We start from the raw sequence: 55,519 nt of genomic DNA, 5'->3' as shown, positions 1-55,519 counted from the left end.
GGCCGTACAGCGTGAGCGTCAGGTAGAGCACGAGCCAGAACGCGATGCCGACGACGTGCGCCCACATCGTGGGGTGGGTGAACAGCGTGCGGGCCAGCGCGGGGCGCTCCTCGTCGACGACGGCCACCGTGCTGTCCTCGGTCTGCACGATCTTCGCCCGCAGCGCGGGTGACAGCTCGGCGATGTTCGTCGCGATCACGATCGAGAGCACGAGCGAGACGCCGCCCATGATCACGAGCTGGGACTGCCAGGCGTTGCCGAACAGCGGCAGCGTCAAGCCGGCGATCGCGGCGGCGAGGAAGTTCGCGCCGACCGGGCCCCATGTCCAGAAGGCGAACGCCTGCGCGCGGCCCATGCGGGGTGAGAAGTCGCGCACCAGCGGGGCCGTGCAGGCGATCGCAGCGCCCTCGATGAACGACATCGTCACCTTGGCGGCGAGGAACTGGTCGGGCGTGCGGACCAGCGCCATCACGAAGCAGCACAGCGCGGTGAGCATCATCAGCGGGATCAGCAGCCGCACCCGGCCGACCTTGTCGGTGAACCGCCCGCCGATGATCCCGGCCACGGCACCGGCCACCGCGCCCACGGCGGAGATCGCGCCGTACGTGGCGAGGGTCATGTCCAGGTCCTCGAGCAGCAGCGGGACCACGGGTGCGATCTGCCCCTCGTAGGAGCAGATCAGGCTGGCCAGTACGGCCATCGTGAGGATCCGCAGCCGCCGGCGGCCGGTGGGGTACTCGTCGAGCAGGCGTACGTACCGCGGGCCCATCGCGACCTCCTCGTCGCACGCCGAATCGCGCTCTAGAACCGTCTCTCAGGTTCGGCGTGCCGCCGTGGGCTGTCAAGGGGTGCCGCATCTCACGCATCGGACCCGTCGGCCGGCTGTGGCAGGGTGACCGGGAGACCGAGGATCGGAGCGAAGGATGCGCGTCTTCAACGGGGTCGACGAGCTGCGTGCGGCGGTGGGGTCGACGCTCGGGGTGAGCGACTGGGTGACGGTGGACCAGTCCCAGATCGACACGTTCGCCGACGCCACTGGCGACCACCAGTGGATCCACGTCGACCGGGAACGGGCGAAGGCGGGGCCCTTCGGCGCCACGATCGCGCACGGGTTCCTCACGCTCTCGCTGCTGCCCGTGCTCGTCGCGCAGACCTTCCAGGTCGAGGGCACGAAGATGGGCGTCAACTACGGGTTGAACAAGGTGCGGTTCACCTCGCCGGTTCCCGTCGGCAGCAAGGTGCGGGCCAGCGCCGAGCTGGCCGAGGTCACGGACGTCGACGGCGGTGTCCAGCTGACCACGAAGGTGACGGTCGAGATCGAGGGCTCGGAACGGCCCGCGCTCGTCGCCGAGTGGCTGACCCGGCGCTACGTCTGAGGAGGTTCTTGCGATGCGTGATGCGGTGATCTGCGAGCCGCTGCGGACCCCGGTGGGTGGGTTCGGCGGCGCGCTGCGCGACGTGCCGGCCCACGAGCTGGCGGCCACGGTGATCCGGGCCCTGCTCGAACGCACCGGCCTGCCCGGCGAGTCGGTGGACGACGTGGTGCTCGGGCACTGCTACCCCACGATGGACGCCCCCGCGATCGGGCGGGTGGCGGCCCTCGACGCCGGCCTGCCGGTCACCGTCAACGGGCTGCAGATCGACCGGCGCTGCGGCTCCGGGCTCCAGGCGGTGCTGTACGCGGCGATGCAGGTGCAGGCGGGCGCGTCGGAGGTCGTGCTGGCCGGTGGCGCCGAGTCGATGTCGAACGCGCCGTTCTACTCCACCGCGATGCGCTGGGGGGCCAGGGGCGGGCCCGGCGTGATGCTGCACGACGCGCTCGCGCGCGGCCGCGTCACCGCGGGCGGGATCAACTTCCCGGTGCCCGGCGGGATGCTCGAGACCGCCGAGAACCTGCGCCGCGAGTACTCGATCCCGCGCGAGGAGCAGGACGAGTTCGCGGTCCGCTCGCACCGCCGCGCCGCGGCGGCGCGGGACGAGGGGCGGTTCGCTGACGAGATCGTCCCGGTCACGGTGAAGGGCCGCAAGGGCGACACCGTCGTCGACACCGACGAGCACATCCGCGCCGACTCGTCGGTGGAGAAGCTCGCCGGGCTGCGCCCGATCCTGGGCCGCGACGACCCGGGCGCCACGGTCACCGCGGGCAACGCGAGCGGCCAGAACGACGGCGCCGCGATCTGCGTGGTGACCCACCCGGCGAAGGCGGCCGAGCTCGGGCTGCGGCCGCTGGTCCGGATCGTGTCGTGGGGCATCGGCGGCGTGCCGCCGGCCACCATGGGGATCGGCCCGGTGCCCGCCGTCGCCAAGGCGCTCGACGCCGCCGAGCTGACGCTGGCCGACGTCGACCTGATCGAGCTCAACGAGGCCTTCGCCGCGCAGGTGCTGGCCTGCACGCGCGAGTGGAAGCTCGCGCCCGAGGACTTCGAGCGCGTCAACGTCAACGGGTCCGGCATCTCGCTGGGGCACCCGGTCGGCGCCACCGGTGGGCGGATCCTCGCCACGATGGCGCGCGAGATGGTGCGCCGCGACGCCCGTTACGGCCTCGAGACGATGTGCATCGGCGGCGGCCAGGGCCTCGCGGCGGTCGTCGAACGGGTGAACGCCGCGTGAGCGGTGTGACCCGCTCGGGTGCCGTGATGTGAAACACCGCTGCCCGGAGGTACGACACCCCTTGTGAGAGTGACCGCCGAGAGCGAGGGGAGTCGAGGGAGATGCCGGGCGCGGAGACGTCCACGTTGAGCCGCCGGGACCAGGCCGTGCTGCGCGCCGTCGCGGAGGGCCGTTGCGAGCTCGGGACCGGGTGGGCGCCGCTCCTGCTGGTCGACGGCCTGGTCTGCACCGACTTCGCGGCCGGTCGCCGGCTCGTGGCCGCCGGGCTCGTCCACGCGCCCGACCCCGCCCGTCCGCTGGGGCCTGCCCGGCTCACCGCGGCCGGTCGCGCTGCCCTCGCCGGCTGACGTCACATCACGGGGAGTTGCCGTCGCGGCGGGTTCCGGTACACGCTTGCGGCAGTCAAGTAGTTCGTCCTCCCCGCGAGCAGCCTCAGGAGCGCGCCGTGCCGTCCGACGACGACCTCGCCCTCGCCGATGAGGTGAGCGGCCAGCTCATCCGGCTGGTCCGCCTGATGGAGCGCAAGCACGCGCAGTACCAGGCCGACCACCCCGACGCGGTGGAGCGGGCCACGTACCTCCTGCTCGTCCACCTCGTGAAGGACGGGCCCCGCCGCGCGGGCACCCTCGCCGAGGCGGTGCACTCCGACCCGTCGACGATCAGCCGCCAGGTGGCGCACCTGGTCCGGCTGGGCCTGGTCGAGCGGACCACCGACCCCGAGGACGGCCGGGCCACGCTGCTCGTGGCCACCGACGAGGGGCGGCGGGTCTTCGAGGAGAACCGGCGGGTGCGGATCGAGCGGATCGCCGAGATGCTCGACGACTGGCCGGTGGAGGACCGCCGGAAGCTGGCGGAGCTCCTCGCGCGGTTCACCACCGACTTCGCGAACAACGCCCTGAAGCCCCGGCCGGCCGAGGCACCCCCGGCCCCGCCGGTCGAGGCCACGGCCGGGGGGTCGCGCAGCCTCCCCGGCTGAGGAGGCTCGCGCCTCAGTGGCCCGCGTTGTCCTTGGCGCGCTGCCAGGACGCCTTGATCTCGCGCTCCGCGTCGGCCCGGCCCACCCACATGGCGCCCTCGACGCTCTTGCCCGGCTCGAGGGTCTTGTAGATCTCGAAGAAGTGCTGGATCTCGGCCCGGTCGAACTCGGGCATGTGGTGGATGTCGCGCAGGTGCTCCTGGCGCGGGTCGTCGCTGGGGACGCAGAGGACCTTGTCGTCGCCGCCCTTCTCGTCCTTCATCCGGAACATGCCGATCGCGCGGGAGCGGATCAGGCAACCGGGGAACGTGGGCTCCTGCACGAGCACCAGCGCATCCAGCGGGTCGCCGTCCTCCCCCAGCGTGTCCTCGATGAACCCGTAGTCGGCCGGGTACTGGGTGGCCGTGAACAGCGTCCGGTCGAGCCGGATGCGTCCCGTTTCGTGGTCCACCTCGTACTTGTTGCGGCCGCCCTTGGGGATCTCGATGGTGACGTCGAAGTCCACTGGCGCTCTCTCCTGCTGTGCTGTCGGTCGGATGGGGTGCCGGTACCGGTCGGGCGACCGGCCTCGGCGCCTGGCCCTAGTCTGAGGGACGGCGTCGGCGGTGCCGACACCGCGGGGGCACCGGACGACGTGGAGGAGCGCGCGCGTGGGTCTCGGGCGACGGATCGGTGACACGCTGCGACTTCCCGGTCCCGGAGCGCGACGGAGCGTCGCGGTTCTCGCGGTGTTCGCCCTCGCGGGCGCGGCCGGGAGCGCGGTCGCCCTCAGCAGCCCCGCGCTGGTCGAACGGCTGGGCCTCGTCCAGGAAGCGGCCGCGCCCGCGCCGCCCGTGCCGCAGGCGGTCCTGCGCCCGCTGGCGGTCGAGGCGCCCACGCCGACCCCCGCCGGGCTGGCCGACGTGCTCGACCCGGCGGCCGACGACATGCCGGGGCGGTTCGCGGGCGTCGTCATCGACCCGGCCACGGGGGCGCAGCTGTGGGGCCACACCCCGGAACGCGCGTTCGTCCCGGCGTCCACGGGGAAGGTGCTCACCGCGGCGGCCGCGCTGCTCACGCTCAACCCGACGGACCGGCTGGACACCAGGGTCGTGGCGGGGTCGGAGCCGGGAACTGTGGTGCTGGTCGGCGGCGGCGACCCGACGCTCACCGCCCTGCCCGAGGGCGAGGAGAGCCTCTACCCGGACGCGCCGCGGATCAGCGAGCTCGCCGACGAGGTGCGGGAGAACGCCCAGGGCGAGATCGACACCGTCCTCGTCGACACGAGCCGCTACACCGGCCCCCGGCTCGCCGAGGGCTGGCTGCCGGGCGACATCGCCGCGGGGTACATCACCCCGATCGAGCCCCTGATGGTCGACGGCGGCCGCGTCGACCCCACGCTGCAGGACGGCCCGCGCGTCGAGGACCCGGCGCTGGCGGCGGGCCGGGCGCTGGCCGAGGAGCTGGGGGTCGAGTCCGTCGACGAGGGCACGGCGGACCCGGGCGCGGTGGGTCTGGCCTCGGTGTCGTCGGCGCCGATCGCGGAGCTGGTCGAGCACTCCCTGCGCGTGTCGGACAACACGCTCGCCGACATGCTCGCCCACGAGGTCGCGCTCGCCCGCGACGACGAGGGTTCCTTCGCGGGCGGGGCGCGGCAGGTCCTCGCCGCCCTCGAGCAGGCGGGGATCGACACGACCGGTGCCCACCTCGTCGACGCGAGCGGGATGTCGACGCGCAACGAGGTGCCCCCGCAGCTGCTCGGCGCGGTGCTCGCCGCGGCGGCCGCGCCCGCGCAGAACCCGCTCGACACGCAGTTCCTGCGTCCGATCCTGTCCGGCCTCCCGGTGGCGGGTGGCGAGGGCACGCTCGACGACCGCTACGCCCGCAGCGGGGACGCGGCGTCCGGCCGCGGCGTGGTGCGGGCGAAGACGGGCTCGCTCACCGGGGTGAGCAGCCTCGCAGGCGTCGTCACCGACGCCGACGGCCGGTTGCTGGTCTTCGCCCTGATGTCGAACGGCGCGAACCCCGGAGAGGTCCGCCCGCTGCACGACGCGATGGCGGCCGACCTCAGCCGCTGCGGCTGCGCCGGATCCGGCTGACGCCGGCCGTGAGTGGGAACGGGTGCTGGAGCACTCTTATCCACTCACGAGGCGTCCGGTGCGTAGCGTGGGGCGGGTGCCGCACGTGACCGACCTGTCCCAGCCCAGCCCGAGCCCCACGGCGGAGCGCGGGCTCCCGGTCGATTGGCAGCTCGCGAGCCGGACGGCCGGCCGCCTGATGCAGCCCGGGCCCGACGCCACGCGTGAGGAGGCCGCGGAGCTGGTGCGGCGCCTGCGGTCCGACGCGGCGGTGGCCGAGGGGCACGTCCGGGAGGTCACCGGACTCGGGCACGGGCTGCCGCTGCTGCCCGCCGACGTCGTGGACCGCAAGGCATGGGCGGCCGCGGCCGTGTCGGGCATGGCGGCGCTGACCGCGGGGGCGGAGCTGCCCGAGGTGTCGCGCGTGACGCGCAGCGTCACCGCGCGGACCGCGGGCCTGCAGGTCGGCGGGGTCGTCGCGTATCTCGGCGGCCGCGTCCTGGGCCAGTACGACCCGTTCGGCGGCCCGGACGGCGAGGGGCGCCTCCTGCTCGTGGCCCCGAACGTGCACGCGGCGCGTACGGCGCTGGACGTCCCCAGCGCCGACTTCGGCCTGTGGGTGTGCCTGCACGAGGCCACGCACCGGCTGCAGTTCACGGCGGTGCCGTGGCTGCGCACCTACTTCGCCGACGAGGTCTCCAAGTTCCTGTCGATCGCGCAGGGCGACCGCGGCGCCGTGCTGGACCGCCTCCCCGAGGTGCTGCGCTCCCTGCGCGAGTCCGGCGGCGACTCGCTGGCCATCGTGGAGCTGCTGCAGGGCCCCGAGCAGCGCGAGGTGCTCGACCGCCTGCTGGCGCTCACCACGCTGCTGGAGGGCCACGCCGACCACGTGATGGACGCCGTCGGCCCGGATGTCGTGCCGACCGTCGCCACGATCCGCAACCGGTTCACGGCCCGGCGTCGTGGCGGTGGCCTCGTCGACCGCCTGCTGCGCGCGCTGCTCGGCGTGGAGGCGAAGGTGCGCCAGTACGCCGTGGGTTCGGCGTTCACGCGGCACGTCGTGCTGGCGGCGGGCATGGAGGGCTTCAACCGCGTGTGGGAGAGCCCAGAGACCCTGCCGACGCGTGCCGAGCTGGCCGCGCCCGGCGACTGGCTGCGCCGCATCCACGACCTCTGACACCCCGGTCCGGGCGGTCGCACACCGATTGTGGTGCTCACACACTGACTGCAGTCGGTGTGTGAGCGCAGGAGTCGGTGTGCGAGCTACAGTCCGCCGTCCGGCGGCGGATGGAGGCGTGTGAGCGGGGCGACCGGGCGTGGGGCCGCGGCGGCGGAGGTTCGGCGGGCCGTCCGCGCCGCACTCGCCGGCCTGCCCGCGCCGCAGCGGGACGTCCCGCTGCTCGTCGCCTGCTCCGGTGGCGCCGACTCGCTGGCGCTGGCGGCGGCCGCGCTCGCCGTCCGCGGCCGTGGTGTGCACGCCGCCGTCGTCGACCACGGCCTGCAGGACGGATCGGCCGAGCGGGCCGCGGCCACCGCGGAGCTGCTCAGCGGGCTGGGCGCGACGGCGGGCGTGCACCGCGTCGACGTCAGCGGTCCGGGCGGCACGGAGGCGGCGGCGCGACGGGCCCGCTACGCCGCGCTGCGGGCGGCCCGCCCGCACCCCGACGCGCCGGTGCTGCTCGGGCACACCCTCGACGACCAGGCGGAGACGGTCCTGCTCGGCCTGGGCCGCGGGTCCGGCGCACGGTCGCTCGCCGGGATGCGGGCCTGGGACGCGCCCTGGTGCCGCCCGCTGCTCGGCGTCCGCCGGACGGTGACGCGCGCGGCGTGCGCGGCCCTCGACCTCCCCGTCTGGGACGACCCGCACAACAGCGACCCCCGGTTCACCCGCGTCCGGCTGCGCCACGAGGTGCTGCCGCTGCTGGAGGAGGTCCTCGCGGGCGGGGTCGCGGAGGCGCTCGCCCGGACGGCGCGCCAGCTGCGCGAGGACGGCGACGCGCTCGACGCCGTCGCCGCCGATCTGCTCGCCGGGGCGCACGACCCGGCGCCGTCCGACGACGCGCTCCCCGACGAACCGGCGGCCGGCGTCGCCCGGCGGGCGGGCACGCTGCGCACCGACCCGCTCGGGTCCGTACCCCCCGCGCTGCGCCGCCGGGTGCTGCGGGCCTGGCTGGCCGCGGCGTCCGTCACAGCGCTCACCGACGAGCACCTCCGCGCCGCGGACGTCCTCGCAGGTCGGGGCCCCGATCGGGGCGGCGTCGCCCTACCGGGTGGGTTGGAGCTGGTGCGAGCACGTGGCAGGCTCTCCCTGCGCCCCGTCCGCTGGCCACCACCCGGCGGTTGATCCCACCACTTCCCGGAGGACGTCCGCCGTGTACGACGGTGACATCGCATCGACGCTGGTCACCGAGCAGGCCATCCGCGAGAAGACCGCCGAGCTGGCCGCGCAGATCGCGGCCGACCACTCGGCGGAGCGCTCCGGTTCCGGTCGTGACTCGGACCTGCTGCTCGTCGGCGTCCTCAAGGGCGCCGTCATGTTCATGACCGACCTCGCGCGCGCGCTGCCGGTGCCCGTGCAGCTCGAGTTCATGGCCGTCACGTCCTACGGCTCGGGCACGTCGTCGTCGGGCGTGGTGCGGATCCTCAAGGACCTCGACCGCGACATCGCGGGCCGCGACGTGCTCATCGTCGAGGACATCATCGACTCCGGCCTCACGCTGTCCTGGCTGCTGAAGAACCTGGAGTCGCGCCAGCCGGCGTCGCTGTCGGTGTGCACGCTGCTGCGCAAGCCGGACGCGGTGACGGTCGACGTCCCGGTGAAGTACGTCGGCTTCGACATCCCGAACGAGTTCGTCGTGGGCTACGGCCTCGACTACGCCGAGCGCTACCGGGACCTGCCGTTCATCGGCACGCTCGACCCGTCCGTGTACGCCTGACGCGCCCCGTTCAGCCTGCGGGGAGCGCAGGCACGGCCAGCGCCTCGGCGGGAACGCCGAGCGGGCTCGCGTCGAACGGCTCGGTGCCGGTGGCGAGCGCGACGTCGCCCACGTCGCCGTTCGCGCTCGCGTAGTCGAGCGCGGCCGCCAGGTCGCTCACGCCGTTGCTGACCGGCAGCGGCGCGAGGTTCAGCGTGGACAGCACGCCGACCGCGTCGCCCGAGCCGTCGAGGAACGCGCTGCCGGAGTCGCCGGGCACACCCGGGCTCACGGTGTAGACCTCGTGGCTCAGGCCGCCGCCCTCCTCGGCGGCGTTGATGCCGACCTTCGGGCTGAGCGCGCTGATGCCCAGCCGCAGCGGGGAGTTGCCGTAGCTGTAGACCAGCTCGCCGGGCGTGAGGCCGTCGGCGTCGATGCCGGTGGGGCCCCCGAAGAACGGGATGCTCGGGTTGACCTCGTCGGCGTCCTCGGCGGCGATCTCGACGAGGGCGAAGTCGTTGTGGGCGCAGACGTCGGGGTCGGACTCGCCGATCTCCTGCATCGTGACCCACGAGCTGTAGGCGAGGCGCCCGGTGCGGTCGGAGCCGTCGGCGGCCTTGATGGTGACGGGGGTGCCGATGCCGCCGGTGCCGGAGTCGCACCCGTCGGTCTCGGTGGCGTCACCGGTGCCCGCGCAGTGCGCGGCCTGGCCGAGGAACGTGCGGTCGCCGCTGGTGAACACGAAGTTGCTCGTGCAGGACCCGCCGCCCTCGGTCTCGGTGACCACGCCCGGGCGGATCGGCGCCGAGTCCGCCGGCGCCCAGTCACCGGCCGCGCTCCGGGTCGGCGCCGCCGTGGCCGCAGGGGCGATGACCGCGCCCACCGCGAGACCACCCAGTGCAACCGCCAGCGCGATGCCGCGGGCCCTCACCGTCATCGTGCTACCCCCAACACCGACGCCGCCGTCGGCGAGTCCGAGTCGTCCGCCTCCGCCAGTGGCTCAACGACGCGGGCGGTCCGGGGATACCCCTCGCCATCGCCCCTGCTCACACCCGGGAACACCGGGTCGGGCCCGTCCGTTGAGCTTGCACGTACCCGTGACGGGTACGCCGGTGGACATGGACGGCGCAGCCCGGCTCCGGGACCGCTATCCTGGCGGACTCAGGGCCGGTCAGTCCGCTGCGCCGGGTCTCCGCAGGAGAATCTCGCCAGGGAGGGTGAAGGCCGCCACGGCCGAAGCTGCATGGACCGCAAGCGCCTGCTCCGCAACCCGCTGATCTGGATCCTCGCCGCGATCCTGGTCTACTTCACGTTCAGCGTGCTCTTCGACGACACGCGCGGCTACACGCGGGTGGACACCTCGGTGGCGCTCACGCAGATCGAGAGCGGCAACGTCACCCAGGCGCTCGTGGAGGACCGCGAGCAACGCCTGCGTCTCACCCTCGCCCAGCCGGTCGAAGGCAACACCCAGATCCTCACCCAGTACCCGGCGCAGACCGCGGGCACGATCTTCGAGTCGCTCGAGAACGCGAGCAACAACCCGTCGTTCAACACGACGGTCCGTCAGGACTCGTTCCTGATGACGATGTTGATCTACCTGATCCCGCTCGGCCTGGTGCTGCTCATCCTGTTCTGGATGATGAACAACGCCCAGGGCGGTGGGAACCGGGTGATGTCCTTCGGCAAGTCGAAGGCCAAGCAGCTCAACAAGGACATGCCGAAGACCACCTTCGGTGACGTCGCGGGCGCCGACGAGGCGGTCGAGGAGCTGTACGAGATCAAGGACTTCCTGCAGAACCCGGCCCGCTACCAGGCGCTCGGCGCGAAGATCCCGAAGGGCGTGCTGCTCTACGGCCCGCCCGGCACCGGTAAGACGCTGCTGGCGCGCGCGGTCGCGGGCGAGGCGGGCGTGCCGTTCTACACGATCTCCGGCTCCGACTTCGTCGAGATGTTCGTCGGTGTCGGTGCCTCCCGGGTGCGCGACCTGTTCGAGCAGGCCAAGCAGAACTCCCCGTGCATCATCTTCGTCGACGAGATCGACGCGGTCGGCCGCCAGCGCGGCGCGGGCCTCGGCGGTGGTCACGACGAACGCGAGCAGACGCTCAACCAGCTGCTCGTCGAGATGGACGGCTTCGACGCCCGCGGCGGGATCATCCTGATCGCGGCCACGAACCGCCCCGACATCCTCGACCCCGCGCTGCTGCGGCCCGGCCGCTTCGACCGGCAGATCCCGGTGGCCGCGCCCGACCTCGCGGGTCGCAAGGCCATCCTCGGCGTCCACTCGAAGGGCAAGCCGTTCGCGCCCGACGTCGACTTCGAGGGGCTCGCCAAGCGCACCGTCGGGATGTCCGGCGCCGACCTGGCCAACGTCATCAACGAAGCCGCGCTGCTCACCGCGCGCGAGAGCGGCACGCTCATCACGGGGGCGGCGCTGGAGGAGTCGGTCGACCGGGTCGTGGGCGGTCCACGGCGCAAGTCGAAGATCATCTCCGAGCAGGAGAAGAAGATCACGGCCTACCACGAGGGCGGCCACGCGCTGGCCGCGTGGGCGATGCCCGACCTGGAGCCGGTCTACAAGCTCACGATCCTGCCGCGCGGGCGCACCGGCGGGCACGCCCTCGTCGTCCCCGAGGACGACAAGGGCCTGATGACGCGCTCCGAGATGATCGGGCGGCTGGTCTTCGCGATGGGTGGGCGCAGTGCCGAGGAGCTCGTGTTCCACGAGCCGACCACGGGTGCGTCCAGCGACATCGACCAGGCCACCAAGATCGCCAAGGCGATGGTCACCGAGTACGGCATGAGCGCTCGCCTCGGTGCCGTCCGCTACGGGCGCGACCAGGGCGACCCGTTCCTCGGCCGCTCGATGGGCGCCCAGGCCGACTACTCGCTCGAGGTCGCCCACGAGATCGACGAGGAGGTGCGCGCCCTCATCGAGGCGGCGCACACCGAGGCGTGGGAGATCCTCAACACCTACCGGGACGTGCTCGACGACCTGGTGTTCGAGCTGCTCGAGAAGGAGACGCTCACCCGCATCGACCTCGAGCGCATCTTCGACCGGGTCGAGAAGCGGCCGCGGATCACCGCGTTCAACGACTTCGGTGACCGCACGCCGTCGGACAAGCCGCCGATCAAGACCCCGGCCGAGCGGGCCCGCGAGCGCGGCGAGCCCTGGCCGCCGCACGCCGAGCCCGTGCGCGAGCCCGCGCCCGTCGGCTCCTACCCCGGTGGGAGCAACGGCGTGCCCGCGCCCGGTCCCAACGGTGGCCCGGTGCCGACCCCCGGCCCGCACGGCGGCTACCCCGGTGGGCCGGGCCAGCCTCCGCCGTTCCCGGCCGCCTACCCGGGGCAGCCGGTCCCGCAGCAGCCGTGGGGCGCCCCGCCGCCGCAGCAGCAGCCCAACTCGGTGCCGCACAACTACGGTGCTCCGCCCGACTGGCGCCCGGCCACCACGCCGCACGGGCAGAGCTGGCCGCCTGCGGGCCACCGGCCGCAGCAGGCGCCCCAGCCGTGGGCCGCTCCGCCGCCGCCGCCACCACCGCCCACGGCCAACGGCCACGGCAGCGGCACCACCGGCAGCGGCACCACCGGCACCACCGGCGAGGCGCCGGCCGTTCCCGAGCAGCAGGCGTCGCCGCCCGAGCGCGCCACGGGTGAGGAGAACGACCCCGACAAGGGTGGCTCGCGCTGAGCACTGCAGCACGGGGGTCCACGGCGGCCGCGGGGGCGGCGCGCAACGGCCGTCCCGGGGTCGACCACGCCCGCGCCGAGGCCGCGGTGCGGGAGCTGCTCATCGCCGTGGGCGAGGACCCGGACCGCGAGGGACTGCGCGAGACGCCCGCACGCGTGGCGCGCGCGTACGAGGAGATCTTCCAGGGGCTCTACTCCGATCCCGACGAGGTGCTGGACCGCACGTTCGACGAGCACCACCAGGAGCTGATCCTGGTCAAGGACATCCCGATGTTCTCGATGTGCGAGCACCACCTGGTGCCGTTCCACGGTGTGGCGCACGTCGGGTACATCCCGAACATCGACGGGCGGGTCACGGGCCTGTCGAAGCTCGCGCGCCTCGTCGACCTCTACGCGCGGCGGCCGCAGGTGCAGGAACGCCTCACCGCGCAGGTGGCCGACGCCCTGAGGCGCAAGCTCGAGCCCCAAGGCGTCATCGTCGTGATCGAGGCGGAGCACCTCTGCATGGGCATGCGCGGCATCCGGAAGCCGGGCTCGCGCACCATCACCTCCGCCGTGCGCGGCATGCTCCAGTCGTCGCCGACGTCGCGCGCGGAGGCGCTGTCGCTGATCCGGAGCGGGTGACCGCGGTGGTCACCGCTCTCCCCCGCCCGCAGCGGTGCGTCGTGATGGGCATCCTCAACGTCACGCCCGACTCCTTCTCCGACGGCGGCCGTTTCATCGACCGCGACCAGGCCGTGGCCCACGGTGTGGCGATGCGGCACGCGGGCGCCGACCTGGTCGACGTGGGCGGGGAGTCCACCCGGCCCGGCGCGGCCCGGGTCGAGCCCGAGGTGGAGCGCGACCGGGTGCTGCCGGTGGTGCGCGAGCTGGTCGCCGAAGGCGTCCCGGTCAGCATCGACACCACCCGCGCCGCGGTGGCCGACGCCGCGGTCGCGGCCGGCGCCACCGTCGTCAACGACGTGTCCGGCGGGATGGCGGACCCGGCCATGGGGTCCGCGGTGGCCGCGGCGGGCGTCCCGTGGATCCTCATGCACTGGCGCGGGCACAGCGACCGCATGTCCTCGCTCGCGCGCTACGACGACGTCGTCACCGACGTGCGGGACGAGCTCGTCGCGCGTGTCGACGCGGCGGTGCTGGCCGGCGTCGACCCCGGGCGGCTGGTGCTCGACCCCGGGCTGGGCTTCGCGAAGACCGCCGCCCACAACTGGGCGCTGCTGCACCGGCTCGACGTGCTCGTCGGGCTCGGGTTCCCGGTGCTGGTGGGCGCCTCGCGCAAGCGGTTCCTCGGTGACCTGCTGGCCGACGGCGAGGGTGCCGCGCGGGTGGCGCGCGACCGGGACGCCGCCACCGCCGCGGTGAGCGCGCTCGCCGCCCACGAGGGCGCCTGGGGGGTGCGCGTGCACGACGTCGGCGGCACGCTCGACGCGGTGCACGTGGCGGCGGCCTGGCGCCACGGAGCTCCGGTGCAGGAGGTCGGGTAGTGATGGATCGCATCGAGCTGCGCGGGCTGCGGGTGCGCGGTCGCCACGGCGTGTACGAGCACGAGCGCCGGGACGGGCAGGACTTCGTCGTGGACGTCACCGTGTGGATGGACCTCGGCGCCGCCGCCCGTTCCGACGACCTCGCCGACACCCTCGACTACGGCGCGCTGGCCCAGCGGGCCGCCGCGATCGTGGGCGGGGAGCCGTGCGACCTCATCGAGACCGTCGCCGGCCGCGTGGCCGATGACGTGTTCGGTGACGCGCGCGTGCAGGCCGTCGAGGTCGTGGTGCACAAGCCGCACGCCCCGATCCCGCTGGAGTTCGCCGACGTCGCGGTCGTGGCCCACCGTTCCCGGCTCCGTCCCGGCCGGGTGGTGCCGGCGTGACGCGTGCCGTGCTCTCGCTCGGCTCGAACCTCGGTGACCGGTTCGGCCACCTGCAGGCGGCGGTCGCGGGGTTCGGCGAGGCCGTGCGGGCGGTGTCGCCCGTCTACGAGACCGCCCCGTGGGGCGGCGTCGCGCAGGACGACTTCCTCAACGCGGTGCTCGTCGTCCAGGACGCGGGCACGGACGCGTGGGGCTGGTTGCGCCGCGGCCAGGAGCTGGAGCGGGCCGCCGAGCGCGTGCGCGAGGTGCGGTGGGGCCCGCGCACGCTCGACGTCGACGTCGTCACCGTGCAGGGACCCGACGGGGCCGTCGCGAGCGAGGACCCCGAGCTGCTGCTCCCGCATCCCGGCACACCGCAGCGGGCCACCGTGCTGCGCCCGTGGCTCGACGTCGAGCCGGAGGCGGTGCTGCCCGGCCACGGGCCGGTCGCCGCGCTCCTCGCGACGCTCGGCCCGGACGCGGAGAACGGGATGCGCCGCCGCGACGACCTCGTGCTGGTGGGTGCGCGCCGGTGAAGCAGACCCGGCCCCGCGACCTCTTCGCCGTCGGACTCGTGGTGGCGGTGCTGGCCAACCTCGGCATCCGGCTGTCCTACGGCTCGCTCCCGCAGATCCCGCTGCTCGCGGGGGCCACGTTCGGCGTGCTCGGCATCGCGGAGGCGATCGCGGGCAACGCGTTGCGGGCCCGCATCCGCCGCCGTCCCGGCACCGAACCGGTGCAGCCGCTCGTCGCGGCCCGCGCCGTCATGGTGGCCAAGGCCTCCGCGCTGGCCGGAGCCATCATGGCGGGCGTGTGGACCGGTCTGCTGGCGCACGTGCTGCCCCAGGCGGGCGAGATCACGGCGGCGTCGAACGACTCCCTGTCCGGCGGGATCGCGCTCGTCTGCGCCCTCGGGCTGGTCGCCGGGGCGCTGTGGCTGGAGCACTGCTGCCGCACCCCGGACGACGAGCCCGGCGACGAGCCGCACGGTCGCGCCACGGGCGCTGATCACCCGTAGGCTCGCCCCCCGTGACCGAGCCGACGCGCGTCATCCCGATGCCCACCCCGGGCCGGCAGCGGCGCGCCGTGCTCGCCCCGGTCCTCGGCCTGATCGCGCTCGGGTTCTGCGGCCTGGTGGTGCTCGGCCTGGTGGGCAACAGCGTGGGGACCGCGGGGGTGCTGGTCGGCGCGCTCGGTGCGCTGCTCCCGGTCGTCCCGGTCGTCGCCACGTTCCTCTGGATCGACCGCTGGGAGCCGGAGCCGCCGCGCACCCTGCTGTTCGCGTTCCTGTGGGGCGCCTGCTTCGCCGCGCTGACCGCGCTGCTGATCAACACGAGCGCCAGCATCGTCGTCGAGCAGGCGCTCGGCAGCGGCAGCGGCGACCTGCTCGGAGCCGTGGTCGTGGCCCCGGTCGTCGAGGAGGCGGTGAAGGGGGCGTTCCTCGTCGGGCTGCTGGTGTTCCGGCGCCGCGAGTTCGACGGCGTCGTCGACGGGATCGTCTACGCCGGACTGGTGGCCGCCGGCTTCGCGTTCACCGAGAACATCCTCTACCTCGGGCGGGCGTTCACCGAGGACGCCGGGGTGGGGCAGGTGGGCAGCGTGCTCGCGGTGCTGGTGCTGCGCGGTGTGTTCTCCCCGTTCGCGCACCCGCTGTTCACGGCGATGATCGGGATCGGGGCCGGCGTCGCCGCCCGCACCACGAGCGTGGCCGTGCGCATCGCGGCGGTGACGATCGGGTTCCTCGTCGCGGTGGCGCTGCACTCGCTGTGGAACACCTCCGCCTCCGTCCCCGGGAACAGCCTGTTCCTGGTGGTGTACGGCTTCGTGATGGTGCCGGTGTTCCTTGCCCTCGTCGCGGTGGTCGTCTGGCAGCGGCGTCGCGAGCAGCGGATCGTGGCCGCGCAGCTGCCCGGCTTCGCGGCCGCCGGGTGGATCGTGCCCAGCGAGGTCCCGCTGCTGGCCAGCATGGCGGGCCGCCAGGGCTGGCGCGCAGCCGTGCGCAGGCGCTCGGGCCGCAAGGTCGCCAAGGCCGTGGCGGACTACCAGGCGGCGGTCACCGAGCTCGCGTTCCTGCGGCACCGCCTCGCGCGCGGCACCGTGGGCGCCCACGGCCCGATGTGGCACGCCGAGGCGGTCGAGGCGGTGCGCGCGGCCCGCGCCCGGGCCGTGGGGCACCCGGAGGCGCTCACGGTGGCCATCCGCCGCCACGGCCCGCCCGGCTGGACCCCGCCCCCGCCCGGGCCGCCCCCCGGCCAGTGGCCGGCCACGCCGCCCCCGTCGGCCCCGGGGCACGCGCCCTGGTGACCCGGCCGCCCGGACCGGTGAAGCCCGTCACCGGATGTGCTGCCGTCCCGGCCCGCCCGGTTAACCTTTCCGCGCATCGTCCGGTACCCCCTGCGGGACTGGAACGAGTGAGGAGCGGACGTCGATGACTGCTGGCAGGCCTGCCCGGCTCGCGGTGGGCGTCGTGTCGGCGGGGCGCGTCGGTGCCGTCGTCGGCGCGGCGTGGGCCGCCGCCGGGCACCACGTCGTGGCCACGTCGGGCGTCTCCCGGGCCTCGGTCACCCGCGCCGCCGCCCTGCTGCCCGACGTCCCGCTGCTGCCGCCCGACCAGGTCGTGGCCGGCTCGGACCTCGCGCTGCTGGCCGTCCCCGACGACGTGCTGCCCGGCCTCGTACGGGGCCTCGCCGCGGCAGGCAGCTTCCGGGCCGGTCAGATCGTCGTGCACACCTCGGGCGCGCACGGCATCGCGGTCCTCCGACCCGCCGCCGAGCACGGCGTGCTGCCGCTCGCCCTGCACCCGGTCCTGACGTTCACCGGCCGCACCGAGGACGTGGCCCGCCTCACCGGCGCGAGCGTCGGCGTCACGGCCGACCCCGGTGACGAGGCCGCCTGGAGCGTCGGCGAGGCGCTCGTGGTCGAGATGGGCGCGGAGCCGGTGCGGGTGGCGGAGGAGGTCCGGCCGCTCTACCACGCGGCGCTGGCCCACGGCGCCAACCACCTCGTCACGCTCGTGCGCGACTGCGTCGAGACGCTCGAGCGCGCCGGCGTCGGCCCGGCGGAGCGGCTCGTCGCCCCGCTGCTCTCGGCGGCGCTGGACAACGCGCTGCGCCACGGCGACCGCGCGCTCACCGGCCCGGTCGCCCGCGGCGACGTCGACACCGTGCGCCTGCACCGCCACGAGCTGGCCGCCGCCGACCCGGACCTCGCCGAGACCTACCGCGTGCTCGCGGCCCGCACCGCGCGCCGGGCGTCGGCGGCGGGCCTGCTGCCCGAGCACGCCGCGCACGAGGTGCTCGCCACCCTCGAGGAGAAGCCGTGACCCGACCGATGGCCGCCTCACCCCTCGGCGGCGGTGCCCGCACCCTCGGCGGTTACCGGTCCGGGGCGCTGACCGTGCACCGCTCACCCGCCGAGATCGCCCCGGTCACCCGCGCGTTGCGGGCCGCGGGGCGCAAGGTGGCGCTGGTGCCGACGATGGGCGCCCTGCACGAGGGGCACCGGGAGCTGATCCGGCACGCCCGCCGGGCGCCGGGCTCGGTCGTCCCCGCCGTGTCGATCTTCGTGAACCCGCTGCAGTTCGGCGCGGGTGAGGACCTCGACCGCTACCCGCGCCCCCTCGAGGCGGACCTGGAGGCCTGCCGGGAGGAGGGCGTCGAGCTGGTGTTCCTGCCCGGCGTGGCGGACATGTACCCCGACGGCGCCGACACCACGGTGGTGCCCGGCGCGCTGGGCGACCACCTCGAGGGCGCGGTGCGCCCCGGGCACTTCGGCGGCGTGCTCACGGTGGTGGCGAAGCTGTTCCACATCGTGGCGCCCGACCTCGCCTTCTTCGGCGAGAAGGACTACCAGCAGCTGGTCCTGGTCCAGAAGATGGTCCGGGACCTGGACTTCCCGCTGTCGGTGGTCGGGGTGCCCACCGTCCGCGAGCCGGACGGGCTGGCGATCTCCTCGCGCAACGCCTACCTCTCGCCCGACGAGCGGCGCCGCGCGCCCGCGCTGCACCGCGCGCTCGCGGCGGGGGCGGGGGTGTCGGCCCGCGGGCCGCAGGCGGTGCTCGACGCGGCGCACGCCGCGCTCGCCGAGGAGCCGGCGCTGCAGGTCGAGTACGTGGAGCTCACCGACCCGCAGCTCGGACCCGACCCGCAGGCCGGACGTGCCCGGCTGCTCGCCGCCGCGCGCCTCGGCCGCACGCGGCTGATCGACAACGTCGCCGTGCAGCTGTAGGTCGTGGTGCTGCTCTGCGTGGACGTCGGGAACACCCAGATCGCGCTGGGGCTCTACGCCGACGAGCCGGGCGGGGCCGACGAGCTCGACCCGCCGCTCGTGCGCGACTGGCGGATGCGCACCGACCCGCGCATGACCGCCGACGAGCTGAGCGTCGCGTTCGACGCCCTGCTCGGCCCGTACGCGGCGCAGGTGACGGGCGTCGCGGCGCTGTCGACCGTGCCGACGCTGCTGCGCGAGCTGCGGCTGCTCATCGACCGCAGGGACGTGCCGGCGGTCGTCGTCGGGCCGGGGGTGCGCACCGGGGTGCCGCTGCTGGTCGACAACCCCCGCGAGGTGGGCGCCGACCGCGTCATGAACACCCTCGCCGCGCACCGGCTCCACGACACCGCGTGCGTGGTGGTCGACTTCGGCACGTCCACCAACATCGACGTCGTCTCCGCGAAGGGCGAGTTCCTCGGTGGCGCGCTCGCGCCGGGGATCGAGATCTCCCTGGAGGCGCTGGCCACCCGCGCCGCCGCGCTGCGCACCGTCGAGCTGGTGCGCCCGCGCTCGGTGATCGGCAAGAACACGGTCGAGTGCCTGCAGTCCGGCCTGCTCTTCGGCGTCGCGGGCCAGGTGGACGGTCTCGTGCGGCGCATCGTCGCCGAGCTCGGGCCGAAGGCCGGGCCGGTGACCGTGCTCGGGACCGGGGGGCTGGCGCCGCTGGTCGCCGGCGAGTCGGAGACGATCACCGAGTTCGTGCCGGACCTCACGCTGCTCGGACTGCGCCTGACCTACCTGCGCAACATCCGCACCACGTCGGTGACCAGCGGCAGCTCGAACTCCCCCGACGCGGTCTCGGGGCGGGTGGCGAGGTAGGCGCGGAGCCGGGCGAGGGCGGCCTCGCGCTCGTCGGGCTCCGCGGTGAGCGCCCACGAATGGGTGCGCAGGGTGGCGACGAGCCCGTCGACCGTGGTGGGCACCAGGTTGGCGAACTGCGCGTACCCGTCCTGGGTGAACGCCGGGTGGTCGGGCAGCCGGGGCTCGTCGTCCGGCTCCCGTACGACGTGCGAGGCCCACGCGCCGGCCTCGTGGAACCCGCGCACCCACTCCACGTGCGCGTCGTCGCCGTTCCAGAGCGCCGCGAGGACGCCGCCCGGCCGCAGGACGCGGGCGATCTCCGCGTAGGCGCGCTCGGGGTCGAACCAGTGCCACGCCTGCCCGACGAGGACCGCGTCGACGGCGGCGTCCGGCAGCGGGATCTCCTCCGCGCTGCCCTCGCGGGCGTCGACGCCCGGAACGCGCGTACGCAGCTCGGCCCGCATCGCGGGGTCGGGCTCGACGGCGACCACTGTGCCGCGCGGGAGCAGCGAGGTGGTGAGCTTCCCGGTACCCGCGGCGAGGTCCAGCAGCTGCAGGCCGGCCCCGCCGGGGAGTGGTGCCAGGGCCCAGTCCACGGCGGCGTCCGGGTACCCGGGCCGGTGCAGCGCGTACTGGGTGGCCGCGGAACCGAACGAACGAGCCCGGTGCGGGTCCATGATCCGACCGTACGGCCACGCCGTGGTGCGAGGCGACGGAAACTCCGTCGAGCGGCGTCACTACCCTTGACACGTGAGCAACGAGCCCCCCACCAGCCCCGACGACGACCTGCCCGAGCAGATGCGGGTGCGGCGGGCCAAGCGGGCGGCGATGCTGGAGCAGGATCGCGAGCCGTACCCCGTCGCCGTCGAGCGCACCCACACGCTGCGCGAGGTCCGCGAGGCGCATCCGGACCTGCCGCCCGACACCGCCACCGGCGACGTGGTCGCCGTCGCCGGACGCGTGATGTTCCTGCGCAACACCGGCAAGCTCTGCTTCGCCACGCTGCGCGAGGGCGACGGCACCGAGCTGCAGGCGATGCTGTCGCTCGCGCTCGTCGGGGAGGAGGAGCTCGCGCGCTGGAAGGCGCAGGTCGACCTGGGCGACCACGTCGTCGTGCACGGCGAGGTGCTCACCTCGCGCCGCGGCGAGCTGTCGGTGATGGCCGACCGCTGGCAGATGGCGGCGAAGGCGCTGCGGCCGCTGCCGGTGGTGCACCGCGAGCTGTCGGAGGAGACGCGCGTGCGGCAGCGCTACGTCGACCTCATCGTCCGGCCGCAGGCGCGCGAGATGGTCCATCGTCGCGCCGAGGTCCTGCGCACGGTGCGCGAGGTGCTCGACGCGCGGTCGTTCGTCGAGGTCGAGACGCCGATGCTGCAGCTGCTGCACGGCGGCGCCACCGCGCGTCCGTTCGTGACGCACGCCAACGCGCTCGACAGCGATCTGTACCTGCGGATCGCCACCGAACTGTTCCTCAAGCGCTGCGTCGTGGGCGGGATCGAGCGCGTCTTCGAGATCAATCGCGTCTTCCGCAACGAGGGGATCGACTCCACCCACTCGCCCGAGTTCACCACGTTGGAGGCCTACCAGGCCTACGCCACCTACGACGATATGGCCGTTCTGACGCGCGACTTGGTGCAGGCCTGCGCCCGGGCGGTGTTCGGCAGCACGGTGGTGCGGCACGCGGACGGCTCCGAGCACGATCTGGGTGGCGAGTGGCGGTCGGTCACGATGCACGAGGCGGTGTCGCAAGCAGTCGGCGAGGAGGTGACCCCGGACACTTCCGCGGAACGGCTCCACAAGCTCGCCGCCACCCATGACGTCGAAGTCGAGGAAACGGCCTCCGCCGGCGCGATCGTGCTCGAACTGTTCGAGAAGCTCGTCGAGCACACCCTGCAGGAGCCGACATTCGTGCGCGACTACCCGATCGAGCTACGGCCGCTGGCCAGGCAGCACCGGGACGACCCGCGGCTGGCCGAGGCCTGGGACCTCTTCATCTTCGGCACCGAGCTCGGCGTGGCCTACTCCGAGCTCGTCGATCCGGTGGACCAGCGGGAAAGGCTCACCGCCCAGGCGATGGCGGCTGCGGCCGGCGACCCCGAGGCGATGCAGCTCGACGAGGACTACCTGCGCGCCATGGAGTACGGATTGCCGCCGACCGGGGGCATGGGAATGGGCATCGACCGGCTGCTCATGACCCTCACCGGGCTGGGAATCCGCGAAACCATTCTGTACCCGCTCGTGCGTTCTGAGTAACTGCCCGGTGACACCGGACAGGGTGACTCGACGGCCCACCGCAATTGGTTTATGGTGCGACTGCGGCATCGCCGCGCGGCAGGAGCAGGTTCGAAGTGGGTGGAGGTTGCGGCGATGGCGCAGATCCGTGAGGTGCGGCTGATCGACGACCTGGACGGAGAGGCCGCCGACGAGACGATCGAGTTCGGTATCGACGGCAAGAACTACGAGATCGACCTCTCGAAGGCGAATGCGGGGAAGCTGCGCGACGCACTGGCGGCCTACGTCGCGTCGGCCCGGCGCTCCGGCGGTCGCCGCCGGGGTGGCTCGAGCACCGGCGGCGCGGCGCGGCGCCCGTCCATCGACCGCGAGCAGAACCAGGCGATCCGCGACTGGGCGCGCAAGCGTGGCATGAAGGTCTCCGATCGCGGCCGCATCCCCGCCGAGGTGCTCGAGGCCTACCACCGGGAGAACTGACCGCTTCCGGGCGCTCCGCGCGTGCCGTGGTTAGGCTGGCCTCAGTAGTCGATGGACCGAGGAGGCCCCGTGGCGCGCAGGACGACCACCCTCGAGGTGCGCCGCACCGAGCGGCTCACCCCGCACATGATCCGGGTCGTTGCCGGGGGTGAGGAGCTGTCGGCGTTCCCCGACACGCCCCACACCGACCGGTACGTCAAGATCCTCTTCCCCCGGCCCGAGGTGTCCTACCCCGAGCCGTTCGACATGGACGTCATCCGGGCCGAGCTGCCGCGCGAGCACTGGCCGGTGACGCGCACGTACACCGTGCGGGCGCTGGACCACGCCGCGGGCGAGCTGACGATCGACTTCGTGCACCACGGCGACTCCGGGCTCGCCGGGCCGTGGGCCGCCGCCGCCCGGCCGGGCGACGTGCTGCGCCTCGCCGGTCCCGGAGGCGCCTACGCGCCCGACGCCACCGCCGACTGGCACCTGGTGGTCGGCGACGAGAGCGCCCTCCCGGCCATCGGCGCCGCCTGCGAGCGGGTGCCGGCCGGTGTCCCGGTGCTGGCGGTCCTCGAGGTGGCCGACGCGGCCGAGGAGCAGGAGCTGGCCTGCCCCGGTCGGCTGCGCGCCACGTGGCTGCACCGCCACCCGGGAGCTCCGAACCAGCTCGCCGACGCCGTGCGGGCCCTGGAGTTCCCGACCGGTCGCGTCCACGCGTTCATCCACGGCGAGGCCGGGTTCGTGCGCGACATCCGGCGCCACCTGGTCAACGAGCGCGGCGTGCCGCGCGAGGCGCTCTCGGTGTCGGGCTACTGGCGCCGCGGCGTCGATGAGGACGGCTGGCAGGCCGAGAAGGCGGCGGAGCGCGCCGGCGCGACGTCCTAGCCGGCCAGAGCTCGCATGATCGGTGTGGTGTCACGGCTCCCACCCGGACGAACGGCACTCTCGTCGGTACCTAGCCGACGAAAGTGCCGTTCGTCATGCGGATCCCGCGCACGCGACCCGTCGACGAGCGCGCGCTGCAGCCGCTCCGACCTACCCATCCGGTGTGGTTCCTCGCAACGGTGGGCGTCCGGCCCGACCGGCAGGGGCGTGGCCTCGGACGGGTGGTGCTGGAGCCGGGGCCGGCGGACGCGGACGCCGGGGGCGTGCCGTGCTTCCTGGAGACGTCCCTCGCGGCGAACCCAGCCTTCTACCGGCGGCTCGGGTTCGAGGTGGTGGGCGAGGTCGACCTCCCCTGTGGGGGGCCGCGGACGTGGGCGATGCGACGGGCGGTTCGAGACACCCCGGATGGGCGAGTGGGACCACTCTGACCAGGTGATGGGCCGCCGGGCGGAATCTGGCGGAGCGGGCTCGCGTTGAGCCGGGTACGTGCGAGACGGGCGTCCGGGTGTCCCGGCCCGATACAGTGGGAGTCGGGGTGTACCCGGCGCAGCGCGCCGGTGCATGGCGCAGCAGGCTAGGAGCGTAAATGTTCGAGAGGTTCACCGACCGAGCGAGGCGGGTTGTCGTCCTGGCGCAAGAAGAAGCCAGGATGCTCAACCACAACTACATCGGCACCGAGCACATCCTCCTTGGCCTCATCCACGAGGGCGAGGGTGTCGCCGCGAAGGCGCTGGAGTCCCTCGGTATCGCCCTGGAGGGCGTCCGCCAGCAGGTCGAGGAGATCATCGGTCAGGGTCAGCAGGCGCCGAGCGGGCACATCCCGTTCACGCCGCGGGCCAAGAAGGTGCTGGAGCTGTCGCTGCGTGAGGCGCTGCAGCTCGGCCACAACTACATCGGCACCGAGCACATCCTGCTCGGCCTGATCCGCGAGGGTGAGGGCGTCGCCGCGCAGGTGCTGGTCAAGCTGGGCGCCGACCTCAACCGGGTCCGCCAGCAGGTCCTGCAGCTGCTGTCCGGCTACCAGGGCAAGGAGCCCGCCGAGGGCGCCTCCGGCGGCCGCGGCGAGGGCACCCCGAGCTCCTCGCTCGTCCTCGACCAGTTCGGTCGCAACCTCACCCAGTCCGCCCGCGAGGGCAAGCTGGACCCGGTCATCGGCCGGGAGAAGGAGATCGAGCGGGTCATGCAGGTCCTCTCCCGGAGGACCAAGAACAACCCCGTCCTGATCGGCGAGCCCGGCGTCGGCAAGACCGCCGTCGTCGAGGGGCTGGCCCAGGGCATCGTCAAGGGCGAGGTGCCCGAGACGCTCAAGGACAAGCAGCTCTACACGCTCGACCTGGGCTCCCTTGTCGCGGGCTCCCGCTACCGCGGTGACTTCGAGGAGCGCCTGAAGAAGGTGCTCAAGGAGATCCGCACGCGCGGCGACATCATCCTGTTCATCGACGAGCTGCACACGCTCGTGGGTGCCGGTGCCGCCGAGGGCGCGATCGACGCCGCCAGCATCCTCAAGCCGATGCTGGCCCGCGGCGAGCTGCAGACGATCGGTGCCACCACGCTCGACGAGTACCGCAAGTACGTCGAGAAGGACCCGGCCCTGGAGCGCCGCTTCCAGCCGATCCAGGTGGGCGAGCCGAGCGTCACGCACACCATCGAGATCCTCAAGGGCCTGCGCGACCGGTACGAGGCGCACCACCGCGTCACGATCACCGACCCGGCGCTGGTGGCCGCGGCGACGCTGGCCGACCGCTACATCTCCGACCGCTTCCTGCCGGACAAGGCGATCGACCTGATCGACGAGGCAGGCGCCCGGATGCGGATCCGCCGGATGACCGCGCCGCCGGACCTGCGCGAGTTCGACGAGAAGATTGCAGCCGTGCGTCGCGACAAGGAGTCGGCGATCGACGCGCAGGACTTCGAGCGGGCCGCGCACCTGCGCGACTCCGAGAAGCAGCTGCTCGGCCAGAAGGGCGAGCGGGAGAAGCAGTGGAAGTCCGGTGACCTGGACGTCGTCGCGGAGGTCGACGACGAGCAGATCGCCGAGGTGCTCGCCAACTGGACCGGTATCCCGGTGTTCAAGCTCACCGAGGAGGAGACCACGCGTCTGCTCCGCATGGAGGACGAGCTGCACAAGCGGATCATCGGCCAGGAGGAGGCCGTCAAGTCGGTGTCGCAGGCCATCCGCCGCACGCGCGCCGGCCTGAAGGACCCGAAGCGCCCGTCGGGCTCGTTCATCTTCGCCGGCCCGTCCGGTGTCGGTAAGACCGAGCTGTCCAAGGCGCTGGCCAACTTCCTGTTCGGCGAGGACGACGCCCTCATCCAGATCGACATGGGCGAGTTCCACGACCGCTACACCGCCTCGCGGCTCTTCGGTGCCCCTCCCGGGTACGTGGGCTACGAGGAGGGCGGCCAGCTCACCGAGAAGGTGCGTCGCAAGCCGTTCTCGGTCGTGCTGTTCGACGAGATCGAGAAGGCGCACCAGGAGGTCTACAACACCCTCCTGCAGGTGCTGGAGGACGGCCGCCTGACCGACGGTCAGGGCCGCACGGTGGACTTCAAGAACACCGTGATCATCTTCACCTCGAACCTCGGCACCCAGGACATCTCGAAGGCCGTCGGCCTCGGGTTCGCCCAGGGCAACGACGAGCAGTCGAACTACGAGCGGATGAAGAACAAGGTCAACGACGAGCTGAAGAAGCACTTCAGGCCGGAGTTCCTCAACCGCATCGACGACATCGTCGTGTTCCACCAGCTGACCGAGGAGCAGATCATCACGATGGTCGACCTCATGATCACGCGGGTGGAGGCTGCGCTGGCCAACAAGGACATGGACATCGAGCTCACGCCTGCGGCGAAGGGCCTGCTGGCCCGTCGTGGGTTCGACCCGGTCCTGGGTGCGCGGCCGCTGCGCCGCACCATCCAGCGCGAGATCGAGGACCAGCTGTCGGAGAAGATCCTCTTCGGCGAGGTGGAGCCCGGTCAGATCGTGGTCGTCGACGTCGAGGGTATCGACCCGGACGCCCCGAACTCGCGGGCGGCCGACGACAAGGCCGTGTTCACCTTCCGCGGTGAGCCGAAGCCGGTCACGGTGCCGGACTCGCCGCCGGTCGACCTGGCCAAGTCGGGCGACGAGTGATCCGCTAGACCCACCGGGACGGCCCGTCCGGACGCGAGTCCGGGCGGGCCGTTCTGTTGTCCGCCCTCAGGTGCAACCCGTCGACGGCTCCGCGCCCGGCGGGAGCAGCGCGCGGGCCGCCGGGCTCAGCTCGGCGGGCAGCACCCGGCAGAGGTGCGAGTGCCACTGCTCGGCGGTGGCCGCGAGCTGCAGCGGCATCCGACCGCCGACGCCGTTGACCTCGAGGGTCTCGCCGTCGAGGCGGTCGAGGCCGTCGGGCGAGGGCCGGACGGAGCCCGCCTGGGCAAGGCGGTCGAGGTCCCAGAACACGACCTCCCCGCGCAGGACGTTCTCCGACACCAGGAGCCCGTCCGTGCCGAAGCCGGTGAGCCGGGCGAGGTCGGGAGCCGGGATCGCGCCCACGCGGGCGCGCGTCGGGATGTCCCAGACCTCGATCGCCCCTTCGCGGAAGATCGCGAGCCGGTCGCCCGCGCTCGCGACGTCGGTGAACAGGTCGAGGGGCGTCTCGATCGTCGCCAGCAGGCGCCCGGCGCGGGCGTCCCACAGCTCCAGGCCGGCCGGGCCCGCGACGAACGCCTCGCCGGGCCGGTCGGCGCGGGGCCAGAGCCGGGGCATCCGGACGACCGCCTGGTCCGCGGCCGGGTCGGCGAGTCGCCGGGGCTCGCCGAGCAGCTCGCCGGTGCGCCCGTCCCAGGCGCTCAGGTACCCGTCGGCGAGGGCGACGACGACCTCGCCGCCGCTGTCGCTCACCACGACGCCGCGGTCGGTCACTGCCGGGTCGCTCGGCGGGCGGGCGGAGAACGTCCTGGTCAGGGTGGGGAGCTCGTAGCGGTCGAGCTGCCAGCCCTCGGGCCCCCTGCCGAAGGTGACCAGCGCGTCCTGGACCGACCAGCCGCCCGCGTCGGTGACCGCGGCGGGCAGCGCCGCGATCGGGTCGCCGGTGGCGGGGTCGTACGCGTCGAAGGCGCTGGTCCCGGCCGCGGGGGAGTCGCGCGTGACGAGCACGGATCCCGGGGCGTCGTAGTGCGTCGAGCCGAAGCCGGGGTCGAACCGGATCTCCCGCGCCGCGGGGATGCGCAGCACGGTGGGACCGACGGCCACGAACGCGACGAGGCCGCCGTGCCCGTCGGGGAGCGCGGTGACGACCGGGGCCTCCCCGGTGGGCCATGCGGTCGGGTCCAGCGGTGGGGCGGCGGCCTGGTAGCTCACGCCGGTGACCAGGTCGGTGATCCGGACCAGCTCCACCGCGGGCGGGTCCGCGAGGCTGCCGAACGGGTCGACCGCGTAGCGGCCGTCGAGGGAGAACCAGAGCAGCGCGCACGAGGAGGTGGGCAGCTCGATGCGGTGCCGCTCGGTGCCGGTCACCAGGTCCCGGACCTCGAGCTGCGCCTGCTGGGTGTCGCCGCCCGCGTCGACCGGCCCGTCGACGCACGTGGCGGTCAGGCTGCCGCCGCCCTGCACGGTCGTGGTGGGCGGCAGCGTGCGGTCCGGCGCATCGCCGTCGACGTGGTGCAGCGTCCAGCTGACCTCGAGCCCGCCGCCCGTGCGGAGCGCCACGAGGCCGGGGTCGGGGGTCAGCCGCAACCGGACGTCGTCGGTGTCCAGCGCGAGCGGTGCGGCACGGGTGGTGCCGGTCGCGAGGTCGCGCAGGTGCACCGTGGCGCGGCCCGGTCGGTCACGGGTGAGCCACCCGAGGCGGGTGCCGTCCGGCGAGAAGCCCATCGCCAGCACCTGCGGCCCGCCGGGGGCGGCGAGCTCCAGGTCGGGGGCGGGGGCACCGACCGTCCAGAGCCGCAACCCGCCGTCGCCTGCGAGCACACCGACCCGGGTGCCGTCGGGGGATGGCAGCACCTTGGCGGCGCCGGTGGGTTCGGGGAGCTCCCACGGCGGCGCGGGACGGGGCGCCGCCGCGTCCCGGACGAAGTCGATGCGCGGGTCCTGGCCCGCCAGGAGCGTGTCGCCGTCGGCGCGCAGGCCCAGCTGCTCGGGCCCGCCGGGGCCGCCGGTGAGGACGCCGTCGACGCCGGCCAGTGCCGCGTAGCGGTCGGCGAGTGCCGTGCGGGCGGCGGGGCTGTCGGGGTCGCTGTTCCAGGCGACGGCCGCGAGCTCGGCGGCGAGCACAGGGTCGGTCCCGGCACGGGCGGTGGCCTGCCCGGCGAGGTTGCCGGCGTTGGCGGTGGCGAGCTGCGTGGCCACCTGGTTGCCCCGCCGTACCGCGACGACCGACAGCGTGCCCGCCGCCAGCACGAGCACGCCGAGCACGGCCGCGACGAGGCGCCAGCGCCGCACCTCCCGCCGTTGCCGGGCCCGGCTGCGCCGCACGTACTCGGCCTCGCCCGTGCCGACCTCGCCGGGCCGTTCCCGCAGCCACCCCTCCGCCGAGTCCAGGGCGCCGCCCCGCAGCAGGGCGCCGTCGTCGTGCCCGCCGGCCGCCCAGCGGCCGCGTGCGGCGTCGAGCTCGGAGCGCCAGGCCAGGAACGCCCGGTCCGACTCCAGCCAGCCCCGCAACCGGGGCCAGTGCTCGATCAGCGACTGGTGGGCGAGCTCGACCGAGCCTCCGGTGCGACCGCCCGCGGCCACCAGCAGGCGACCGGCGGCCAGCGGCGGCACGAGGGCGCGCAGCCGCGGCGGGAGCTCGTCGAACGGGGCCGCCCTGCGCACGAAGCGGCCCTCCGCGGCCGGGAGCACCAAGCGGGTGCACAGCGCCCGCAGCTCGTCGAGGCGCCCTTCGGCGATCACGCCGGCGACGACCTGCTCCGCATGGGCGGCAACCGCCCCCGCCACGCCGCCTGCCTCCTCGTAGCCGCGGACGGTGAGCGAGCCACCCTCCCGGCGGGCCCACAGCTGCGCGAGCAGCGACTCCACCAGCGGGAGCCGGCCCGGCTCGGTGCCCGCGTCGTCGAGGATCCGCTCGACCAGCCCGTCCTCGAAGGCGAGGCCCGGCGCCCGCTCGGCCGGGCGGACGACCGCCTCCCGCAGCCGCGCGCGGTCCATCGGCCCGACGAGCACGGTGCCGGGGCCCAGGGCCTCGGCGGCGTCCGCCGTCAGGACCTCGTCGAGGGCGGTGCCCCGCATCGTGAGCACGACGCGCAGCGCGTCCCCGTCACCGGACGGTGCCGACACGGCGGCGAGCGCGTCGAGCAGCTCGCGGGCGGCGTCGAGGTCGGCGTCGGCGAGCTCCTCGAACTGGTCGACGACCAGCACGAGCCGCCGCACCGGCGCGCGGGACACCGCGTCGGCGATCTCCGCGACGGCCGCGGCCCGACCGGCCGGGTCGGCGAGCCCGGCGGCGATCCGCTGCGCGTCGCCCCGGTGCCCGGCCGGCGCGAGGACGGCCTCGACGACCGCGGGCAGCACCGGGGTGCCGGGCAGCGGCCGGACGTCCGCCACGGCCACGCCGTCCGCCCGCAGCCGGGGCAGCAGCCCCGCACGCACGAGTGAGGACTTCCCCGCCCCGGACGGGCCCGCCACGGCGACGAGGGGGTGCCGGTCCAGCGCGGCCCGCAGCCGCCGGACCTCGGGCTCGCGGCCGAAGAAGTACTCGGCGTGCTCCTCGCCGAACGGTTCGAGTCCCCGGTACGGGTTCGGCAGCAGCTCGGGGTCGAGCCCGAGGACCTGCGCGACCGGGATGAGGTACGCGGTGGTGACGCCGGGGTCCCGGTCGGCGGCGACGGTCATGCCGACGACGGCGTCGGAGGCCTCGTCCCACACCGGCGCGCCGCTGAACCCCCCTTCGATCGGCTGGTCGCCGGGGGTGCCCTGCAGCTGCAGCCACCCGGTGCCCTGGCCGGCCCGGAAGCGGCCGGTGGACCACACCCCGTCCCAGCGCCCCTCCGGGAACCCGAAGACCCGGAACGGGCGGTCCCAGAGGCGGTCGAACCGGCGCACCGGGGGCATGACCGCGCCGGGTGGGGCGGGCGCGGTGAGCCGGAGCAGGGCGACGTCGCCCGTGCCGTCCTCCTCGATCGGCAGCCAGCGGTGGACCCGGGCCCAGCCCGGGACCGGCCCGCCGGGCAGGACGGGGAAGTCGATCGCCACGGGTGCGTCCGGGGCGGGACCGTAGGCGTCGGTGCCGGCGGCGGTCGCCACGACGTGGGCGCACGTGGCCACCAGGTCGGGCCCGACGAGGAAGCCCGAGCCCACGACGTCCCCGCGGCGGTCGCGCACGCGGACGCACGCGGTGGCGGCCAGCGCGGGGATCGCGCGTCCGGACGTGACGGTGCCCGGCGCCGTCACGACGTGCGTGCTGCCTTCGTCCGCCACCCTGCTCCCCCGGATCCGGTCACCGCGACGCTAACGGACCGCGCGGAAGCGGCTAGATTCGTGCCGTGAGCCCCGTCCGCGTGGTTCCGGAGACCGAGCTCATGTCCGGTGAGCTGCTCTCGGCCGACGACGCGTGGCACACCGTGCGCCGCTACGGGCTGCGGCACCTGCTCGTCACCGCGTTCGTCCGCTTCCGCTACGGCGACGGCTTCAGCCACGCCCGCGCCTTCGCCCTGCAGCTCGCGCTGGCCGCGGTGCCGCTGGTGATCGCGGGCGCCGGCCTGGCCACGGCGATCGGGGTCGAGTCCTTCGCCGAGGTGGTGGCCCGCACGGTCGTGGCCGTGTCACCGGGCAGCAGCGACTCGCTGCTGGCCGAGGTGCTCGAGGGCGGCGAGGAGGCGAGCGAGCGCGGCGAGGTCGTGGCGGTGCTCGGTCTGGCCACCGCGTTCGCCGCGGCGACGTCGGCGTTCGCCCAGCTGGAGCGGGGTGCCAACCGGATCTACGGCACCAAGCGCGACCGGCGGGCGCTGCGCAAGTACGCGCGCGCCGCGTTGCTGACGGCGACGGCGGGCGTCTCGATGGCGGTGGGCCTGCTGCTGATCGTGGCCGGCGAGCCGTTCGGCGAGGCGATGGAGTCGGTCTACCACTGGGGCGACGGCGTGGAGGAGGTCTGGGACGGGCTGCGGTGGCCGGTCGGGCTGGCCGCGCTCGTCGTGGCCGTCACGCTGCTGTTCCGGCACGCCCCGCGGCGGCGGCAGCCGGGCCTGAGCTGGCTCGCCGTCGGCGCCGCCGCCACGGTGCTGGCCTGGCTCGCGGGCTCGGGTCTGCTGGCGCTGTACGTGGTGCTGGCGGCGGGTTTCGACGACACCTACGGGCCGCTCACAGCGATCATGGCGCTGCTGCTGTGGGCCAACGTCACCGGCGTGGCGCTGCTCGCCGGCATCGCGCTCGCCGCGCAGCTGGAGGCGGTGCGGGCCGGGCGGCTCGACCCGCTGCTCGCCGACAGCGACGACGACGGCATCCCCGACGAGCTCGACGAGCACCCGGACTCGCCGGCCCGCTGAACGGGCGGGGCGCTCAGCCCCCGGACGCGGTGGAGCGCTGCACGACCTCGAACTCCAGAAGCGACGAGCCGCTGGCGACCGGGCGCGCCCGCTCGCCGGAGTGCGCCTCCTTGGCGGGCCCGTTGAGCCACGCCTGGAACGACTCCTCGTCCTCCCAGTGCGTCAGCACGAAGTAGCGGTTCTCGCCGGCCACCGGGCGCAGCAGCTCGAACGAGAGGAAGCCCGGCTGGCCGTCCACGGCGTGCAGGCGGTTGGCGAACCGCTTCTCCAGCTCGGGTCCGGCGCCCTCGGGCACCTCGATCGCATTGATCTTCACGACGGCCATGGCGTCCAGCGTAGTCACCGGGCGGACCTGGCACGCATCTCGAGCCATGCCGCGTGCTGGGTTCCGGCACGTTCCCAGAGCGTCTCGACCCCGTCGGCGCCGAGGTCCGCCACCGGGATGCGGAACGTGGCGAGCACCTCGGCGAACTCCTCGAGGCTCGCGATCGTCCGTTCGCTTCCCGCGGCGGCGACGACGCGGCTGCGCAGGGCGAGCTCCCGCCCGTCGCGGTGGTGCTGGGCGACGAGCACCCGCACGTACGGCGATGCGGGCGCGGTCGCGAGCTCGTGGCAGCGGCCCGCGAACTCGGCGAGCGCGCGCGGCCGCGTGCGCAGGTCGTACGAGGCGACGGAGCCGGCGGGGTGGTGGTGGACGCGCCAGGTGGTGGTGTCGAGGCGCTCGAGCCGGTAGTGCAGCGAGCCCTGCCGATGGGTTCCCCCGCGCAGCGGCAGCGGCTCCAGGAACGCATCTCCGATGCCGGTGTCGGCGAGCCACGGCTCGCCGCCGGCCGTGACGAGCAACGCGACGTGGTTGCCCCACGCCGCATCCCCGCGGTCCGCCCGCAGCACGCCGCACTCGACCAGGTCCACGGCGAACCCGACGGACCGCAGCAGCAGCGCGAGTGCGCCGTTCATCTCGTAGCAGAACCCGCCCCGTCCCCGCCTGCCGAACTTGTCGAGCAGGGCCTCGGGGGCGAGCTCGATCGGCCGGCCGAGCTGGATGTCGACGTTCTCGTACGGGACGCGCGTGCGCCACGCCCGGTGCAGCCTGCGCAGGGTCGGCAGGTCCGGGCGCAGCGGTGCGTCCACCCCGAGCCGGTCGAGCAGCATGCGGCCGTCCATGGGGCCTCCCTATCCGGACGAAGTTCGTCCGCTTACGGTAGCTGAACCGGACGATGATCGTCCAGTTCATCCGGTACCGTTCGGTCGGTGGAGTCCCTGCGGGCGGATGCGCGGCGCAACCGGGCCCAGATCGTCGACGCAGCCGGAGCGCTGTTCGCCGAGCGCGGTCCCGACGTCCCGATGGAGGAGATCGCCAGGCGGGCCCGCGTCGGGGTGGGCACGCTGTACCGCCGGTTCCCGGACCGGGACGCGCTGGTGCGCGCCGTCGCGATCGAGAGCTTCCACCGGGTGGTGGCGAACGCGCGGGCCGCCGCGGACGAGCCGGACGGGTGGAGCGGCCTCACCCGTTTCGTGCGGGCCTCCGTCACCGACCTGCGCCTGGCCACCTGGCTGTCGATGTGGTTCGCACGCACCTGGGCGGACCTCAGGGTGGACCGCGAGCAGCAGGAGCTGCGGGCCGACCTGCTGGAACTGCTCGACGACCTGGTCGGGCGGGCCCAGCGGGAGGGGGCGATGCGCCCCGAGGTCGGCGTCGGCGATCTCGCGGTGCTGCTCGCGCTCGTCCTGCGTCCGCTCCCGGGGCCGCTCGCGGCCGTCACCGAGCAGGCGGTCGAGCGGCACGTCGCGGTCGTGCTCGACGGGCTGCGCCCCGGCGGCGAGCCCCTGCCCGGCCGCCCGCTCACGCGTGAGTCGCTTCTGACTAGTCAAATGTGAGTGCTTTACTGGGGTCGTGAACCCCACGAGGCTCTTCGTGTTGAGCGCGCTGGCCAAGGGCGGCGCGATGTACGGCCACCAGATCCGCCGCGACGCCCGCGTGGACCGCGCCGAGCTCTGGTCCGACGTGCGACCCGGTTCCCTCTACGGCGCGTTGCACCGGCTCGAGGACGAGGGGCTGGTCCGGGCGGTGCGCACCGAGCAGGCGGGCCGGCTGCCCTCGCGCACGGTGTACGAGATCACCGACGAGGGCCGCCGGGAGCTGGGCGTGCTGCAGGCCGAGGCGTTCGAGGAGGTCCGCTTCCCGCCCGACCCCGTCGACCTGGCGCTGGCCACGGTGGACGGGACGGACGAGGCCACGTTGCGCGGCCACCTCTCCGACCGCGTCCGGGAGCTCGAGGCCCGGCTGTCACGGCTGGACCACCTGGCCGACCGGCGGTGGCCGGACCAGACGCCTGCCGACGACCTCGTCGTCGAGCACGCCCGGCTGCGGCTGCGGGCCGAGCTGGAGTGGCACGCGCTGGTGCTGGACCAGCTCGGGAAGCTCGGGGGGAGGCCATGACGGTCCGGGAGCTGCGGCTGATCGGCGACCCGGTCCTGCGCACCCCGTGCCGCCCGGTCACCGCCTTCGACGCGGGCCTGGCCGCGCTGGTCACCGACCTCGTGGACACCGTCGCGCTGCCGGGCCGCGCCGGCCTCGCGGCCAACCAGATCGGCGTCTCACTGGCCGCGTTCTCCTACGACGTCCAGGGGGCGCGCGGCTACGTCGTCAACCCGCGGCTGGTCGCCACCGACGGCGAGTACGACGGCGAGGAGGCATGCCTGTCGGTGCCCGGGGTCTCGGCGATGCGGCTGCGGGCGGCCTACGCGCGGGTGGAGGGCGTCGACGCGCTCGGGCGGCCGATCGTCGTCGAGGGCACCGGCGAGCTCGCCCGCTGCCTGCAGCACGAGACCGACCACCTGCGCGGCGAGCTCTACATCGACGCGTTGACCGGCGAGCGCAGGCGCACGGCGCTGCGGCAGCTGCGGGAGGCCGGCGCGCGGTGATCGCGGGTATCGGCTGCGCGGATCAGCCGGTGTCGACGGCCACCACCCGGGCACGGACGGTCGGCACCGGGTGCAGCACGGCGAAGGCGTCGGCCGGGCGCTCGGTCGCGAGCACGCAGTGCGGCAGCCAGGTCCCCGGCAGGTACGCGGCCAGCGGGGACCGCACGCGACCGGCCAACGCGTCGTGCACCGCGCCGTGCACGGCGAGCAGCTCGGCGTCGACGACGGCGGCGAGCACGAGCTCGTCGGGACGACCGGCCACCGTGCCAAGGGTGGCCAGCCAGATCGAGGGCAGGGCGAGCAGGCGCACCTCGGCGGCCAGCGCGTCCCGGGCGGGTTGCGGGATCGAGCCGGCCGCCGCGGCGGTGACGGCGGGCGCCCCTTCCGGCACTGCGATCCCGTGCGCGATCAGCTGCGCCCGCAGCGCGGTCAGCTCGGCGCAGGCGGCGTCGTCGAGGCGGAAGCGGACGGTCTGGGGCATGTCAGGCCGGGAGCGCGAAGCGGCCGTCGTCGTGCTGCTCGGCAAGCCCGTCGACGAGCAGCGAGTGCAGGCAGCGGTCGCGCTGCGCCGCGTCGGACCACACGGCGTCCAGCGCGGCGCGCTCCACGGGCCCGTCCGCGCCGCGCAGGACGTCCAGGAGCCGACCGCGGACCTGCCGGTCGGTGCCGGCGAAACCCTGCACCGGTCGGCGCGGGCCCGTGTACTCCGGCCGGCCCGCCGCCCGCCACGCGCACGTCCCGCGCACCGGGCAGGCGCCGCAGCGCGGGCCGCGCGCCGTGCAGACCACCGCGCCCAGCTCCATGAGCCCCGCGGAGACGACCGCGGCGGACCGGTCGTCAGGCGGGAGGAGGGCGTCGACGTCGGCGAGGTCGGCGGTCGTGCGGGCGGGCCCGGCGTCACCGTGGCCGTGCACCGCGCGGGCGACGACGCGGCGGACGTTCGTGTCGACCACCGGGCAGCGCCGCCCGTAACCGAACGCGGCAACCGCCCGCGCCGTGTACGCGCCGATGCCGGGCAGCGCTTCCAGGGCCGCGATGTCGGCGGGCACGACGTCGCCGTGCTCGCGGGCGATCACCCCGGCGGCCTCGTGCAGCCGCAGGGCGCGGCGCGGGTAGCCGAGCTTGCCCCAGGCGCGCAGGACCTCCGCGCGGGAGGCCGCCGCCAGCGCCGACGGCGCCGGCCAGCGGGCGAGCCAGTCGGCCCAGACCGGCTCGACGCGCGCGACCGGCGTCTGCTGCAGCATGAACTCGCTGACCAGGACGCCCCAGGGCGTGGTGCCCGGGCGGCGCCACGGCAGGTCGCGTGCGGCGGCGGGGTACCAGTCGAGCACGAGTGCGGCGAGCGACACGGCTGTCGATCGTGCCACCGTGCCTGGTGGGCGCCCTGTGGGGGCGTGCACCAGCGGCAAACGATCTACCGTGGGACCGTCTCTCGGGTGCTTCCGGCGCGTCGCGACGCGCCGTGCTCACCCCAGGTTCGCAACTTGTGGTAGTCGCTCGGATACGCTCCGTGATGTGTGGGAGCCGGTGGGTCCGCTGCCCGCGTCCGTCTACTGGAGACGACGCTGGCTCGCCATTGCCGCCGTCCTCTCCGTCCTCGTGCTCCTGGCCTGGGGCGTCGGCGCGCTCGCCGGTGCGATCGCCGCCCCGCGCGGCGACGGCACCACCAGCCTCGCCAGCCGCCCCGCCGCCGTGTCCGCTCCCCAGCAGGCCTCCCCGTCCCCGGCTGCGCCGGCCGCCCCCCTGCCGCAGCCGGGGACGGAGGGGCCGCCGACACCGCAGTCGCAGCTGCAGTCGCAGCCGCAGTCGCAGTCGCAGCCGGAGGGGGCGCCTCCCTCTCCCGTCGACGGGCCGCCGAGCGCGACCGTCGAGGGCGGGCCCGACACCTCGACGGCGACCTCGAGCCCGTCCGGCACCAGCGAGGGGCTGGTGCCCGACGACACCCCGCGCGCCACCTCACCGGTGCCGTCACCCGCCCCGGTGCCGCCCACCGGGCCCGTCGCCTGCACCAACGAGATGCTGGCCGTGGCCGCCGAGGTGGATCGACCGGAGCACCGCGTGGGGGAGCGCCCGTTGCTGCGGCTGGTGGTCACCAACGTCTCCGACCAGCCCTGCGTGCGCGATCTCGACCCGGAGCGGCAGGAGATCGTCGTCTGGAGCGCCGACGGCAGCGAGCGGCTGTGGTCGAGCAACGACTGCTCGAACGCGCAGGGCGTGGACCTGCGCACCCTGGTGCCGGGCCAGCCGGTTGCGTCCTCGGTGCGCTGGGCGGGGCGCACCTCCGAGCCCGGCTGCCCGCTGGAGCGCTCGACGGTGCCCGCGGGCGACTACCGCGTGATGAGCCGGGTGGACGACGTCATCAGTCCGCCGACCCCGTTCGTCCGCAGGCCCTGACCGACGGTTGACACAGCTTTCCATCCTTCCTAGGCTTTCCATATCGAAAGTAGATGCAACTAGGAGGCGCTGTGTCCGGAACGCCCGAACTCGACCGCGTCGCCGACGCACGGCGCAAGCTCGCCGCGCACGCCGGGTTCCCCCGCTCCTACTGGGTGGTCTACGGGCTCGTGCTGGTGCTGAGCGCGGGGCTGCCGGTGTGGGTGTCGTACCTGCCCTCGGACGGCTGGGTCTACGTGTCGTGGGCGATCGCCGTGCTCGGTGTCGGATCGGCGGTGTACGCGATGGTCCGGCGGCGCCGCTCCGGCGTGTACCTGTCCCGTCGGATCAGCGCCTACCCGACGGCCCACAGGATCTGGCTCGCCGGGCTCGTCGTCACCTTCGGTGGGTTCGTCGGGATCCAGCAGCTCGTCGAGCACGGTCATCGCGACATCGCGCTGTACGTGCTCGCTCCGCTCGCGGTTGTCGTGTTCGTCGCTCAGGTGGCGACCCGTTCGGCGATGCGTGCCGACATCGAGGCCGGCCGGGTCACCTCGTGAGCCGCCCCGGTCCCGGGCAGCCCGAGACCGCTGGGGGCGTCCCGGTCCCGGGCCGGGATCCGCTGCTGGAGACCGGCCCCCGGCTGGCGATGTGCGCGCTGCTGCAGGGTGCCGAGTGGGTGGACTTCGCCTCGGTCCGGGACATGCTCGCCGTGAGCGACTCGGCGATCTCCAAGCACAGCCGCACCCTCGAGGACGCCGGGTACCTCGAAGTCCGCAAGGGCTCCATCGGGCGTCGCCCGCGCACCTGGTTCCGCCTGACCGCCACCGGACGGCAGGCCTTCAGCGGTCACCTCACCTGGCTGAACGGCCTGAGCCAGGCCCGCCTCGACGTCCCCTGAGGGAGGCCGGAAGCGGCTCACTGCCCCCGGGACGGGCGGATCGCGTCGAGGACCACGCCCACGTCGCGGACCTCGGTGAGCCGCATGCCCTCGGGTGCCTGCCCGCTGTCGGGCGGGACGAGGGCGTGGGTGAAGCCCAGCCGGGCGGCCTCGGCGAGCCTGCGGTCGAGGCCGGTGACCCGGCGGACCTCACCGGCGAGTCCGAGCTCGCCGAGGACCACGACGTCGGCGGGGAGCGCGACGTCCCGGCGGGCCGAGGTGATCGCCAGCGCGAGCGCGAGGTCGGCGGCCGGCTCGACCACCCGCATGCCCCCGACCGTGGCCGCGTACACCTCCGCGTCGTGCAGCCGCACGCCCGCCCGCTTCTCCAGGACGGCGAGCAGCATCGCGACGCGGGCGTTGTCGAGGCCGCTGACGGCGCGGCGCGGGCTCGGGATGTCCCTGCCCGTGACGAGGGCCTGCAGCTCGGCGGGCAGCGGGCGCCTGCCGTCCATCACCACGGTGACGGCCGTGCCCGGTACCGGCGGGCCGCCGAACCGGGCCAGGAACAGCCCCGAGGGGTCCGGCATGCCGACGATGCCGGCGTCGCGCATCTCGAAGCAGCCCACCTCGTCGGCGGGCCCGAAGCGGTTCTTGATCCCGCGCACCATGCGCAGGGTGGAGTGCTTGTCCCCCTCGAACGCGAGCACGACGTCGACGACGTGCTCCAGCACCCGGGGGCCCGCGATGCCGCCCTCCTTCGTCACATGCCCGACGAGCAGCACGGGCAGGCCGCGCTCCTTGGCCAGCCCGGTGAGCGCGACGGTGACCGCGCGGGTCTGGGTGACCCCGCCCGGCGCGCCGTCGGCCTCGCTGCTGGACATCGTCTGCACCGAGTCGACGATCAGCAGGTCGGGGCGCAGCTCGTCGAGGTGGCTGATGATCGCGCCGAGGTCGGACTCGGCGGCGAGGTAGAGCTCGTCGTGCACGGCGCCGGTGCGCTCGGCGCGCAACCGCACCTGCCCCGCGGACTCCTCACCCGTGACGTACAACACCCGCCCGCTGCGCGCCACCTGCGCGGCGACCTCGAGCAGCAGCGTCGACTTGCCGACGCCCGGCTCCCCGGCCAGCAGCACGACCGCGCCGGGGACGAGGCCGCCGCCCAGCACGCGGTCGAGCTCGGAGACCCCGGTGGGACGGGCGCGGGCGGCGTCGAGCGCGACGTCACCGATGCGGCGGGCGGGCGCGCTCGGCGCACCGGCGGCGACGCGCTGGCGGGGACGGGCGGGCGCGCTCGGAGCGCTCTCCTCGAGCGTGCCCCAGGCCTGGCAGGTGGGGCAGCAGCCCACCCATTGCGCGGCCTGGTGCCCGCACTCGGTGCAGCGGTAGCCGCTGCGCGCGGACCGCGTGCGCGTGGTCACGCCGGCGCTACGCGTGCCCGCTCTCGCGCAGGGTGTCCGGGTTGGCCACGGGGACCTCGAACCGCAGCTCGCCCGCGCGCTCGAAGGTCAGCACGAGCGGGTAGGTGCGGCCGGCCTGGATGTCCTCCCGCAGCCCGCTGAGCACGATGTTCGCCACACCGGGGGTCCCCTCGTCGATGGGCAGCGGGGCGACGGCGGCGGCCTCGGGGGTCGTGCCGGTGGCGGGCTCCTCGCCCGGCGTCGCCTCCTCGCCCGGCGCGGCTGCGGCGTCGGCGGGCGCGGGTGCCGGGGCCGCGGGAGCGCCGCGCACGGCGAGCGCCTGGCCACCGGAGACCCGCATGTCGCCGGTGATCTGCACGGTGGTCGCCACCGGGCTGCTGGCCGACACCAGCCGGTCCAGCTCGGCGCCGGTGTTGACGATCGTCATCGACAGCGGGGCGTCGGCCCCCACGGCGTGGACCGCGTCGCCCTCGACGGGGCCGTCGAACTCGAAGGTGGCGTTGCGGACCGCGATCTGCCCCGCGGTCGCGTTCGCGCCTTCGACGGCGGCGACCTGGTCGCTGGTCTGCGTGATCTGACCCGCCCCGCAACCGGCGAGCGCGAGGGCCCCGATCAGGGTGCCTGCGGCGAGTGCGGCTCGTGTGGGGCGGCGGCGCGCTCGGTCGCTCACGAGGGTGACGTCCTTCCTGTCGCCTGGCATCCCGCCTGGCCTCCTGGATCGGCGGCGCGACGGATGCGGACGCGGTGCGCCCGGCGTGATCGCGCGGGCGGTCGCCGGGTGCGACCACGGAAAGCCTAACGCCACCGGTAGCAGCGCTGGTCGCGGTCCCCTCCGACCCTCCGGTGCACGCTCACCTGCACGTTTCGTCGCCATTGTCAATCCCCTGACCTGCGACGACAGTGCACACCGGGGAGCGAAGGCGGGTTCGGGCGTGTTAACCTGGAGGAAGCGAAAGGGGCAGAGGACACATGGTTTTCAAGGTCGGAGAGACCGTCGTCTACCCGCACCACGGTGCCGCTCTCATCGAGGCCATCGAGACTCGGACGATCAAGGGCGAGGAGCGCAAGTACCTCGTCCTCAAGGTCGCGCAGGGTGATCTCACGGTGCGTGTTCCCGCCGAGAACGCCGAGGTGGTCGGCGTCCGCGACGTGGTGGGCCAAGAGGGTTTGGATCGGGTGTTCGAGGTGCTCCGCGCCCCGCACACCGAGGAACCCACGAACTGGTCCCGCCGGTACAAGGCCAACCTCGAGAAGCTGGCTTCCGGTGATGTGAACAAGGTCGCCGAGGTCGTGCGCGACCTGTGGCGGCGCGAGAAGGACCGCGGCCTGTCCGCGGGCGAGAAGCGCATGCTGGCCAAGGCTAGGCAGATCCTCGTCAGCGAGCTCGCGCTCGCCGAGGGCACCGACGAGGAGCGGGCCGAGGTCCTGCTCGACGAGGTGCTGGCCACCGCGAACGCCTGAGCGCGGTCGCTCTGCCCGGAACCGCCGAGCCGTCCGTCGACCGTCGCGAGCCCGTTGTCGCGGCGGTCGTCGCCGGTTCGGCGCATGCCCTCACGCCGGTGCTGGGCGTGCCCGCGGTGGCGCGTGCCGTGCGCACGCTGCTCGCCTCGGGTCTCGTCGACCGGGTCGTCGTGCTGGCGGCCCCGGCGCAGCACCGGGAGCTCCAGCAGGCCTGCGCCGCGCTGCCCGTCAGCGTGCGCGCGGCCGGGCAGCACGCGCTTCGGGGTGTCGGGGCACACGCCGCTCAACGATCGCCCGGCACGGGAAGTGACGCCGTCGCCACGGCGAGTGTGCAGGAGATCGTGCTCCTGCACGACGCCTGCCGTCCGCTCGCCCCGGGCGCGCTGGCCGCGGCCGTCGTCGCTGCCGTACGTGGCGGTCACGGCATGGCGGTACCCGTGTTGCCGTTGACCGACACCGTCAAGCGCGTACGTGCCGGCGTCGTCACCGGCACACCGGACCGCTCGCAGCTGCGGGTCCTGCAGACCCCGCTCGCCGTCCGTGCCGACCTCCTGCCCGCCGAGCTCGGCGGCGACCCGCTCGACGTCGTCCGCCGCCACACCGCGGCCGGCGGGGCGGTGCACACCGTGCCCGGGCACCCGGCGGCGTTCGCCGTGCACAGCCCGTGGGACCTGGAGCTCGCCGAGCTGGTGGCGGAGGGGACGATCGCGCTGTGAGGATCGGGATCGGCACGGACGTGCACCCGGTGGAGCCCGGACGCGAGTGCTGGGTGGCCGGGCTGCGCTGGGACGGGGTGGACGGCTGCGCGGGGCACTCCGACGGTGACGTCGCCGCGCACGCGCTGTGCGACGCGCTGCTCTCGGCTGCCGGACTGGGCGACGTCGGCGCGGTGTTCGGCACCGGGCGCCCGGAGTGGTCGGGTGCGAGCGGCGTGGCACTGCTCGGCGAGGTGCGCAGGCTCGTGGCCGCGCAGGGCTGGGCGCTCGGCAACGCCGCGGTCCAGGTGATCGGCAACGCCCCGAAGATCGGCACCCGCCGCGCCGAGGCGCAGCAGGTCCTCTCCGAGGTGCTCGGCGGCCCGGTGGCGGTGTCCGGCACGACGACGGACGGCCTGGGCCTCACCGGCCGCGGCGAGGGCCTGGCGGCGGTCGCGACCGCCCTCCTGCTCCCGGCCTGATTGCAGCGAAGCCCCTTTCACGCAACCACATGGCATGAAAGTGGCTCTGCTGCGATGTCCGTCCGCCCGCGCGTCAGCCGACGCGTTCCTGGACCTGCTCGGGGGTGGGTGCCCCGATCCGCTGGGCGATCAGCCACTGGTGGCCGAACGGGTCGCGCAGGCGGCCGTCGTAGGAGCCGTAGCCGTGGTCGGCGATCGGGTGCATCACGGTGGCGCCCGCGTCGAGCATCCGCTCGGCCACCGCGTCCGCATCGGCGACGTCAAGGGACAAAATCACCGGGATGCCGTCGCCCGACGGGGCGGGATCCCCGTACCCCGCGTCCTTGACGGCGAAGCGGATCGGGCCCGCCTCGATCATGGCGTGCACGACGCGTCCGTCCGCGTCGGTGTGGCGCTCGGTGACGGTGCCGCCGAGGGCGCGGCCGTAGAAGTCGAGAGCGGCGTCCGCGCCCTCGACGACGAGCTTCGGGCGCAGGCCGGTGATGTGGTGCGTGGTCATGACGAGATGGTGGCGCCACCCGATGGGGCCCGTCGTGGACGAAACGGAACACCGCGCGCGATGGACGCCACACCGGCTCCGTACCCTGGAGACGTGAGCCTCCGCCTGCACGACACCGCCACGAGGATGCAGCGGGACTTCGTCCCGCTGCGGGCCGGGGCTGCGTCGATGTACGTGTGCGGGGCCACGGTGCAGGGCCTGCCGCACATCGGGCACGTCCGCTCCTCCCTCAACTACGACGTCCTGCGCCGCTGGCTCGGCCACGGCGGGCTCGACGTCGTGCTGGTCCGCAACGTCACCGACATCGACGACAAGATCCTGCGCAAGTCCGCAGAGGCCGGCCGGCCGTGGTGGGAGTGGGCCGCCACGCACGAGCGGGCCTTCACCGGGGCCTTCGACGCGCTGGGCTGCCTGCCGGCCTCGATCGAGCCGCGCGCCACCGGGCACGTCACGCAGATGGTCGAGCTCATCGAGCGCCTGGTCGCGGGCGGCCACGCCTACGCGGCGGGCGGCGACGTCTACTTCGCGGTGCGCTCGTTCCCGGGCTACGGGCAGCTGTCGCACCAGCGGGTCGACGACGTCGCGCAGGGCGAGGGCGACACCGGCGCCAAGCGGGACGCGCAGGACTTCACGCTGTGGAAGGCCGCGAAGCCCGGCGAGCCGTCCTGGCCCACGCCCTGGGGGCGGGGGCGTCCGGGCTGGCACCTGGAGTGCTCGGCGATGGCCACGAACTACCTGGGCCCCGAGTTCGACATCCACGGCGGCGGGCTCGACCTGGTGTTCCCCCACCACGAGAACGAGCGCGCGCAGTCGAACGCCGCGGGCGACCCGTTCGCCCGGTACTGGCTGCACAACGCCTGGGTCACCATGGGCGGCGAGAAGATGTCCAAGTCGCTGGGCAACACGCTCTCGATCGAGGCGCTGTTGCAGCGGGTGCGCGGTGTCGAGCTGCGCTACTACCTCGTGGGCCCGCACTACCGCTCGTCGATCGAGTACTCCGACACCGCGCTGCAGGAGTCGGTGGCCGCCTACCGGCGGATCGAGTCGTTCGTGCACCGGGTGCGGGAGCGGGTCGGCACGCCGGAGCCGGGGATGCTGTGCGCGGAGTTCAGCGCGGCGATGGACGACGACCTGGGCACTCCCGCGGCGCTCGCCGCCGTCCACGCCACCGTCCGCGAGGGCAACACCGCACTCGACAGCGGCGACCGTGCCGCGGCGAGCGGCGCGGCCTCGTCCGTGCGCGCGATGACGGGCGTCCTCGGCCTCGACCCCCTCGATCCGCACTGGGCCGAGGACGACCGCTCGGCCGACACCGCCACCGGCGCGCTCACCGCACTCGTCGAGGACCTCCTCGCGCAGCGCCAGGAGGCGCGGGCCCGCCGCGACTTCGCGGCCGCCGACGAGGTGCGCAACCGCCTCACCGCCGCAGGGGTGTCCGTGGAGGACTCCCCCGACGGCCCCACCTGGACCCTGAAGGACGCATAGATGGCCGGCAACTCCAAGCGCCGCGGAGCGATGCGCAAGGAAGGCACCAAGAAGGGCATGGTCGTCGGTTCCGGCGGCCAGCGCCGTCGCGCGCTGCAGGGCAAGGGCCCCACACCGCCCGCCGAGATGCGGCCCGGGCACCCGGCGGCGCGGCGCGCGAACCGGGCCGCTGCCGCCCAGTCGAAGTCGGGCGGTGGTGCCAACCGGCGCCGCCCCGGTGACGGGGAGACCCCGGAGACGGTGCTGGGCCGCAACCCGGTCGTGGAGTGCCTGCGCGCGGGCGTCCCGGCCACCGCGCTGCACGTCGCGCTGGGCACGCACGCCGACGAGCGCGTCGCCGAGGCCGTCCAGCTGGCCGCGGACCGGGGGATCTCGATCCTCGAGGTGCCGCGGGCCGATCTGGACCGGATCACCGGCGGCGCGTTGCACCAGGGGCTCGCCCTGCAGGTGCCGCCCTACGCCTACGCACACCCCGACGAGCTGCTGGAGATCGCGAGCGAGTCGCCGTCGCCGGGCCTCATCGTCGCCCTCGACGGGGTGACCGACCCGCGCAACCTCGGTGCCGTGGTCCGCTCGGTCGGCGCGTTCGGCGGGCACGGCGTGGTCGTCCCGCAGCGGCGGGCAGCCGGCATGACGGCCGTCGCGTGGCGCACCTCCGCGGGCACGGCCGCGCGGGTCCCCGTGGCGCGTGCCACCAACCTCACCCGCACCCTGCGCGAGTACGCCACCGCCGGCTTCATGGTCGCCGGGCTGGACGCCGAGGGCAGCGTGTCGCTCGACGACTTCGAGCTCGCCACCGACCCGCTCGTGCTGGTCATCGGGTCGGAGGGCAAGGGCCTGTCGCGGCTGGTCAAGCAGACCTGCGACGTCACGGTCTCGATCCCGCTGTCCGGGGCCGTCGAGTCGCTCAACGCCTCGGTGGCGGCCGGTGTGGTGCTGGCCGAGGTGGCCCGCCAGCGGCGCCTGGGCTGAGGGCTCAGGGGAGCTGCCGCACCCGGGCCGCATGACGGCGTTCGCAGCCGCGCGGCGTCCCGCCCGGGTGGGGCGCCGAAGAGCCAGCGGTACTCGCGGCCTGAACTGCGACGAGCACCTCCGTGTGCTGGACGAGGTCTCCGCCCCGGGACCTGGACTATCCGGCGCCTGCTGCACTACACGCGCGAGGCGAACTCCCACCGCTCAACGGCCGACCTCCGCGTGGTGTTCGTGGTCGAGGACGCCGAGGAGCGAGCGGCGCTCGAACTCGTGCTGGTTACCCACTCAGAGTGAGCCGCACTGGCGTCAGGATGGCAGCTTCGCTGTATCCCGCAGTTTCGAGAGCAGCCGGCAGCAGATGTAGATCAGGAACGAGATGGCTGCCACGTACCCCGAGATCGGAAGTCCTGGCGCCAGGGAGAGGAGTGCTCCGCCTACGAGCGCCGTCTCGGCGAAAATGAACGCCAGTAGCGTCGCCACCGCGGGATTGCTCGAGAGGCGCGCCGCCGCGGCGCCCGGAGTGATCGTGACCGACAGCACCAGGATCGCGCCCACGATCGGGACGGCGACGGCGGTCAACAGTCCGACGAGAACGGCGAACAGTACCGACAACTGGCGGACCGGGATGCCGCGGGCGGTGGCGACTACCGGGTCTGTGCTCGAGAACAGGATCGGTCGGTAGAGCACGGTGGCAACAAGGATGATCACCGCTGCCGTCACGGCCAGGATGATGAGGTCCTCGCGGGTGACGGAAACGATGGAACCCACCAGCAGGCCGAACTTGCTCGACGCGCGTCCGCTGTACAGCGCCAGCAGCAGAACCCCGAGCCCGAGCCCGAAGGCGAGTACGACGCCGATTGCCGAGTCGCGTTGACGCTCGCGAAGGCCCAGGACGCCGAAGACCGCCCCGGCCAGGATCGCACCAGCTGCGGCACCGATCCCGACGCTGATCCCGAGGAGCAGGGCAGCCGCTCCGCCCGTGAAGGCGAGTTCGGCGCTGCCGTGCACGGCGAAGGCCATCCCCCGCGCGACGATCATGGGAGCGAGGGTGCCGGCCACGATGCCGAGCAACGCGCAGGCGATGAGCGCGTTCTGCACGAAGTCGGCGGCGAGGAGCTCGCCGATCCCCTCGAAACTGAACAGCCTTCCGATGATGTCGCTCACGCCTGCTCCTCGTGGCAGTGCTCGCCGCGCTCCTCGGCCCCGACGACCACCAGCCGCCCGCGCACCCGCAGGACGTCCACCTGGGTGCGGTAGAGCTCCGAGAGCACCTCGGAGGTCATGACCTCCTCGGGCGGGCCGATGCGGAAGCGCCCGTCCACCAGGTAGAGCACCCGGTCGACCAGCGGCAGCACCGGGTTGATCTCATGGGTCACGAACAGCACGGCGGTGCCGGCCGCGCGTCGCCGCTCGTCGATCAGGCGGGTGACCGTGCGCTGGTGGGACAGGTCCAGCGAGAGCAGCGGCTCGTCGCACAGCAGCACGTCCGGTCCGCCGACGAGGGCCTGGGCCACGCGCAGGCGCTGCTGCTCGCCGCCGGAGAGCACGCCGACCGGGGCGTCGGCGTAGGCGGTGCCGTCGACAGCGGCGAGCGCTGCGTCCACGCGTTCGCGGCGCTCCCGGCGCCCGCGGAACCCGATGCCGAGCCGGTGCCCGTCCAGCCCGAGGCCGACGAGGTCGCGGCCGCGCAGCGGCAGGTCCGGGTCGAGCGACTTCTGCTGCGGCACGTAGCCGATGCTCGGGCTCCCGCGCCGCGGCGGGCGTCCCGCGATCCGGACCTCTCCGGCGGCGAGCGGGAGCAGCCCGAGCAGCACGCGCACGAGCGTGGTCTTGCCCGAGCCGTTGGGCCCGAGGACCGCCACGAACTCGCCGGGCGCGACGTCCAGGTCGAGACCGTCCCACAGCGTGCGGTCCCCGAAGCTCACGCGCGCGCCGCGCAGCGACACCGCGGGTGCGGTGACGGGCGGTGCGTCCGCGGGTGTGGTGGGAGGTGCGGGCACGGGCGTCAGCTTCCGGTCGTGGTCCCCAGCGCGCCGGCGAGGGCGTCGATCTGGGCGCCCATCCAGGCGGTGTAGTCGGTCGTGCCCTCCGGGAGCGTCTCGGTCATCTCCACGACGGGCACCCCTGCAGTCTGCGCCGCCTGGCGCACCTGGTCGGTGCTGGGGGTCTCGGTCTGCGCGTTGACGACCAGCGCCCGTACGGGGTCGCCCTGGAACAGGGCGAGCGTCTCCTGGAGCACTGCGGCCGGCGGGTCGGTGTCCTCCTCGATGGCCTCGGTGAACGCCGCGGGCGTGGCGTCGGTGAGGCCGGCCGCCTCGACGAGGTAGCCGGGAACCGGCTCGGTGACGGCGACCCGGGTGCCGGGCTGGGCGGCGCCGATCGCCTCGGTGCGGGTGAGCAGCTCGGCCACCTGCCCGTTGAACGCCTCCGCGTTGGCCGTGAACTCGGCCGCGCCTGCCGGGTCGGCCGCGCCGAGGTCGGTGGCCAGCCGCGTCGCGAGGGCCTGCATGGCGGGCAGGCTGTACCAGACGTGCTCGTTGAACGCGCCGTGCTCGTGCTCGTGCCCGTGCTCCTCCGCGGCGTGCTCCTCCGCGGCGTGGTCCTCGCCCTCGGCGTGCTCCTCCGCGGGCTCGAGGCCGGACACCTCGGTCGCCTCGACCACCGTCGGGGTGGCGCCGGAGGCCTCCACGAGCTGCGTCACGAAGTCGTCGTAGCCGCCCCCGTTGGTGACGACGAGCCGCGCTCCGGCGACGGCGGCGGCGTCGGCGGGGGTGCTCTCGTAGGAGTGGGGGTCGGCGGCGGGGTCGTCGATCAGCGACTCCACGCTGACGCGGTCGCCACCGACGGCCTCGACGATGCTGCCGTAGACGTTGGTGGACGCGACGACGGGGAGCGCCTCGCCCGCGGGCGCTTCGGCGGGGGGTGCCTCGGCGCCCGCGCCGCAACCGGCGAGGGTGAGCGCGGTGAACGCGGCGACGGCTGCGCGGCGGTACGGCATGGGCGGTGCTCCCGGACGTATCGTAAGTAGTGATAACCGTTGTCGATTCACTCTAACCCGTGATGGGAGACGGCTCCCGAGGGCCGCGTCACACGACTTTCCCGCTGAGTGTCTGAACCGTTACGGTTCGCGGATGGCAGGGCCTCCCAACGTCCGCCGGCCTGCGACTCTCGCCTCGCTGGCTGCCGAGCTCGGTGTGTCACGGACAACGGTCTCGAACGCGTACAACCGCCCCGACCAGCTCTCCGCACCCCTGCGCGCGCGGGTGCTGGAGGCGGCCCGCCGCCTCGGGTACCCGGGACCGGACCCCGTGGCCCGCTCCCTGCGCACGCGCAAGGCGGGTGCCGTCGGGCTGCTGCTCACCGAGGCGCTGTCCTACGCCTTCCGCGACCCGGCGGCCACCGGGTTCCTCGAAGGTCTCGCGCTCGCCTGCGAGCAGGCGGGCCAGGGCCTGCTGCTGGTGCCGGTCAGCCCGGAGCAGGTGGACGTCACGACCGTGCACCAGGCGGGCGTCGACGGCTTCGTCGTCTACTCGGTGCGGGAGGACGACCCGCACTTCCTCGCGGTGCTCGAACGCCCGCTGCCCACCGTGGTGTGCGACCAGCCCACCGGCGTCGAGGGGGTGGACCGGGTCGGCGTCGACGACCGCGCGGGCATGCTCGCGCTCACCCGGCACGTCGTCGGGCTCGGGCACCGGCGGGTGGGTGTGCTGTGCATGCGCCTGGCGGCCGGGCGCAACGACGGTCCCGTCTCGGCCGAGCGGCAGGCGAGCGCCACCTACCCGGTGCAGCGCGACCGGCTGGCGGGGATCCGGGACGGCCTGGCCGAGGTCGGCGTGGACTGGGCGGGCGTGCCGGTGCACGAGCGCTTCGAGCACAGCGTCGACGCCGGTCAGGACGCCGCGGCCGCCCTGCTCGCGGCCCACTCCGACCTCACGGCCGTCATCTGCACCTCCGACATCCTCGCCCTCGGCGCGCTCCGGCACGCGGCGGCGCGCGGCCTCGCGGTGCCGGACCAGCTCACGATCACCGGCTTCGACGGTGTGCCCGAGGCCGAGCGCGCCGGGCTCACGACCGTGCGCCAGCCCGTGCTCGAGAAGGGCCGGGTGGCCGGCGAGCTGCTGCTCGAGCGCGGTGACCGCAACCGGCCGCGCCGCGTCACGCTGCCCACCGAGCTCGTCGTCGGTGCGACGAGCGCCCGTGCCCGGGCCGAGGAGCGCTTCTTCTCCGGCTGGTGACGGGTCTCCCGGCCGCGTGTGGTGGGGCGGCTGACCCAGGAGCTCCAAGAGCGGGATCCGCATGACGAACGGCACTTTCGTCGGCTAGGGACCGACGAGGGTGCCGTTCGTCGGGTGGGCGCCTGCAGCGGAGCCTGACGATTGGGCAACACGCTCCGTGTCGCCGTTCCTGCGCCGAACCGACGATCACGCCAGGCGGCCGCGCGGATCAGGGCGGCGGGCGCAGGTGACCGGTGACGGCGCGGGCGAGCGCGGCCACGTCCGAGCCCGGCTCCGGAGCGACGGCGCCTTCGAGGATCAGGGCGGCCAGGCCGTGCACCAGTGACCACGCGGCCAGGGGCGTGGTGGCGGAGGGCTTCTCGCTGCCGGCCTCGAAGCGCTCCGCGCCGGACTGCAACTGTGCCTCTGCGCGGCGCATGGCCGCCCGGAGCTCCGGGTCGTCGCCGCGGGCGAGCCCGGGCGCGCGCATCACCGCGAAGTGCGCGGGGTGGGAGGTGGCGAACAGGACGTAGCTGACGCCGACCTCGCCGAAGCCCCGGTCGGCCGCCTCGCCCAGCGCGTCGGCCAGCAGCGACCACCCTTCGGTGGCGAGGGCCGTGAGCAGGCCGGCCTTGTCCCGGAAGTGGTGCGTGGGCGCCGCGTGGGACACCCCTGCCCGCCGTGCCACGTCCCGCAGGCTGACCGCGGCAGGGCCGTGCTCGTCGATCGCCTCGAGCGCGCTGTCGAGCAGGGCGCGTCGCAGATCACCGTGGTGGTAGGGCACGCGGTCAGCCTACCGCGCGTCTTTACATTGACAAGATAGCGGGCGCAGGTGCATCTTGACGACGACAAGACCGATGGAGGAGACGCCGTGCCCACCCTGCCCTGGATCACCGTGACCACCCCCGGAGCGGATGCGGAGGTCGTCGTGATGGCGTCGCGCTTCCGCGTGCGCGGCCTGCGCCACGTGCTGCCCTTCTTCGTCGACGCGATGCGGGTGCACGCGCAGATGCGCAAGGCGCCCGGCGTCGTCGGCCTCTCCCTGGTCGCGCACCCGTTGCGCCGCGAGTTCGCGACGCTCAGCGCGTGGCACGACCGCGCCGGGCTGGACGCGGCCGTGCGGGCCGAGCCGCACCGCGCCGTGATGGGGCGGCAGCGCCGCGTCATAGCCGAGTCGGTCTTCCGGTTCTGGACCGCCCGGACCCTGCCCACCTGGGAGGAGGCGGAACGCCGGTTGACCTCCGCCGAGCAGCAGCGCTGAGCGCTACCGCCCGCCGCGGACCTGCACCAACAGCTCCAGCAGCGCGCCGACGTCCGGCGGCCCGTCCACGCGGTGCTCGGCGGCCGTGTCGCCCGGGCCCACCTTCACCCCGACGTCGCCGGGGCGCAGGCGGGCGAACGCGGTCTCGTCGGTGACGTCGTCGCCCGCGAACAGCACCGCCCCGGCGTCGACGCGCTCGCGCAGCACCTCCAGCGCCGCGCCCTTGTCCATCCGCACGACCGAGAGGTCCAGCACCGCCTTGCCCGGGGTGACCTCGATGCCGTCGCGGGCGGCGGGTCCGGCGCGGACGGCGTCCAGCACCCGGGTGGCGACCTCGGGGGGCGCGTTGCGCACGTGCACGGCCACCCCGGCCGGCTTGCCCTCCAGCGCGACGCCCGGCTCGCCGTCCACGAGCTCGCGCAGCTCGGCGACGAGCCGGTCGAGCCGGGCGCGCTGCGCGTCGTCGAGCAGGGAGCCCGCGTCGCCGTCGTCGAACTCGCCGCCGTGGCTGCCGACCATGCGGACCGGACGGCCGAAGCCGGACACGGTCGCCAGGTCGGCGAGGCCGCGCCCGGACAGCAGCGCGACCGTGGTGTCGGGCAGGCCCGCCAGCGCGTCGATCGCCGCCGCGGTGGCCGGGAGCGGCCGCGCCTGCGACGGCACGTCGACGATCGGGGCGAGCACGCCGTCGAAGTCGAGGGCCACGAGCAGGCGGGGCACCCGCGCCAGCTCCCGGGCCGCAGCGTCGAGGTCCGTCACGAGTGCGATCCCTCCGGCGGCGGGAGTCCGAGAGCGTCGAGGAAGCTGCGGGCCCAGCGGTCGACGTCGTGGCCCATGACCTGGCGCCGCATCGCCCGCATCCGCCGCCTGCCCTCGTCGGGGTCGAGCGTGAGGGCGGCGTGCAGCGCGTTCTTGACGCCGTCGGTGTCGTGCGGGTTCACCAGGATCGCGTCCTTGAGCTCGATCGCAGCACCGGCGAACTCGGACAGCACGAGCGCCCCGCCGTTGTCGTGCCGGCAGGCGACGTACTCCTTCGCGACGAGGTTCATGCCGTCGCGCAGCGGGGTGACCAGCATGACGTCGGCGGCCACGAAGAACGCGGCCAGCTCCTCGCGCGGCAGCGCCTGGTGCAGGTAGTGCACCGCGGGGTGCCCGACGCGGGCGTACTCGCCGTTGATCCGCCCGACGGACTGCTCGATGTCGTTGCGCATCTTCTGGTAGTGCTCGACGCGCTCCCGGCTCGGGGTGGCGAGCTGGATCATCACGGTGTCTTCCGAGTCGATCCGCCCCTCGACGAGCAGCTCCTCGAACGCGCGCAGCCGCACGTCGATGCCCTTGGTGTAGTCCAGCCGGTCGACGCCGAGGACGACGCGCTCGGGGTCGCCCAGGTCGGAGCGGATCTGCTTGGCCCGCTCGAGGACCTCGGGGGTGCGGGAGAGCCGGTCGAGGTTGGCCGAGTCGATCGAGATCGGGTAGGCGCCGAGCTTGACGGGGCGCCCGTCCACCACGACCTCGGTGCGCCCGTGGCCCGGGCTCGCGCCGGCGAGGCGGGTGGCCAGCCAGCGGAAGTTGCGAGCGCCGCCGGGGGTGTGGAACCCGACCAGGTCGGCGCCCAGCAGGCCCTCCACGATGCGGGTGCGCCACGGCAGCTGCATGAACAGCTCGGTGGGCGGGAAGGGGATGTGCAGGAAGAACCCGATCCGCAGGTCGGGGCGCAGCTCCCGCAACGCCGCCGGGAGCAGCTGCAGCTGGTAGTCCTGCACCCACACGGTGGCGCCCTTCGCGGCCACGTCGGCCACGACCTCGGCGAAGCGCTGGTTGACCCGGACGTAGCTCTGCCACCAGTGCCGGTGGAACGCCGGCGGGGCGACCACGTCGTGGTAGAGCGGCCACAGCGTGCCGTTGGAGAAGCCCTCGTAGTACTCCTCGACGTCCTGCGACGACAGCATCACGGGGTGCAGCTGCAGGCCGTCCTCGACGAGCGGCTCGACCTCGGCGTCGGCCAGACCGGGCCAGCCGACCCAGGCGCCCTCGCGGCTGCGCAGCATCGGTTCCAGCGCGGTGACAAGGCCGCCCGGGCTCCGCTTCCAGCGCTGCGTGCCGTCGGGGAGCTTCTCCAGGTCGACCGGAAGGCGGTTGGCCACCACCACGAACTCGGCGTCGGACAGGGCGGAGCCGGTCGGCATGTTCCTCCTCGTGCGCTCAGCGCACCCGACTTTACTGCCGCTCGGCCTCCGATGGGGGGTCCCAGGCATCGGGAACGGGTTGTTGGCGCGGTCGTGCCACGAAGTCACCGAACGCGACGCCCGCCGCCAGCGCCAGCCCGGTGCCCAGCGCGATGGTGACGGTGACCAGTCCCTCGGCGAGACCCTCGACCGCCAGCTGGTAGAAGCCGCGGTAGGCGGAGAACCCGGGCAGCAGCGGCGTGATGCCGGCGAGCGTGACGACGAGCGGCGAGACCCCGCCCACCCGGCGCAGCAGGCCGGTGGCGAGCCCGACGACCACGGCCGCTGCGCCGGTCGCGGCGATCGGGCCGACGGCCGCCACCTGCGTCAGGGCGCCGTACGTGCTCCACCCCAGCGTGCCGGCGAGCCCGGCGGCCAGTAGCGGGCGGGGTCGCGCGTACCCGGCGAGGGAGAACGATGCGGCGGCGAGCGCGCCCGCGAGCGCGGAGAGGCCGAACTGGGCCACGCCCGTCGGCAGCTCCCCGGCCACCTCGAGCGCGACGCCGAACGCGAACCCGACCTTCAGGGCGAGCACGACGCCGGTCAGCAGCCCCGCCGAGAGCAGCATGATCTCGGCGGCCCGGCCGGCCGCCGTGACGTAGTAGCTGGAGATCGCGTCCTGCCCGGTGCCGACGACCGACAGGCCCGACAGCAGCACGGTGATGCTCGCCGCGACCACCAGCGAGGGTTGCGTGCCCGGTGGGAACACACCGACGGCGAACAGCGCCAGGGTCGCTCCCGTGGCCACCATGCCCCCGACCACCTGCTGGAAGAACGCGGGCAGCCCCCACCGGTTGAGCAGCCGGCCGAGCCGGTCGATGCAGGCGGTGACCAGGAACGCGACGAGCACCGTGAGCGGCGCCGCCCCGAGCAGGAGCGCGATGGAACCCGCCAACCCGGCCCAACCCGTGGTGGCGACCCAGCGCGGGTAGGGGTGCGGGGCGCTGACGGCCTCGGAGAGCTCGGTGGCGGCCGCGTCGAGGTCGAGCTCGGCCCGCTCCAGCCGCTCGATGATCCGCGCGACCTCCTCGAGCCGGGTCAGGTCGAGCGAGCGGTAGCGGACCAGGCGCATCGAGGTGACCGGCGCCGCGCTCATCCCGCGGTGGCAGCACATCGTGAGCGACGTGAACGTGATGTCGACGTCGACCGCCGACAGGCCCGACACCGCCGCCAGCCGCAACATCGTCCGGCTCGTCTCGTCGGCGCTCTCGCCACTGGAGAGCAACACCTCGCCCACCCGCATGCAGAAGTCGAGCACCTGCTGCACGCGGGCGTCGTCCGGGACGCGCGGGCCCAGCGGCCGCATCAGCTGCACGGACGGAGGACCGGCGTGCAGCAGCCCGTACGCCTCCCGGCGCAACGCACTCCGTACCCGGCGCGTGAACCTCTGACCTGGCGTCATACCGGTCCGCCCGGACGGACGCCGCTCGTGACGACGATCGACTGCGGCATGCCGCCCAGGGTATGCGGCGCGGATGGCCGCACTAGGATGGCGGCCATCACCGGCCGGTGTAGCTCAGTGGTAGAGCAACCGCCTTGTAAGCGGTAGGTCGTCGGTTCGATCCCGACCTCCGGCTCCGAAGCCCTCTGACCAGGTGTTCTGCCCGATCGGACTCCGGTTCACGACGTTCCTGGGCGCCCCGTCGGCTCGACGAACGTGATGAGGCGTGCTCCCCTGACGGCGTCGCTCCATGCCCCGTCCGGGGCGTCACCCCACCACTCGTAGCCGAACTCGTCCGTCCACTCCCGTTGCGGCGGCGTGTCGAAGATCGTCCAGTAGAGGTAGTCGCCCTCCTGCTCCGAGTCGATCGGCGGAGTCTCGGTGGTGGGATTGACGCCGAGCTTCCCGAATCGGGATCCTAGTTTGGTGTCTCCCCGGACGTGCCGGAGGTACAGTGCGAACTCGTCCGTCAGCCAGAACTCGTCGATCTCGAGATCCGAGGACATGGCGCGAAAGTTCACACAGCAGGATCTGCGCTACGCTTACCGACCACATGCGGTCCACGCCATTGAAGGGCAGACCAGGCGGCTTATCGTCCAGTGCTGGCGGGTTCACCGATGCTTCCTTCTGCTGGCGGAACGTGCGGTGGTGGACATCATCCTGGCAAGCGGCCGGTGATCCGTCAATCACTATGATCAAGGTTTGATGGCGTCATTGACGAAGCTTGGACATGTCCATGCCCTATCGGGATTGTCGCAGTAGGCCGTGACGATTCCGAACTGTCCGGGGCCTGCCCATCCGTGGTAATCGATGATCACGTTCACGTGGACGCTCTGGACTACGGTGCAGCCGCTCAGGTGGCCGACAAATAGCCTCTCCGGAGGACAACATCCTCGCCTGATCCGTTCTTGAAAGTTTTGACCACTTCCGCCTGCGTGGTCAATGGCGGTGCAGCCTGGGCGTAGGAAACGGAGGGTAATCCAACGAGTGTGACAACTGTGGCGCACCGGGTGATCGTGAGCGGCCAGATGTATCTGCGCTGTGAATCCGGCTCGGACGTTGATGGCCAATGCACTCGTTCAGTCCCTCCTCAAGGCTGAGCAGCGAACTGATCAGCCGCGTCTGCGACTCGCAGACGGCCCGCTTGCGGTCAGGGGGAAGTTATGGAGCCGAGTCGCCACTCCGTGGGCGAATCGAGGAACTCGTGCCCACCAATCGGTGTGGTTCACGCGTTCGGCCCATGCATCGGACCGATATAGCGCGGGGCGCTACGCCATAAGCGACGAGCGGTGATCAGATCTGGTCCGCGGCCGCCCTGCGGCGGAGCCGGCGACGCTCCAGGACCGCGGCGATCGCGAACCCGCCGCCCCCGGCGACGGTGAGGACCCAGAACAGGGTTGGGGGTACCGAGGAAAGCCGCCGTGATCCGCGCCCGTCGCACACCGATTCCTGCGCTCCCACACCGACTGCAGTCGGTGCGTGAGACCTGCAGTCGGTGTGCGAGCGTCACCACTCGTCGCTGCCGAAGCGCGCCAGCAGGTGCCACACCTTCTTGAGGACCTGCGGATCGTGCCGGCCCTCCCGCGCGGCGGCGCCCAGCAGTGCGGGATCGAGCACCTCGTCTCCGGCGATCGCGAGCCCGAGCGCCACCGGTTCGGGGCCGCGGTAGTCGACGTGGCGGGCCAGCTCGGCGGGCTCCAGCCGGAAGCCGCCGTGCCAGTGCACCGGGCAGCCGAGCCGGGCGGCCGTCTCCTCGACGGCGGTCCCGCGGTGGCTCGGGTCGAGGACGAGCGCCTCGACGTCGTCGGGCACCCGGAGCGGGCCGTGCACCTGGGCTTCCACGTAGTCGTCGAGGAGGTCGACGTCCGCGGCGAGCGCCAGCGCGATCAATCCGCCTGCTGCTCGCGCCGGGGCGAACGCGGTGGGGTCGAAGACGCTGTCGGGGAAGCAGCAGGTGGTGCGGTCGAGGACCGCGGGCGCGAGCC

Annotated in this window: 58 protein-coding genes and 1 tRNA gene (2 of these 59 only partly in view); 38 read left to right on the top strand and 21 right to left on the bottom strand. The window is 74.0% G+C overall.

The window, feature by feature from the left end:
* Positions 1-769 carry the 5' portion of an MFS transporter gene (locus tag FB558_RS12985; protein WP_142052239.1) on the bottom strand. 542 nt of this gene lie to the left of the window's left edge, so only the first 769 of its 1,311 coding nucleotides appear in the window; the start codon lies at positions 767-769; the stop codon falls past the left edge of the window.
* Between the two features lie 154 nt (positions 770-923).
* On the opposite strand from FB558_RS12985, the gene FB558_RS12980 reads away from it, so the two are divergent.
* The 4 genes from FB558_RS12980 to FB558_RS12965 all read left to right on the top strand — a co-directional run bounded on the left by FB558_RS12980 (position 924) and on the right by FB558_RS12965 (position 3,586).
* Positions 924-1,376, top strand: a complete 453-nt coding sequence (locus FB558_RS12980) for a MaoC family dehydratase (protein WP_142052236.1) — start codon at positions 924-926, stop codon at positions 1,374-1,376.
* Between the two features lie 13 nt (positions 1,377-1,389).
* Positions 1,390-2,610, top strand: coding sequence for an acetyl-CoA C-acetyltransferase (locus FB558_RS12975; RefSeq protein ID WP_142052233.1), 1,221 nt, complete (start codon positions 1,390-1,392; stop codon positions 2,608-2,610).
* Between the two features lie 101 nt (positions 2,611-2,711).
* Entirely contained in the window at positions 2,712-2,957 is a 246-nt protein-coding gene (locus FB558_RS12970; protein ID WP_142052230.1) for a hypothetical protein, read from the top strand.
* 98 nt (positions 2,958-3,055) lie between these two features.
* Positions 3,056-3,586, top strand: a complete 531-nt coding sequence (locus FB558_RS12965; protein ID WP_246106398.1) for a MarR family winged helix-turn-helix transcriptional regulator — start codon at positions 3,056-3,058, stop codon at positions 3,584-3,586.
* A 13-nt stretch (positions 3,587-3,599) separates the two neighbouring features.
* Here FB558_RS12965 and FB558_RS12960 read toward each other — a convergent pair whose 3' ends face one another.
* Entirely contained in the window at positions 3,600-4,091 is a 492-nt protein-coding gene (locus FB558_RS12960) for an inorganic diphosphatase (RefSeq protein WP_142052227.1), read from the bottom strand.
* 145 nt (positions 4,092-4,236) lie between these two features.
* Here FB558_RS12960 and dacB point away from each other — a divergent pair, with 145 nt between their 5' ends.
* The 4 genes from dacB to hpt all read left to right on the top strand — a co-directional run bounded on the left by dacB (position 4,237) and on the right by hpt (position 8,579).
* Positions 4,237-5,664 (top strand): D-alanyl-D-alanine carboxypeptidase/D-alanyl-D-alanine endopeptidase, encoded by a 1,428-nt coding sequence (gene dacB, locus FB558_RS12955; RefSeq protein WP_142052224.1) that lies wholly within the window; start codon positions 4,237-4,239, stop codon positions 5,662-5,664.
* Between the two features lie 85 nt (positions 5,665-5,749).
* On the top strand, positions 5,750-6,820 hold the full coding sequence (locus tag FB558_RS12950) for a zinc-dependent metalloprotease (protein ID WP_246106527.1): 1,071 nt from the start codon (positions 5,750-5,752) through the stop codon (positions 6,818-6,820).
* A gap of 120 nt (positions 6,821-6,940) precedes the next feature.
* Positions 6,941-7,987 carry a tRNA lysidine(34) synthetase TilS gene (gene tilS, locus FB558_RS12945; protein WP_142052220.1) on the top strand — a complete coding sequence of 349 codons (1,047 nt, stop codon included), beginning with the start codon at positions 6,941-6,943 and terminating at the stop codon, positions 7,985-7,987.
* 28 nt (positions 7,988-8,015) lie between these two features.
* Complete coding sequence (hpt, locus tag FB558_RS12940) at positions 8,016-8,579, top strand: hypoxanthine phosphoribosyltransferase (protein WP_142052217.1); 564 nt, start codon at positions 8,016-8,018, stop codon at positions 8,577-8,579.
* Positions 8,580-8,589: 10 nt separating this feature from the next.
* Here hpt and FB558_RS12935 read toward each other — a convergent pair whose 3' ends face one another.
* A complete protein-coding gene (locus FB558_RS12935) occupies positions 8,590-9,495 on the bottom strand; it encodes a serine protease (RefSeq protein WP_142052215.1) in 906 nt (301 codons plus the stop codon).
* A gap of 306 nt (positions 9,496-9,801) precedes the next feature.
* On the opposite strand from FB558_RS12935, the gene ftsH reads away from it, so the two are divergent.
* From ftsH to FB558_RS12885, 10 genes are all read left to right on the top strand, one after another.
* Positions 9,802-12,246, top strand: coding sequence for an ATP-dependent zinc metalloprotease FtsH (ftsH, locus tag FB558_RS12930; protein WP_142052212.1), 2,445 nt, complete (start codon positions 9,802-9,804; stop codon positions 12,244-12,246).
* Positions 12,243-12,869, top strand: coding sequence for a GTP cyclohydrolase I FolE (gene folE / locus FB558_RS12925; protein WP_142052209.1), 627 nt, complete (start codon positions 12,243-12,245; stop codon positions 12,867-12,869). Before ftsH ends, folE begins: the two co-directional genes overlap by 4 nt.
* 44 nt (positions 12,870-12,913) lie before the next feature.
* Complete coding sequence (gene folP / locus FB558_RS12920) at positions 12,914-13,729, top strand: dihydropteroate synthase (RefSeq protein ID WP_142054113.1); 816 nt, start codon at positions 12,914-12,916, stop codon at positions 13,727-13,729.
* The gene (folB, locus tag FB558_RS12915; protein ID WP_142052206.1) at positions 13,729-14,115 is read left to right on the top strand and encodes a dihydroneopterin aldolase; all 387 of its coding nucleotides are present in this window, start codon (positions 13,729-13,731) and stop codon (positions 14,113-14,115) included. The genes folP and folB overlap by 1 nt, the downstream gene beginning before the upstream one ends.
* Positions 14,112-14,630 carry a 2-amino-4-hydroxy-6-hydroxymethyldihydropteridine diphosphokinase gene (gene folK, locus FB558_RS12910; RefSeq protein WP_142052203.1) on the top strand — a complete coding sequence of 173 codons (519 nt, stop codon included), beginning with the start codon at positions 14,112-14,114 and terminating at the stop codon, positions 14,628-14,630. Before folB ends, folK begins: the two co-directional genes overlap by 4 nt.
* Positions 14,627-15,112, top strand: coding sequence for a DUF3180 domain-containing protein (locus FB558_RS12905; RefSeq protein WP_142052200.1), 486 nt, complete (start codon positions 14,627-14,629; stop codon positions 15,110-15,112). The genes folK and FB558_RS12905 overlap by 4 nt, the downstream gene beginning before the upstream one ends.
* An 11-nt stretch (positions 15,113-15,123) precedes the next feature.
* Entirely contained in the window at positions 15,124-16,398 is a 1,275-nt protein-coding gene (locus tag FB558_RS12900; RefSeq protein WP_246106396.1) for a PrsW family intramembrane metalloprotease, read from the top strand.
* A 124-nt stretch (positions 16,399-16,522) separates the two neighbouring features.
* A complete protein-coding gene (locus tag FB558_RS12895) occupies positions 16,523-17,416 on the top strand; it encodes a Rossmann-like and DUF2520 domain-containing protein (RefSeq protein ID WP_142052196.1) in 894 nt (297 codons plus the stop codon).
* A gap of 8 nt (positions 17,417-17,424) precedes the next feature.
* Entirely contained in the window at positions 17,425-18,321 is an 897-nt protein-coding gene (gene panC / locus FB558_RS12890) for a pantoate--beta-alanine ligase (RefSeq protein ID WP_142054108.1), read from the top strand.
* 6 nt (positions 18,322-18,327) lie between these two features.
* Positions 18,328-19,182, top strand: a complete 855-nt coding sequence (locus FB558_RS12885; protein WP_142054109.1) for a type III pantothenate kinase — start codon at positions 18,328-18,330, stop codon at positions 19,180-19,182.
* On the opposite strand, the gene FB558_RS12880 is transcribed toward FB558_RS12885, so the two are convergent.
* Positions 19,098-19,841, bottom strand: coding sequence for a class I SAM-dependent methyltransferase (locus FB558_RS12880; RefSeq protein WP_142052193.1), 744 nt, complete (start codon positions 19,839-19,841; stop codon positions 19,098-19,100). The genes FB558_RS12885 and FB558_RS12880 overlap by 85 nt on opposite strands.
* A 121-nt stretch (positions 19,842-19,962) precedes the next feature.
* Here FB558_RS12880 and lysS point away from each other — a divergent pair, with 121 nt between their 5' ends.
* The 5 genes from lysS (at position 19,963) to FB558_RS12855 (ending at position 25,873) form a co-directional block, all read left to right on the top strand.
* Complete coding sequence (gene lysS, locus FB558_RS12875) at positions 19,963-21,417, top strand: lysine--tRNA ligase (RefSeq protein WP_142054106.1); 1,455 nt, start codon at positions 19,963-19,965, stop codon at positions 21,415-21,417.
* A 114-nt stretch (positions 21,418-21,531) separates the two neighbouring features.
* Positions 21,532-21,873 carry a histone-like nucleoid-structuring protein Lsr2 gene (locus FB558_RS12870; protein ID WP_142052190.1) on the top strand — a complete coding sequence of 114 codons (342 nt, stop codon included), beginning with the start codon at positions 21,532-21,534 and terminating at the stop codon, positions 21,871-21,873.
* 51 nt (positions 21,874-21,924) lie between these two features.
* Positions 21,925-22,743: a siderophore-interacting protein gene (locus FB558_RS12865; protein ID WP_142052187.1), complete on the top strand. Its 819-nt coding sequence runs from the start codon at positions 21,925-21,927 to the stop codon at positions 22,741-22,743.
* A 95-nt stretch (positions 22,744-22,838) separates the two neighbouring features.
* Positions 22,839-23,171: a GNAT family N-acetyltransferase gene (locus FB558_RS12860; RefSeq protein ID WP_142054103.1), complete on the top strand. Its 333-nt coding sequence runs from the start codon at positions 22,839-22,841 to the stop codon at positions 23,169-23,171.
* A 158-nt stretch (positions 23,172-23,329) separates the two neighbouring features.
* Positions 23,330-25,873, top strand: coding sequence for an ATP-dependent Clp protease ATP-binding subunit (locus FB558_RS12855; protein ID WP_142052185.1), 2,544 nt, complete (start codon positions 23,330-23,332; stop codon positions 25,871-25,873).
* 66 nt (positions 25,874-25,939) lie between these two features.
* Here FB558_RS12855 and FB558_RS12850 read toward each other — a convergent pair whose 3' ends face one another.
* A complete protein-coding gene (locus FB558_RS12850) occupies positions 25,940-30,136 on the bottom strand; it encodes a serine protease (RefSeq protein ID WP_142052182.1) in 4,197 nt (1,398 codons plus the stop codon).
* 65 nt (positions 30,137-30,201) lie between these two features.
* Here FB558_RS12850 and FB558_RS12845 point away from each other — a divergent pair, with 65 nt between their 5' ends.
* On the top strand, positions 30,202-31,200 hold the full coding sequence (locus FB558_RS12845) for a YihY/virulence factor BrkB family protein (protein ID WP_211366342.1): 999 nt from the start codon (positions 30,202-30,204) through the stop codon (positions 31,198-31,200).
* A 13-nt stretch (positions 31,201-31,213) separates the two neighbouring features.
* Here FB558_RS12845 and FB558_RS12840 read toward each other — a convergent pair whose 3' ends face one another.
* Positions 31,214-31,525: an antibiotic biosynthesis monooxygenase family protein gene (locus FB558_RS12840; protein ID WP_142052179.1), complete on the bottom strand. Its 312-nt coding sequence runs from the start codon at positions 31,523-31,525 to the stop codon at positions 31,214-31,216.
* Between the two features lie 14 nt (positions 31,526-31,539).
* A complete protein-coding gene (locus tag FB558_RS12835) occupies positions 31,540-32,364 on the bottom strand; it encodes an arylamine N-acetyltransferase family protein (RefSeq protein WP_246106395.1) in 825 nt (274 codons plus the stop codon).
* Positions 32,365-32,451: 87 nt separating this feature from the next.
* Between FB558_RS12835 and FB558_RS12830 the strand changes: the two genes are divergently transcribed.
* From FB558_RS12830 to FB558_RS12820, 3 genes are read left to right on the top strand one after another with little or no spacing between them, the layout of a single operon-like run.
* On the top strand, positions 32,452-33,078 hold the full coding sequence (locus FB558_RS12830; protein ID WP_142052176.1) for a TetR/AcrR family transcriptional regulator: 627 nt from the start codon (positions 32,452-32,454) through the stop codon (positions 33,076-33,078).
* Positions 33,079-33,094: 16 nt separating this feature from the next.
* Positions 33,095-33,640, top strand: a complete 546-nt coding sequence (locus FB558_RS12825; protein WP_142052173.1) for a PadR family transcriptional regulator — start codon at positions 33,095-33,097, stop codon at positions 33,638-33,640.
* Positions 33,637-34,125: a peptide deformylase gene (locus FB558_RS12820; protein ID WP_142052168.1), complete on the top strand. Its 489-nt coding sequence runs from the start codon at positions 33,637-33,639 to the stop codon at positions 34,123-34,125. The genes FB558_RS12825 and FB558_RS12820 overlap by 4 nt, the downstream gene beginning before the upstream one ends.
* Positions 34,126-34,147: 22 nt before the next feature.
* Here the strand turns inward: FB558_RS12820 and FB558_RS12815 are convergent, their stop codons facing one another.
* Complete coding sequence (locus tag FB558_RS12815; RefSeq protein ID WP_142052165.1) at positions 34,148-34,606, bottom strand: 2'-5' RNA ligase family protein; 459 nt, start codon at positions 34,604-34,606, stop codon at positions 34,148-34,150.
* Between the two features lies 1 nt (position 34,607).
* Positions 34,608-35,474, bottom strand: a complete 867-nt coding sequence (locus FB558_RS12810) for an HhH-GPD family protein (protein WP_211366339.1) — start codon at positions 35,472-35,474, stop codon at positions 34,608-34,610.
* A gap of 166 nt (positions 35,475-35,640) precedes the next feature.
* Here FB558_RS12810 and FB558_RS12805 point away from each other — a divergent pair, with 166 nt between their 5' ends.
* The 3 genes from FB558_RS12805 (at position 35,641) to FB558_RS12795 (ending at position 37,399) form a co-directional block, all read left to right on the top strand.
* Positions 35,641-36,519, top strand: coding sequence for a hypothetical protein (locus FB558_RS12805; RefSeq protein ID WP_142052159.1), 879 nt, complete (start codon positions 35,641-35,643; stop codon positions 36,517-36,519).
* Between the two features lie 71 nt (positions 36,520-36,590).
* Positions 36,591-37,058 carry a hypothetical protein gene (locus FB558_RS12800; RefSeq protein ID WP_142052156.1) on the top strand — a complete coding sequence of 156 codons (468 nt, stop codon included), beginning with the start codon at positions 36,591-36,593 and terminating at the stop codon, positions 37,056-37,058.
* Positions 37,055-37,399 carry a winged helix-turn-helix domain-containing protein gene (locus tag FB558_RS12795; RefSeq protein ID WP_246106394.1) on the top strand — a complete coding sequence of 115 codons (345 nt, stop codon included), beginning with the start codon at positions 37,055-37,057 and terminating at the stop codon, positions 37,397-37,399. Before FB558_RS12800 ends, FB558_RS12795 begins: the two co-directional genes overlap by 4 nt.
* A 17-nt stretch (positions 37,400-37,416) precedes the next feature.
* Here FB558_RS12795 and radA read toward each other — a convergent pair whose 3' ends face one another.
* Both radA and FB558_RS12785 read right to left on the bottom strand, forming a co-directional pair.
* A complete protein-coding gene (gene radA, locus FB558_RS12790) occupies positions 37,417-38,799 on the bottom strand; it encodes a DNA repair protein RadA (RefSeq protein WP_142052153.1) in 1,383 nt (460 codons plus the stop codon).
* 7 nt (positions 38,800-38,806) lie between these two features.
* On the bottom strand, positions 38,807-39,469 hold the full coding sequence (locus FB558_RS12785) for a copper chaperone PCu(A)C domain-containing protein (protein ID WP_211366337.1): 663 nt from the start codon (positions 39,467-39,469) through the stop codon (positions 38,807-38,809).
* Between the two features lie 299 nt (positions 39,470-39,768).
* Here FB558_RS12785 and FB558_RS12780 point away from each other — a divergent pair, with 299 nt between their 5' ends.
* The 3 genes from FB558_RS12780 to ispF are packed head-to-tail and all read left to right on the top strand — an operon-like array spanning position 39,769 to position 41,437.
* Positions 39,769-40,260: a CarD family transcriptional regulator gene (locus FB558_RS12780; RefSeq protein WP_094921897.1), complete on the top strand. Its 492-nt coding sequence runs from the start codon at positions 39,769-39,771 to the stop codon at positions 40,258-40,260.
* Positions 40,257-40,976: a 2-C-methyl-D-erythritol 4-phosphate cytidylyltransferase gene (locus FB558_RS12775; RefSeq protein ID WP_142052147.1), complete on the top strand. Its 720-nt coding sequence runs from the start codon at positions 40,257-40,259 to the stop codon at positions 40,974-40,976. The genes FB558_RS12780 and FB558_RS12775 overlap by 4 nt, the downstream gene beginning before the upstream one ends.
* The gene (gene ispF / locus FB558_RS12770) at positions 40,973-41,437 is read left to right on the top strand and encodes a 2-C-methyl-D-erythritol 2,4-cyclodiphosphate synthase (protein ID WP_142052144.1); all 465 of its coding nucleotides are present in this window, start codon (positions 40,973-40,975) and stop codon (positions 41,435-41,437) included. The genes FB558_RS12775 and ispF overlap by 4 nt, the downstream gene beginning before the upstream one ends.
* Before the next feature lie 73 nt (positions 41,438-41,510).
* On the opposite strand, the gene FB558_RS12765 is transcribed toward ispF, so the two are convergent.
* Positions 41,511-41,936, bottom strand: a complete 426-nt coding sequence (locus tag FB558_RS12765; RefSeq protein ID WP_142052141.1) for a VOC family protein — start codon at positions 41,934-41,936, stop codon at positions 41,511-41,513.
* A 93-nt stretch (positions 41,937-42,029) separates the two neighbouring features.
* Between FB558_RS12765 and cysS the strand changes: the two genes are divergently transcribed.
* Both cysS and rlmB read left to right on the top strand, forming a co-directional pair.
* Positions 42,030-43,421: a cysteine--tRNA ligase gene (cysS, locus tag FB558_RS12760; RefSeq protein ID WP_142052138.1), complete on the top strand. Its 1,392-nt coding sequence runs from the start codon at positions 42,030-42,032 to the stop codon at positions 43,419-43,421.
* Positions 43,422-44,393 carry a 23S rRNA (guanosine(2251)-2'-O)-methyltransferase RlmB gene (gene rlmB / locus FB558_RS12755; protein WP_142052135.1) on the top strand — a complete coding sequence of 324 codons (972 nt, stop codon included), beginning with the start codon at positions 43,422-43,424 and terminating at the stop codon, positions 44,391-44,393.
* A 306-nt stretch (positions 44,394-44,699) separates the two neighbouring features.
* On the opposite strand, the gene FB558_RS12750 is transcribed toward rlmB, so the two are convergent.
* From FB558_RS12750 to FB558_RS12740, 3 genes are read right to left on the bottom strand one after another with little or no spacing between them, the layout of a single operon-like run.
* Positions 44,700-45,557 carry a metal ABC transporter permease gene (locus FB558_RS12750; RefSeq protein WP_425467996.1) on the bottom strand — a complete coding sequence of 286 codons (858 nt, stop codon included), beginning with the start codon at positions 45,555-45,557 and terminating at the stop codon, positions 44,700-44,702.
* A complete protein-coding gene (locus tag FB558_RS12745) occupies positions 45,554-46,393 on the bottom strand; it encodes a metal ABC transporter ATP-binding protein (protein WP_211366335.1) in 840 nt (279 codons plus the stop codon). The genes FB558_RS12750 and FB558_RS12745 overlap by 4 nt, the downstream gene beginning before the upstream one ends.
* 5 nt (positions 46,394-46,398) lie before the next feature.
* Positions 46,399-47,391 carry a metal ABC transporter solute-binding protein, Zn/Mn family gene (locus FB558_RS12740; protein ID WP_142052133.1) on the bottom strand — a complete coding sequence of 331 codons (993 nt, stop codon included), beginning with the start codon at positions 47,389-47,391 and terminating at the stop codon, positions 46,399-46,401.
* A 133-nt stretch (positions 47,392-47,524) separates the two neighbouring features.
* Here FB558_RS12740 and FB558_RS12735 point away from each other — a divergent pair, with 133 nt between their 5' ends.
* Entirely contained in the window at positions 47,525-48,628 is a 1,104-nt protein-coding gene (locus FB558_RS12735; RefSeq protein ID WP_142052130.1) for a LacI family DNA-binding transcriptional regulator, read from the top strand.
* Positions 48,629-48,836: 208 nt separating this feature from the next.
* On the opposite strand, the gene FB558_RS12730 is transcribed toward FB558_RS12735, so the two are convergent.
* Entirely contained in the window at positions 48,837-49,391 is a 555-nt protein-coding gene (locus FB558_RS12730) for a TetR/AcrR family transcriptional regulator (RefSeq protein WP_142052126.1), read from the bottom strand.
* An 87-nt stretch (positions 49,392-49,478) separates the two neighbouring features.
* On the opposite strand from FB558_RS12730, the gene FB558_RS12725 reads away from it, so the two are divergent.
* On the top strand, positions 49,479-49,868 hold the full coding sequence (locus FB558_RS12725) for a DUF3291 domain-containing protein (protein ID WP_142052123.1): 390 nt from the start codon (positions 49,479-49,481) through the stop codon (positions 49,866-49,868).
* A gap of 3 nt (positions 49,869-49,871) precedes the next feature.
* On the opposite strand, the gene otsB is transcribed toward FB558_RS12725, so the two are convergent.
* From otsB to FB558_RS12710, 3 genes are read right to left on the bottom strand one after another with little or no spacing between them, the layout of a single operon-like run.
* Positions 49,872-50,627 carry a trehalose-phosphatase gene (otsB, locus tag FB558_RS12720; RefSeq protein ID WP_246106393.1) on the bottom strand — a complete coding sequence of 252 codons (756 nt, stop codon included), beginning with the start codon at positions 50,625-50,627 and terminating at the stop codon, positions 49,872-49,874.
* Complete coding sequence (locus FB558_RS12715) at positions 50,624-52,054, bottom strand: alpha,alpha-trehalose-phosphate synthase (UDP-forming) (RefSeq protein WP_142052120.1); 1,431 nt, start codon at positions 52,052-52,054, stop codon at positions 50,624-50,626. Before FB558_RS12715 ends, otsB begins: the two co-directional genes overlap by 4 nt.
* A 31-nt stretch (positions 52,055-52,085) precedes the next feature.
* Positions 52,086-53,453: a threonine/serine exporter family protein gene (locus FB558_RS12710; protein ID WP_246106392.1), complete on the bottom strand. Its 1,368-nt coding sequence runs from the start codon at positions 53,451-53,453 to the stop codon at positions 52,086-52,088.
* A gap of 145 nt (positions 53,454-53,598) precedes the next feature.
* Here FB558_RS12710 and FB558_RS12705 point away from each other — a divergent pair.
* Positions 53,599-53,670, top strand: a tRNA-Thr gene (locus FB558_RS12705).
* Positions 53,671-53,713: 43 nt separating this feature from the next.
* Here FB558_RS12705 and FB558_RS12700 read toward each other — a convergent pair.
* Together FB558_RS12700 and FB558_RS12695 are read right to left on the bottom strand one after the other, a co-directional pair.
* A complete protein-coding gene (locus tag FB558_RS12700; protein ID WP_142052115.1) occupies positions 53,714-54,040 on the bottom strand; it encodes a hypothetical protein in 327 nt (108 codons plus the stop codon).
* Positions 54,041-55,040: 1,000 nt separating this feature from the next.
* Positions 55,041-55,519, bottom strand: the 3' portion of a protein-coding gene (locus FB558_RS12695) for a DUF3626 domain-containing protein (RefSeq protein WP_342787304.1). It continues 352 nt past the right edge of the window; only the last 479 of its 831 coding nucleotides appear in the window; its start codon lies off the right edge, out of view; its stop codon occupies positions 55,041-55,043.

The organism is Pseudonocardia kunmingensis (assembly GCF_006716445.1).
Lineage (GTDB): Bacteria > Actinomycetota > Actinomycetes > Mycobacteriales > Pseudonocardiaceae > Pseudonocardia > Pseudonocardia kunmingensis.
This window is presented reverse-complemented; position numbering and strand designations above follow the sequence as displayed.

What these genes read in the sequence shown, in the direction of transcription:
- FB558_RS12780 (WP_094921897.1), top strand. Translation starts at nt 39,769, where the DNA reads ATGGTTTTCAAGGTCGGAGAGACCGTCGTCTACCCGCACCACGGTGCC.
- rlmB (WP_142052135.1), top strand. Translation starts at nt 43,422, where the DNA reads ATGGCCGGCAACTCCAAGCGCCGCGGAGCGATGCGCAAGGAAGGCACC.
- FB558_RS12740 (WP_142052133.1), bottom strand. Translation starts at nt 47,391, where the DNA reads ATGCCGTACCGCCGCGCAGCCGTCGCCGCGTTCACCGCGCTCACCCTC.
- lysS (WP_142054106.1), top strand. Translation starts at nt 19,963, where the DNA reads ATGCGGGTGCGGCGGGCCAAGCGGGCGGCGATGCTGGAGCAGGATCGC.
- FB558_RS12735 (WP_142052130.1), top strand. Translation starts at nt 47,525, where the DNA reads ATGGCAGGGCCTCCCAACGTCCGCCGGCCTGCGACTCTCGCCTCGCTG.
- FB558_RS12815 (WP_142052165.1), bottom strand. Translation starts at nt 34,606, where the DNA reads ATGCCCCAGACCGTCCGCTTCCGCCTCGACGACGCCGCCTGCGCCGAG.
- FB558_RS12765 (WP_142052141.1), bottom strand. Translation starts at nt 41,936, where the DNA reads ATGACCACGCACCACATCACCGGCCTGCGCCCGAAGCTCGTCGTCGAG.
- FB558_RS12835 (WP_246106395.1), bottom strand. Translation starts at nt 32,364, where the DNA reads ATGGACGGCCGCATGCTGCTCGACCGGCTCGGGGTGGACGCACCGCTG.
- FB558_RS12865 (WP_142052187.1), top strand. Translation starts at nt 21,925, where the DNA reads ATGGACCGAGGAGGCCCCGTGGCGCGCAGGACGACCACCCTCGAGGTG.
- ftsH (WP_142052212.1), top strand. Translation starts at nt 9,802, where the DNA reads ATGGACCGCAAGCGCCTGCTCCGCAACCCGCTGATCTGGATCCTCGCC.
- FB558_RS12860 (WP_142054103.1), top strand. Translation starts at nt 22,839, where the DNA reads ATGCGGATCCCGCGCACGCGACCCGTCGACGAGCGCGCGCTGCAGCCG.
- FB558_RS12840 (WP_142052179.1), bottom strand. Translation starts at nt 31,525, where the DNA reads ATGGCCGTCGTGAAGATCAATGCGATCGAGGTGCCCGAGGGCGCCGGA.
- panC (WP_142054108.1), top strand. Translation starts at nt 17,425, where the DNA reads ATGGCCGCCTCACCCCTCGGCGGCGGTGCCCGCACCCTCGGCGGTTAC.
- FB558_RS12975 (WP_142052233.1), top strand. Translation starts at nt 1,390, where the DNA reads ATGCGTGATGCGGTGATCTGCGAGCCGCTGCGGACCCCGGTGGGTGGG.
- folP (WP_142054113.1), top strand. Translation starts at nt 12,914, where the DNA reads ATGGGCATCCTCAACGTCACGCCCGACTCCTTCTCCGACGGCGGCCGT.
- FB558_RS12820 (WP_142052168.1), top strand. Translation starts at nt 33,637, where the DNA reads ATGACGGTCCGGGAGCTGCGGCTGATCGGCGACCCGGTCCTGCGCACC.
- FB558_RS12700 (WP_142052115.1), bottom strand. Translation starts at nt 54,040, where the DNA reads ATGTCCTCGGATCTCGAGATCGACGAGTTCTGGCTGACGGACGAGTTC.
- FB558_RS12870 (WP_142052190.1), top strand. Translation starts at nt 21,532, where the DNA reads ATGGCGCAGATCCGTGAGGTGCGGCTGATCGACGACCTGGACGGAGAG.
- FB558_RS12970 (WP_142052230.1), top strand. Translation starts at nt 2,712, where the DNA reads ATGCCGGGCGCGGAGACGTCCACGTTGAGCCGCCGGGACCAGGCCGTG.
- FB558_RS12980 (WP_142052236.1), top strand. Translation starts at nt 924, where the DNA reads ATGCGCGTCTTCAACGGGGTCGACGAGCTGCGTGCGGCGGTGGGGTCG.
- FB558_RS12855 (WP_142052185.1), top strand. Translation starts at nt 23,330, where the DNA reads ATGTTCGAGAGGTTCACCGACCGAGCGAGGCGGGTTGTCGTCCTGGCG.
- FB558_RS12895 (WP_142052196.1), top strand. Translation starts at nt 16,523, where the DNA reads ATGACTGCTGGCAGGCCTGCCCGGCTCGCGGTGGGCGTCGTGTCGGCG.
- FB558_RS12935 (WP_142052215.1), bottom strand. Translation starts at nt 9,495, where the DNA reads ATGACGGTGAGGGCCCGCGGCATCGCGCTGGCGGTTGCACTGGGTGGT.
- FB558_RS12880 (WP_142052193.1), bottom strand. Translation starts at nt 19,841, where the DNA reads ATGGACCCGCACCGGGCTCGTTCGTTCGGTTCCGCGGCCACCCAGTAC.
- FB558_RS12715 (WP_142052120.1), bottom strand. Translation starts at nt 52,054, where the DNA reads ATGCCGACCGGCTCCGCCCTGTCCGACGCCGAGTTCGTGGTGGTGGCC.